The organism is Azotobacter bryophylli, assembly GCF_042643485.1.
Classification (GTDB): Bacteria; Pseudomonadota; Gammaproteobacteria; order Pseudomonadales; family Pseudomonadaceae; genus Azotobacter; species Azotobacter bryophylli.
Genome location: NZ_JBHRSJ010000017.1, coordinates 1 through 49,754, shown reverse-complemented (window position 1 = coordinate 49,754; position 49,754 = coordinate 1). Strand labels below are relative to the sequence as shown.

The following is a 49,754-nucleotide window of genomic DNA, read 5'->3' as shown; positions in this document are numbered from 1 at the left end:
CGGCGGTCGGTGCGGCGGCGGTCGGCGCAGGAGCCGGAGTGGCAGCCGGAGCCGGCGCAGGAGCGACCGGCGCCGCTGGGGCTGGAGCCGGAGCGGCGGCTGCCGCTGCCGCCGGCTGGGCGACGTCGGCCAGGACGCGGATTTCCAGCTGCTCGGGCTCGACCACGAAGCAGAGGACGGCCTCGATGTCGTCGGCACCCTCGCCGGTGCTCAGCTCCACTTCATAGCGCTTGGCGTCGCCGCTCTGGCTCAGGATGCTGCCGAAGTGCTTGAGTTCCTCGATCAGCAGTCCCCGATCCTTGTCGCTGACCCCGAGCAGAGCCACGCACACCCGCTTGGCGCCATCGGCTGCCGGTGCGGCGGCTTCGGCGGCCGGCTCGGGTGCCGGCGCGGGCTCGGGTGCCGCTGCAGGGGCCGGCGCGGCGGGAGCCGGCGTCTCCGGCTGCTGGCCGAGCTCGTCCAGGGCCAGCTGCTGCAGGGTTTGACAGATACGGGTGAACGCCTCGGGATCGGGTTCGCCGCCACTGCGGTAGGCGGCTAGCTGGTCTTGCAGCATGTCCTTGGTTTCCAGAAAGGTGTCGACGATATCGCGGCGCAGTTTCAGCTCGCCGTGGCGCAGTTTGTCCAGGATGTTCTCGAAGATGTGCGTGGTTTTCTGCAGCACTTCGAAGCCGAAGGTTCCTGCCCCGCCCTTGATCGAGTGGGCGGCACGGAAGATCGCGTTGAGCTGCTCCGGATCCGGGTGATCGATATCCAGTTCCAGTAGATGACGCTCCATGTCTTCCAGCAGTTCGGCGGCCTCCTCGAAGAACGTCTCGTAAAATTCGGTGATATCCATGCAAACACCCTGGCAATGAATTGATTAAGGCTTGGCATCCGACTTGCCGACCTGGCCGTCCGCGGGAGCGGCCGGCGTGGCCGGTACCGTTTCGGTCGTCGGGAGGGGACCGTATTCCCGCTCGTCGATGATCGCCTTGGTCACGCGGCTGTCGAGAACGTACACCGCGATGCGCCGGTTGGACGCATCGTTGGGTGCCGCTCCCTCGAAGGGAATGCGATCGGACATGCCGGAGATGCGCAGCAGCTTCGCGGAGTCCAGTCCGCCGTTCACCAGCTCGCGGCGCGAGGCGTTGGCGCGGTCGGCGGACAGCTCCCAGTTGCTGTAGCCGGCCTCGCCGCCGGCGTAGGGCAGGCTGTCGGTGTGTCCGGTGATCTGGATGTTGTTCGGCAGCTCGTTGAGCTTGGGCGCGATGGTGCGCAGCAGGGCGCGCATGTAGGGCTCGACCTGGGCGCTGCCGAGCTTGAACATCGGCCGCTGCTCCGTATCCACCAGCTGGATGCGCAGGCCTTCGGGCGTCAGGTCGATGAGGATCTGCTTCTGCAGGTCCTTGAGCTGGGGGTCGTTGCCGATCGCCTCGGAAATGCGCTTTTTCAGTCTGTGCAGGCGCTCCTTTTCCTCCTGGGAGCGTTGCTCTTGGTTGGGGTCGATGCGCTGGCGCTCGCCCTCGGTGTAGGACAGATCGGGGCCGCCACCGGGAATGGCGCTGTCGCTGGCAGCCGCGCGATCGCCGCCGGCCATGGCGACCAGCAGCGGCGTGCGGAAATATTCGGCGACGGCGGCGCGCTCGGGTTGTCCGGCGTTGGCCAGCATCCAGAGCACCAGGAACAGGGCCATCATCGCAGTCATGAAGTCGGCGAAAGCCAGCTTCCAGGCGCCGCCATGGTGGCCGTGCTCCACCTTCTTGCGCTGGATGATGATGATGGGTTCCCGGTTGTGGTCACTCATCGGCGCCGGCTCCGCCTTCCTTGCCGTTGCGCACGAACTCCTCGAGCTCGACGCCGCCGGGGCGTTCCGTGGTGTACAGCGCCTTGCGGCCGAACTCCACCGCCAGGGTCGGCGCGTAGCCGTTCAGGCTGGCGAGCAGGGTGACGCGCAGGCACTGCAGCATCTTGATGGCTTCGGTGGCCTGGCGATCGATGCGGCTGGCGATCGGGGCGACCACGCCGTAGGCCAGCAGCACGCCGAGGAAGGTGCCGACCATGGCGTGGGCGATCATTTCCCCCATCGCATCGGGGCCCGCGCCCGCGGAGCTCAGCGCCTTCACCACGCCCATCACCGCGGCGACGATGCCGAACGCCGGCAGGGCGTCGCTGACCTTGTTCAGGGCGTCGACCGGCTCGGCGGTCTCGTGCTCGAAGACCTCGATCTCGTGGAGCATCAGCTCGTTGAGCTCGTGGGGGCTCATGTTGCCGCTGATCATCAGTCGCAGATAGTCGACGATGAAGTTGATGATCAGTGGATCGCTGGAGATGCGCGGATGTTCGTTGAACAGGGGGCTTTCGGCCGGATTATCGATGTCCTTCTCGATGGCCAGCATGCCGTCGCGCCGGGCCTTGCTGAGCAGCTTGAACAGCAGCGCCAGGACTTCCATGTAGACGGACTTGTCGTACTTGACCGTGCGCTTGAGCTTGGGCAGGGCCGTCAGGGTCGCCTTGATGGCCTTGCCGTTGTTGGCGGAGAGAAATGCCCCGATCCCGGCGCCGGCGATCATCAGCAGCTCGAGAGGCTGGAACAGGGGACCCAGGCTGCCGCCGGAAAGAACGAAACCGCCGAATACCGACAGAAATACAACGATAAGTCCTAGGGGGATCAGCACGGGAGCGCAACCTCAAGCAGGAAAAGCGGTTATAGGGTTATCGGCAGAACGCCACTGTGCTTGAGGACATCCGGGAAAAACTTTATCGGGCCATAGCTAGGTGGGACGGGCGATTCCAGCCGGCTGGCTCGGAGAATTACCGGCTGGTTTCGGCGTCGGGGTGGCGTCATCGGCTCGGGCGGGTTTCAGCCCCTGGCGCGCAGGGCGTCCTCGATCGTCTCCTCGCCCGACTGCTGCTGTTGCTCGGCTTCACGGCGCTTGCGGGTCTTGCCGGCGCGCGACGGCGGGAGGCAGATGCCGCAGACGAAGTCCTTGGCCGGCGCATGGGCATGGGCGACGAAGTCGCCGCCGCAACAGGTGCAGCGGATCAGCTCGAGCATGCCGCTCTCGAAGAAGCGCACCAAGGTCCAGGCGCGGGTCAGACCGAGGACGAAGTCGCCGTCATCCAGGCTGACCTGCTCCAGGTAGAGCCGGAAGGCCTTGACGAACGCTTCCATCCGCTCGCAGCCGCAGTTCTCCACCAGATCCCGGTAGATGCCGTAAAACAGCGAGGAATGGATGTTGGGCATCCAGGTGATGAACCAGTCGGTAGAAAAGGGCAGCATGCCCTTCGGCGGCGAGACCCCCTTCACCTCCTTGTAGAGGCGAATCAGGCGTCCTCGGCTGAGGTCCGTCTCGGTCTCCAACACCTGCAGACGGGCGCCCAGTTCGATCAGCTCGATGGCCAGCCGCACCTGGTGCATCTCGTTGACCAGGCTCTTTTCAATCATGGTTCAGCATTCCGGCCTGCTGCTCGACCACTCGGTCGGCGGAGGTCATCAACAATGCCGCATGGAGGCGCGCCAGTCCCGGTTCGCGGGTGTTGTTCAAGACCTTGGCCAGGTGCCCGGCATCCTCGAAGCCGGGACGGAAGATCAGCTGATTGGTGCGTGCCAGCTGCATCAGCTGCTTGCCCGATAGCCCTGCCAGCAGGTCGGCCAACTCCTCGCTCAGTTTGAGACGAAAAATTGCGGTTGCGCGATCCTTGCGTAACAGTCGCTGCGCCAGCAGCAGATAGGAGAGATTCAAATCCTGAATCTCCTCCATAAGGCTCTCGGCGGCCATGCCCCCTCCCTTTGAATAACTCATATGACAAGCGCACGAAAAGCAGTCAAAAACGACGAATAACACCTTCTGGATGTCGTTGATTCGCGTTTTGATTGGAACCACATCACAGATCCGGCGTGTGGTTATCCATTTTTTGGGAACTTTAACACGCAAAAATTGTCGCCGCAGCTCCATACGCTCGAGAATAAATCACAGATATGTAAGGTTGGCTACAGCCGTCGGCGGAAAAGTTCTTACGGGGACGGGGTCTTACGGCCTTCCAGCCCGTAGACCCAGACCAGCAGCTCGGCCACGACCTGGTAGAGCTGGGGGGGGATGTGGGCATCCAGGTCGACCTGCATGAGCAGGCCGACCAGTTCCGGCGCTCCGTGCACGGGAACACCTTGCCGCTGCGCTTCGGCGATGATCCGTTCGGCCATCGAACCATAGCCCTTGGCTACTACCCTTGGCGCCTGATCCTTCTCGCCATAGGCCAGGGCCAGTGCCTGGCGGCGGGGAGCGCCCGGCTTTCCGGGAGTGGTGGCGTCAGTCATCGCCGATCTCCGACGTCTTGCGCGAATCCCGGCAATGCAATTTCACCTCGGTCAGGCCGCACTGCAGAAGGCGCTCGCGCAATGCTTCGCGGGTCTGCTCAAAGTAACCGAGCAAACCGTCCGAGGCGCTGACCAGGGTCAACGATAGCTGCTGTGCGGCCAGCCGGGCATCGAGTCGCAGGGGGCCGTGCGTTGGCAGTTGCAGATCCAGCTGAACCTTCCATTCCGGTGTCTCGCCGCCATCGGCGCCTCTTCCGTCACCGGGACGATCCCGGGAGGCGTCGTTCCGGTCTGCGTCCGGTGCCTGCAGCAGCAGGGTCATGAGCATTCCCGCCCATGCCTCTCCTTGCCAGCGCAGAGTCGGGCTGACCAGTAGCTCCAGCTGGTGGCGGACGATGCCCTGCAGCTCGTCCCGGGAAAGAGGAGTGTCCCGAGGCGCTTCGGTTTCCTGGGGCAGCGGTTCCCGAGGCTTGTCCGAGAGATCGGTGGCGGAGGGTGTCGGCACGCTTGGTGTCGCCGTCCAGGGCAGAGCGGTCGTCGGGCCTCCGTCGAGCGGCTGCGTATCCGGGAGCGGCGCCGTAGACGACTGTCCGACAGCGGGTTGTGGCGATGTCGTTTCGCTGTCCCGTGGTGGCCGCCAGCCGCGCATCTGCGGCTCGTGGGCGAGCGCCTGCACGGGCAGCTCGCCCTGGAACCAGCGGGCCAGATGCGCTTCGTAGAACAATCCGCTCTCGCTGATGCTCTGTTTCAGCAGGCCGGCCAGGCTGGTCGCCTGCGGCGGCGAGTCGGCGGGCAGCAGGGGGCTGGTCGGTTCGATGGTCGAGGGCTTGGCCGGGTGCGTCAGGAGCACGTCGGCGATGGTGCGAGCCGCGGGGCTGAGTTGGGTCGAGGTGGAGGCGGGCGCGCCCGCGGGGGGCTGAAGTGGCTTGGATGGCCCGGTGGCATCCTGCTGGTCCGCATCCGGCATCAGCAGCAGGGGGATGCGTGCATCGAGCCGGGAGTCGCTGCGCACCTGGCGCACGGCTTCCGTGTCGAATGCGGGGCTAACGGGGGGCGCGGCTTCCGGCGCTGTCTGGAAATCCACCCGCTTGCCCAGGACCTGATGCAGCAAGGTGTCGAGCAGCGGGGTGATCCCGCTCACAGCGAGCCTTTATCGAAGCGCTTGGCGGCCTGCAGCGTCACTGTGCCGGAGCGATAGGCCCGGTTCAGTTGTCGTTGGCGCTGGGAAGTCATGATGAGGCTGCCCAGTTCGTTCTGTCGGGCGACCAGGTGGGCGCGGATCTCGACGTCCAGTTCGAGGATCTGCTCCAGCAGCTCGACCTTGCGCTGCTGCTCCTCGGATCCGAGGGGCACCTTGGCCTCCAGCTGGCGGAGGCGTTCGATGTCCACCAGGCCGCGGGACCTTTCCTGCACTAGGCCGGCCCAGTCGTGGCTGCGGGCCAGCTCCAGCATGCATTTCGACTGCCGCAGCAGCTGTTCGTAGGATTCGAAGATCTGCGCGGTTTCGCTCATGGTCGGGACTCCCCGACCTGGGGCGCGATTTCGCGCCAGGCCGAGCCGATTTCCTCGAGCAGGTTGGCTGCCTGGTCCAGGCTCTGCTGGTCGTTGCGCAGGTTGGCCTGCAGCAGGAGGCGGGTCACGTAGTTGTAGATCTGCTCCAGGCGTCCGGCCAGTTCGCCGCCGCGCTCATGATCCAGCGCGGCAAGCAGCCCCCGGTTGACGATATCGATGGCCCGGGAGATGGCTTTGCCCTTTTCCGTGACGTTGCCCGCCTGCATGTGTAGCCGGGCGGCGCGGATGGAGGTCTGCGCCGCGTCGAACAGCATCACGATCAACTGGTGCGGGGAGGCCGAGAGAACCCCGGACTCCACTCCCACCTTTGCGTAGGCGTTCGCCCCGCGCATGCCGCTCATAGCGTTTCACTCCCCTGTATTGCTAGCCGTTAGAGCTTGAGGAGCTCAACGCGCTGAATTGTTGGGTCAGATAGGTGCTGGTCGAGTTCAGTTGGGCGATCAGTGTGTCGAGCTGCGTGAACTGGGTCTTGTAGAGCGAGATGGTGGCGTCGATGCTGTCCTGCATCGCCGTGTATTGCTTGTCGAGCTGGTCGTTGGCCGATTGCAGGCCTGCCGTGGCTTTGGTCAAGCTGCCATCGTCGCCGAGGATGTTGTCCAGCACGCTGCCCATGTTGGCGGCGAAACCACTTCCGCTGCTGCCGACGAAGAAGCTGCTGAGGGCCGAGGCGTCGCCGTTGACCGCCGCGTCGAGCTTGGTGTCGTCGATCTTCAGCGTGCCGTCGGATTGCAGGGAGATCCCCAGGTCCTGCAGATGCTGGAAGGTGCTGCCGCTTACGTCCGTGGTCAGGGCACGGGTCAGACGGTTCTCGATGGTGCGCTCGGTGGTGTCGCCCAGCAGCTTGCCGGATTTGGTCGAGTCCGCCGCGTTGTAGGCGGTCAGGGTATCGGTGGTGCTCTCCAGCGAGTTGTAGGCGTTGACGAAGTCGGTGATCGCCTTTTTCATCGAGTCGGTGTCGCGCGCGACGGCCAGGGTCTGGGTCTGGCCCACGGAGGCGAGGGACAGGTTCAGGGTCACGCCTTGCAGGGCGCCCTCGACCGTGTTGCTCTGACTGGTGATGGCGATGCCGTTGACGGTCAGGCTGGCATCCTTGGCCTGTGCGGTCTCGGTCATGGCGCCCGTGGCGAACAGGCTGGCGACGGTGCCGGTGCCGTTCGCCAGGCTGGTGCTGATGGCCGATGCGGTGCCGGTGGTGTTCGAAGTCAGGGACAGGCGGTAGGGGTTGGTGGCGTCGCCGGTGTTGACGATGGAGGCGGTCAGGCCGGTGTTCTGCGCATTGATCGCGTCGCGAATGCCGTCCAGGGTGTTGTTGGTCGAGTCGATGGTGACGGTCGTGCTCTTCCCGCCCACGGTGAGGGTCAGGTCGCCGGTCCCCAGGGCGGTGGTCTCGCTGGCCACTCCGGCGGTGGCCCAGCTGTTGGCCTGGGCCAGGGAGTTCACGGTGATCTGGTAGCTGCCCGGCACCGCGGAGCTGGTCACCGCCGAGGTGATGCCGGTACCGCTGAGGTTGCTGGTCATCGCCTGATAGGTGGTCTGGTCGGCCAGCTTGCTCACCGCATCCTGCAGACTGGACAGGGAGCTCTTGAGGGTGCCGTAGGCGGAAATCTTCGCGCTGTTGGCGGTCTTCTGGTCGGTGATGGGGGTGAGCTTCTGATTTTCGGCGGTGGTGAGTTGGTCGAGCAGGCCGGTCAGGTCGAGCCCGGAGCCAACCCCGAGCGATGAGATAGAAGTCATGTCAGTTCCTCGAAAAGTGGCGCTGGCGTCGAGCTGTAAGCCCTCGGGCCGCGCGAAAGCCAAAAAATGGGTCGCTATGTCCCATATCGGCTCGGACTCTCCGGACTTTAGCCTTGCCTGGTCCTGGTGAGTCGCATAGACGCTCGGCTCAGATCTGCATGTTCATGACGTCCTTGTAGGCGCTGACCAGGCGATTGCGCACCTGCACACCCATCTGGAAGGCCACGCTGGCTTTCTGCATGTCCACCATCACGTCGTTCAGGGCCAGCCCCGGATCGCCGGCCAGGAAGGCATCGCGCCGGGTGTCGCTGGTCGTCTGCAGCTGGTTGATGCGCCGGATCGAGTCCTGCAGGGCGCCGGCGAAGCTGCCGGCGGTGCCGCTGTCGACGACTGGCGAGCTCTTGCCGGCCGCCTGGCCGGCGAGTGCCTGGATCTGCTGCAGGGCGGACTGGATGGCGGATGCGTTCGTGATCGACATGCTGGGCGATACACCGGGACGATGGAATGGTTGCAAGCCTAACAATCCCGGCCCCATCCACATGCGGCCAATTAGCCATAAAAGCATCGGCTTTTTGCTCCTTTAAGCCGAGGCGCTCTCCGGATAATGCATCGGCCCAAGACTGTCCCGGCTTTCTGCACCTGGCCGCCAGGCCACCTGCGACCCCCCGGGGCACTCGCGACACAACACCGGAACCGGATGCTCCAATGTCTTTCGTATCGTTCCACTCCCGCTGCCGGAGGCGCCTGTGAGTAGTGCTGCCGCCCCAGGGACAGTCCCCGCAGCTGCCGGCGCGCCGAACCAGCCTCTTGCCGCCCGCCTGCTCGCCCAGTTGCGCAGCCAGCCGCGGCTGCCGCTGCTGCTCGCCGGCGCAGCGGCGCTGGCCGTGGTCGTCGCCATGCTGCTCTGGGCCCGTGAGCCCGAGTATCGGGTGCTCTATGCCAACCTCAGCGAAGCCGACGGCGGCCGCATCATCGGCGAACTGGAAAAGCGCATGGTGCCCTATCGCTTCAGCGAGGGCGGACAGGCCCTGCTGGTGCCCGCCGACCAGATGCACACCCTACGCTTGCAGCTGGCCGAACAGGGCCTGCCGCAGGGCGGCAACGTCGGCTTCGAGCTGCTCGACAAGCAGGCCTTCGGGGTCAGCCAGTTCGCCGAGCAGATCAACTTCCAGCGCGGCCTCGAAGGCGAGCTGGCCCGCTCCATCGAATCCCTCGGTCCGGTGGCCAAGGCCCGGGTGCACTTGGCCCTGGCCAAGCAGTCGGTATTCGTGCGCGACCGCGAGCCGGCCCGCGCCTCGGTGGTCCTGAACCTGGAGGGCGGGCGCGAGCTGGGCGACAGCCAGGTCAGCGCGATCATTCACCTGGTTTCCTCCAGCGTGCCCAACCTGTCCGTGGATGCGGTCACCGTGGTCGACCAGAACGGTCGTCTGCTCTCCCGCTCCAACGGCTCCAACGACCTGGACGGTCGCCAGCTGAGCTACGTCGACGAAGTCGAACGCTCCTACCGGCGGCGCATCGAGGACATCCTGGCGCCGATCCTCGGCGCCGGCAACGTGCGTGCCCAGGTGGTGGCCCAGGTCGACTTCGCCAGCCGCGAGCAGACTGCCGAGCGCTACGCCCCCAACCAGGGCGAGGCGGCGGTACGCAGCCAGCAGCTGATGGAGAACACCGTCACCGGCGACAAGCAGGCCCTCGGCGTGCCCGGCGCCCTGACCAACAGTCCGCCGAACAGCACGCCGCCGGCCGCCCAGCCCCAGACGCCGCCGGCTCCACCTGCCGCCAACGCCGCGGCCGCCGGGCGGGGGCAGCCCGCTGCTGCCAATGCCGCCGCAAGCGGCAGCGAGACGGCCAAGCCCGCCGGCCCGACCTCGATGCGCCGCGACAACATGGTCAACTACGAGGTCGACCGCAGCGTCGAGCACGTCCAGCAGCGCCTGGGCGGCATCCAGCGGCTGTCGGCCGCGGTGGTGGTCAACTATCGCCAGGTGGTCAAGGACGGCGAGGTGACCCGCGAGCCGCTCAGCGAAGAGGAAATCGCGCGAATCGACCGTCTGGTGCGCCAGGCCATGGGTTTCTCCGCCGATCGCGGCGACCAGCTGGAAGTGCTGAACAGCCCCTTCGCCGACCCAGAGCGGGAGCAGGAGCCGTCCTGGTGGCGGACGCCGGAGTTCTACAGCCTGGCCATGAGCCTGTCGCGCTATCTGCTGGTGGCCTTCGTCGCCCTGCTGCTCTGGCTGCTGGTGCTGCGCCCGATCAAGCGCCGCCACGACGCGACCCAGGCCGCTGTCGCCGCGGCCCGCGCCGAAGAAGAGCAGGCCTTCACCGCCTCCGTCGGCGGCGTCTCCGGCTCCGGCTCCGAGGAAGAGCCGGCCCCGCCGCGCAATCGCCGGCGCAAGTCGACCCTCTACGAACACAACCTGCAGAGCCTGCGCGAGATGGCCCAGGAAGATCCGCGTCTGGTCGCCATGATCGTCCGTGGATGGATGAGCAAGAAAAATGATTGAGATGAGTGCTGCCCGCCGTAGTGCGATTCTGCTGCTGTCCCTCGACGAGGACAGTGCGGCCGAAGTCTTCAAATTCCTGCCCAGCCAGGACGTGCAGGAGGTGAGTACCGAGATGGCCCGGCTCACCCAGGTCTCCCATGACGAGATGCGTCAGGTCCTGGAGGAGTTCATGGACGAGACCGAGCAGTACGCCGCGGTCAACATCCAGTCCAGCGACCACATCCGCGCGGTGCTGACCAAGGCCCTCGGCAGCGAGCGCGCGGCCAGCCTGATCGACGACATCCTCGAAAGCGGCAACGAAAGCACGGGCATCGACAAGCTGAACCTGATGGAGGCCTCGAGCGTCGCCGAGATGATCCGCGACGAGCATCCGCAGATCATCGCCACCATCCTCGTCCACCTGGAACGCCACCAGGCCGCCGACGTGCTCGAACTGTTCGACGAGCGTCTGCGCAACGACATCGTCCTGCGTATCGCCACCTTCAGCGGCGTGCAGCCGGTCGCCCTGCAGGAGCTGACCGAGGTGCTCGGCGGCATGCTCGACGGCCAGAACCTCAAGCGCAGCAAGCTGGGCGGCGTGAGGACCGCGGCGGAGATCCTCAACCTGATGAACTCGGCCCAGGAAGAAGTGGCCATCCAGACCGTGCGCGCCCACAGCGAGGAGCTGGCGCAGAAGATCCTCGACGAGATGTTCCTCTTCGAGAACCTGATAGACCTGGACGACCGCAGCATCCAGACCATCCTCAGCCAGGTCGAGAGCAATTCCCTGGCGATCGCCCTCAAGGGCGCCCAGCAGGCGCTGCTGGACAAGTTCCTGGCGAACATGTCCAACCGTGCCGCCCAGCTGTTCCGCGAGGACATGGAAGCCCGCGGACCGATCCGCGTTTCCCAGGTCGAGGCCGAACAGAAGGCCATCCTGCAGGTGGTTCGTCGCCTGGCCGACACCGGCGAGATAGTCCTCGGCGGCGGAGACGACAGCTATGTCTGACCGGCCCTCCTGGCCCGGCGCCGGAGAGCAGTGGCGCCCCTGGCAGATGGAGGAGCTGGGGCGTCCCCAGGAGTCGCGCCCCGATCCCGAGCGACAGCGCCGCGAGGCCCTGCGCCAGCAGGCCCTCAAGCGCGAGGCCGAACTGCAGGCCCAGTGCGAGCGGGCTCGCCAGGAGGCCGGTCGCCAGGGCTACGAGGAAGGTTTCGCCGCAGCCAGGAACGAGGGCTACGCCCGCGGCCTGGAGGAAGGCCGCCAAGCCGGCGAGCAGGAGCTCCGGGAACAGACCCGCGCGGCGCTGGAGCCGCTGCTCGAACTGGGCAAGACGTTCCGTCAGGCCCTCGATCAGCTCGACGGCGACATCGCCGAGCGACTGGTCGACCTGGCCCTGGCCGCCGCCCGCCAGCTCGCCGGCGAGGCCCTTGAGGCGCACCCGGAGCAGATCCTGCCGCTGATCCGCGAGCTGCTGCACAGCGAGCCGGCCCTCAGCGGCAAGCCGCGCCTGTGGCTGCATCCGGCCGACCTCGCGCTGGTCAAGGCGCGCCTCGGCGACGAACTGGAAGCCGCCGGCTGGCAACTGCAGCCGGACGCCTCCATCAGCCGCGGCGGTTGTCGGATCAGCAGCGCCAGCGGCGAGCTGGACGCCACCTGGGAGGCGCGCTGGGCGCGCGTCGTCAGTCAGGTGCGCCGGCGCCATCAACAGCCGGAAACCGACGCCGAGGACGGTGCATGAATCCGCATCGGCAGCGCTGGTCCCAGGCGCTGGACGGCGTGCGCCGGCGCGTCGAAGCCCTGCCGTCGTACCGGCGCAGCGGCTGCATCGTGCGCGCCACCGGCATGGTGCTGGAGGCGGTCGGCCTGCGCATTCCCCTGGGCGGCGTCTGCCGCATCGAGCTCGCCGGGCATGGTCACGATGCCGGCCTGCAGTACGCCGAGGCGGAAGTGGTCGGCTTCGCCGGGGAGCGCCTGTATCTCATGCCGCTGGAGGAAATCAGCGGTCTGCAGCCCGGCGCCCGGGTCCTGCCCCTCGACGAGGGCAGCGACGGCCTCAGCGCGCGCCGCTTCCCGCTCGGCGAGCATCTGCTCGGCCGGGTCCTCGATAGCAGCGGCCGGCCGCTGGACGGCAAGGGCGGGCTGGGCGAGGTGCCGCACGCCAGCCTGCAGACCCCGCCACTGAATCCGCTCAACCGCGCGCCCATCGACCGCCAGATCGACGTCGGCATCCGCGCCATCAACGGCCTGCTCAGCGTCGGCCGCGGCCAGCGCATGGGCCTGTTCGCCGGCTCCGGCGTCGGTAAGTCGGTGCTGCTCGGCATGATGGCGCGCTATACCCGCGCCGACGTCATCGTCGTCGGCCTGATCGGCGAGCGGGGCCGCGAGGTCCAGGACTTCATCGACAACATCCTCGGCGAGGAGGGGCTGCGCCGCTCGGTGGTGGTCGCCGCTCCGGCCGACACCTCGCCGCTCTCGCGCCTGCAGGGGGCGGCCTATGCCACCCGCCTGGCCGAGGACTTCCGCGACGCCGGCCACGACGTGCTGCTGATCATGGACTCGCTGACCCGCTACGCCATGGCCCAGCGCGAGATCGCCCTGGCCATCGGCGAGCCGCCGGCGACCAAGGGCTATCCGCCGTCGGTCTTCGCCAAGTTGCCGAAACTGGTGGAGAAGACCGGCAACGGCCCGCGCGGCGGCGGCTCGATCACCGCCTTCTACACCGTGCTCAGCGAGGGCGACGACCAGCAGGACCCGATCGCCGACTCGGCGCGGGCGATCCTCGACGGGCACATCGTCCTGTCCCGCGCCTTGGCCGAGAGCGGCCATTATCCGGCCATCGACATCGAGGCCTCGATCAGCCGGGCGATGACCGCCATCGTCACTGACGCGCAGCAACGCAAGGCTCAACAGTTCAAGCAGATACTGTCAAAATACCAGCGCAACCGTGACCTGATCAGCGTGGGCGCCTACGCTCCCGGCCACGATCCGCAGTTGGACCAGGCGGTGAAGCTCCATCCGCAGCTGGAGCGCTTCCTCCAGCAGCGCATCGACGAGCGCGCCGGCATCGAGGAAACGCTGCAGGCGCTCGATGCGCTGATCCCCACTCCACGCGAGCAAGGCAGGTAATCCGGGATGTCTACCTCCAGTACCCTCGATATCCTCATCGGCCTGGCCCAGGAAGCCCTGGACGCCGCCGGCCGCACCCTGGCCGGGCACCGTCGCAACCAGCAGCAGGCCCAGACCCAGCTGGACACCCTGGTGCATTACCAGCGCGAATACCGCCGCGGGCTGCAGCAGGCCATGCAGGACGGCATCGCGCCGGCCAGCCTGCACAACTACCGGGCCTTCCTAGCCTCGCTGGACAGCGCCATCGAGCGCGCCAGCCAGACCGTGGCGATCCAGTGCCAGCAGGTCGACAACAGCCAGCGGAACTGGCAGGAGCAGCGCCGCAAGCTGAACTCCTACGACACCCTGGTCGAACGCCGGGCGGTGCTCGCCCAGGTGCGGGAGAACCGCGCCGAACAACGTTTGAGCGACGAGTTCAGCGCGCAGATGCGCCTGCGCTCGGCCGGCTTCCCCACTTCGCCCGAAAGCAGCTCGTAAGAGGCCCGAATGGACATCATCGCATTGACTGCCAGCCCCTTGGCCGCTTCCGCACCCGCAGCGCCGCAGAGCGCCGAAACCGGCGGAGGCTTCGCCCTCAGCCTCGAACAGGCCGTCGGCCGCCAGCCAGATGCGGCCAGCCAGAGCGTGGCCGCGGATGCCGCGACGGCGGCCGCCCAGGCGCAACGGACTGCCGTGCAGAGCGACGCGCAGGCGACCGCGCAAGCCGCCCAACTGACCGATTCGCCGCTCGCCGGCGCTCTCCTGACCGCGGCCGGGGACGCGCTCGCCAGCGCCGGGGGCGATGCCGGTAGCGGAGATGCCGGCGCGGCGCAGGGGCAGCCCGACGCCACGGCGACCCAGGCCGACCTGCTGGCCGGTCTCCTCGCCATGCCGGTCGCTGCGCCGGTGACCGCCGCGCCCGCCGGCGTGCGTCTGGGCGTGGACGATCTGCAGCAGATCCGCGAGCGTCTGACGGCCATCGAGAATGCCGGCAATCTCGATGGCCAGAGCGTCGGCGGAGCGCTGACCGGCGCGCTGGCGGTCGCGGCCAATGTCGCTCCCAACCTGCTCGCGGGGGTCGCACAGGCCAGCGCCGCGGGCGCCGCCGTCAGCTCTCCCCAGGCGCTGAGCGCCGCCCTGCCGGGAAAAGCCGGCGCCCGGGCGGACGGAGCCTTCGCCCAGCAGGTCCAGCGTGCCAGCGAAGCGGCCGCCGCGTCGGCGGCGGCTCCCTCCCAGGTTGCCGCCGCCCAGGCCGGCTTCGAGCAGGCCGCCTTGGAGGCCAGGTCGCTGGCCCGGTCCACCGATGAGGCTCCGGCGTCCGCCCTGCCGGCCGCCGACAATGGCGCCGCCGGCCCGTTCGCCGCGGTTCTGACCCAGGCCGGCGGCACGACCGGCGATGCCGCGTCCGCCCCGGCGGCCAGTGCTAGCCTGACGGCACCGCTGGCCAGCCCCGAGTGGCAGAAGGGGCTGGAGCAGCAAGTGCTCGGCCTGCACCAGCGCGGCGAGCAGCGGATCGAGCTGCATCTGCACCCCGCCGAGCTCGGCCCGCTGTCGATCAGCCTCCAGCTGGGCGAATCCGGCGCCCAGGCGCAGTTCCTCTCGTCTCACCCGCAGGTGCGGGCGGCGGTCGAGCAGGCCATTCCGCAGCTGCGCGAGACCCTCGCCCAGCAGGGCATCACCCTGGGCGAGACCTCGGTCGGCGAGCAGCAGTACCGCTCGCCCCAAGAGCAGTTCTCGGGTGGCAACGGGGGAAGTTTCGCCGGTAACGGCAACGGCTCCGGCACCAGCGTCGCCGACGCGAGCCTGGAGTCCAGGCCGGTCGCCGTGCCGCTCAGTCTGAACGGCGGCATCGATCTCTACGCCTGATGAACGCGGGCCCGGCCACGACCGTCGCCGGCCCGCGGCAAAACAGGAAATACGCGGGATAGCAGGGCCTTATCGCACCATCGAAGCGGGACGGCTGCCGGCATACTCCTTTCCCTCGACTCGCTCGAGCTGAGTTTCTCCACAGGGCATATTGCAATGAGCAACACCCAAACGGCCGGCCGCAAGTCCCAGTGGCTGCTGCTGATTCTCCTGGTCCTCGTCGCCGCCGGTGGCAGTGCGGCCGGCATGTATTTCCTCCTCGGCAACAAGGGCCAGGCCGCTGCTGCACCGGCCCCCGAGCCGCAGGAGATCCCGGAGCCGATCTTCGTGGCGGTCAAGCCGTTCACCGTCAACCTGCGCAGCGAGCAGGACGAGGAGCGTCTGCTCTACATCGGCATATCCCTGAAGGTCGAGAACCAGGAGAGCGAGCAGTTCCTGCAGAAGTACATGCCCGAGGTGCGCAGCCGTCTGCTGACCCTGCTCACCGGCAAGACCGCGGCCGAGCTCATGACGCCCGACGGCAAGCAGCAGCTTTCCGCCAAGATCATCGAGGTGCTGCGCCAGCCCATGGCTCTGCAGCAGCCGGAGCTGCGTCTGACCGACGTGCTCTACACCGAATTCATCGTGCAGTAGTCCCATGGCCCAAGACGATCTGCTATCGCAGGAAGAAATCGACGCCCTGCTCAAGGGCGTCAGCGGCGAGGAAGAGGCCGCGCCCCGGGCGGCGGTCGAGAACGCCCACATCCGTCCGTACAATCCGGCGACCCAGCATCGGGTGATCCGAGAGCGTCTCCACGCGCTCGACATCATCAACGAGCGTTTCGCCCGCCACTTCCGCATGAGCCTGTTCAACCTGATCCGCCGCACCGCCGACATCACCGTCGACAGCGTGCGCTATCAGACCTACAGCGATTTCGCGCGCAACGTGCCGGTACCGACCAACATCAACCTGATGGCTATGAAGCCCCTGCGCGGCACCGCGCTGGTGGTGTTCCCGCCGAACCTGGTGTTCATGGTGGTGGACAACCTGTTCGGCGGCGACGGTCGCTTCCTGACCAAGTCCGAGGGGCGCGAGTTCACCCATACCGAGCAGCGCATCATCCGCCGCCTGCTGGGGCTGGCGATGGACGCCTACCAGAGCGCCTGGAAGTCGGTCTATCCGCTGGAGATCGACTACCTGCGCTCGGAGATGCAGGCCAAGTTCGCCAACATCACCAGTTCGCCCAACGAAATCGTGATCAACACCGTCTTCCACCTGGAGGTCGGCAACCTGATCAGCGAGTTCAACATCGTCATGCCCTATCTGATGATCGAGCCGTTGCGCGCCCTGCTCAACGGCCCGCTGACCGATAGCCACCCGGAAGAAGAGCGCCAGTGGGGCACGCGCATGGCCCGGGAGCTGACCCATTCGGAGGTCGAGCTGATCGCCGACTTCACCGATATCGACCTGCGCATCGGCCAGGTCATGGCGCTCAAGGTCGGCGACGTGCTGCCCATCGAGCTGCCGGATATAGTCACCGCGCGGGTCGACGGAGTGCCGGTGATGAACTGCGAATACGGTAGCCAGAACGGCCTGCGGGCCTTGCACGTCAAGCAGCTGATCGACCATTCATCCGCCAGCACCGGCGCGACGGCCGAGCGGTTCGTCAAAGGCAACCTGCACGCCGCCAAGGAAACCAAGCATGACTGATTCGAACAAAACCGACGATCCGAACGCCGCCGACAGCCTGGCGGACGACTGGGCCAGCGCCATGGCCGAACAGACCTCCTCGGCCGCGACGGCCCAGGCCGATTCGCCCGAGGACGATCCCTGGGCGGCCGCACTGGCCGAACAGGCCGCCGCGCCCGCTGTCGCCGCCCCGGCCAGCCAGGCCCAGAGCGCCGGCGAGAGCGTCTTCAAGCCCCTCGACAAGGGCGCCGCCTCGGGCACCATGCGCGATCTGGAAATGATCATGGACATCCCGGTGCGGCTCAGCGTCGAGCTCGGCCGCACGCGGATCACCATCAAGCAGCTCCTGGAGCTGGCCCAGGGTTCGGTGGTCGAGCTGGAAGGCCTGGCCGGCGAGCCGATGGACATCCTGATCAACGGCTACCTGATCGCCCAGGGCGAGGTGGTGGTGGTGGACGACAAGTACGGCATCCGTATCACCGAGATCGTCACGCCCTCCGAGCGGGTGCAGAAACTCAACCGATGAGCCCGGCCAGCGACACCGTCGCCAGCGGCGCGGACAGCCTGCTCGGCCTGGCCATGCTGGGCAAGACCACCCTGGCGCTGGCCCTGGTGATCGGTGCGATCTTCTTCTGCAGCTGGCTGCTGCGCCGTCTCGGGCCGGGCCGCCAGTGGGCGGGCCAGCGGCTCAAGGTGGTTTCCAGCACCCAGATCGGGCCGCGCGAGCGCCTGGTGATCGTCGAGGTGCAGGGCACCTGGCTGGTGCTCGGGGTGACCGCCCAGCAGATCAGCAAGCTGCACGAGCTGCCGGCACCGCCGGGCGGGGCCGACGCCAGCACCGAGACCGCCGGCCTCAGCTTCGCCGAGCGCCTGGTCAGCAGCCTCAAGGTGCACCTGCCGGAGCGCGGACCGGAAGGTTCCCACTCCTCGGAAAAACCATGACTCCACCCGTTCTCTCACGCAGCGGCGCGCGCCGGGGCGTCGGCCTTCTCGTCCTGCTGCTCGCCTGCGGCCTGCCGGAATGCGTCCTGGCGGCCCAGGGGCTGTCCGCCCTGACCACCCAGCCGCTGCCGAACGGCGGCCAGCGCTGGTCGCTGGATCTGCAGACGCTGCTGCTGCTCAGCGGCATGGCCTTCCTGCCGGCCATGCTGCTGATGATGACCTGCTTCACCCGCATCATCATCGTCCTCGGCCTGCTGCGCACCGCCCTCGGCACGGCCTCGTCGCCGCCGAACCAGGTGCTGATCGGCCTGAGCCTGTTCCTCACCTTCTTCATCATGTCGCCGGTACTGGACAAGGCCTATCAAAGCGCCTGGCTGCCCTATTCCCGCGACGAGATGAACGTCGAGCAGCTTCTCGAGACCGGCAGCCAGCCGTTCCGGGAATTCATGCTGGGCCAGACCCGGCAGAACGACCTGGCGCTGTTCGCCCGCCTGGCCAAGATCGGCGATCTGGAAGGGCCGGAACAGGTGCCGATGCGGGTGCTGATCCCGGCCTTCACCACCAGCGAGTTGAAGACCGCCTTCCAGATCGGCTTCACCATCTTCATCCCGTTCCTGATCATCGACCTGGTGGTGGCCAGTGTGCTGATGGCGCTGGGCATGATGATGGTGCCGCCGGCCACCCTGTCCCTGCCGTTCAAGCTGATGCTGTTCGTGCTGGTCGACGGCTGGCAGCTGCTGATCGGCTCGCTGGCGCAGAGCTTCTATCTATGACGTCTTGCCGAGGTGTTTCCCGATGACGCCGGAAATGATCATGGATCTGGCCCACCAGGGCATGCGGGTCGCCATCTTCCTCGCCGCGCCGCTGCTGCTCACCGCCCTGCTGATCGGCCTGCTGGTCAGCCTGTTCCAGGCGGCCACCCAGATCAACGAGATGACCCTGTCGTTCATTCCCAAGGTCCTCGGCGTATTCGTCGTGCTGGTGCTGCTCGGCCCGTTGATGATTCAGACGATCACCGACTTCACCCGCGAGCTGTTCAGCAATCTGCCGGGTATGCTCGGTTGAGCCGACTGAGCCGCCGATGACGGGACCCGCACGGTGATCGAGGTCAGCTCCGACCAACTGCAACTGTGGGTGGTCAGCTTCCTCTGGCCGTTCTGCCGGATCGGCGCCTTCCTGATGGCTTCCCCGCTGCTCGGCCACAGCAGCATCCCGGTGCGGGTCAAGGTCTGCCTGGCGGCGATGCTCAGCATCCTGCTGGCGCCCAACCTGCCGCCGCTGCCGCAGGTCCCGGTGTTCTCCTGGGCGGGCCTGGGGATCATCGTCGAGCAGTTTTTGATCGGTATGGCCATCGGCATGACCATGCGCGTCGTCTTCGGCGTGGTGGAGTTCGCCGGCGAGATCATCGGCCTGCAGATGGGCCTGGGCTTCGCCACCTTCTACGCACCGGACACCGCCTCCAACACCATGGTGCTCTCGCGCCTGCTGTACATGCTCACCCTGCTGATGTTCCTCGCCTTCGACGCCCATCTGCTGGTGCTGGAACTGCTCGCCGGCACCTTCACCAGCCTGCCGATCGGCGGAGTGCGCTTCGACCCCGCGGCCTGGCAGATGCTCGCCCGCTACGGCAGCACCATCTTCCTCACCGGGCTGCTGCTGGCCCTGCCGCTGGTGGCCTCGCTGCTGATCATCAACCTGGCCATGGGCATCCTCAACCGGGCGGCGCCGCAGCTGACGGTGTTCTCGGTGGGATTCCCGCTGACCCTGACCATCGGCCTGGTGCTGCTGATGGAGCTGATGACGGATCTGGGGCGCTTTCTGGAGGGGCTGTTCCGCGACGGCCTGCAATTCCTCGAGCAGCTGGTCGCCAGCATGGGACTGCCGGGCTGAGGTCCGGGAGGCGGGCGGGGCGGCCGTCGGCCGCTCGCCCGCGGGGGATCAGATCAGCTTGAACAGCGACAGGCTCTGGATGCCGACGTAGGCCTTCTGCGCCGCCTGCAGGCCGACCTGGCGCAGGCTGTAGTCGGAGATGGCCTGGTTGTAGTCCAGGTCGACCAGATCGGACAGGGTCTGGGAGTAGCTCAGGTTGCGGCTGCTGCCGACGGAGTCGATCACGTCCAGCTCGTTCAGGCGCGAGCCGACCGAGGCGCGGGTGGTCAGCACGTTGTCCAGGGAGTTGTTCAGCTCGCGGTTGGCGGTCGACAGGGTGTTCTGCAGGCTGGCCTTGTCCGCGGCGGTGGCGGCCGGCTGGTCCAGCGCGGTGATCACCTGCTCCAAGGTGCGGAAGATGTTCGGCGTGGAGTTGCCCGCCGTTCCCACGCTGATGGTGTCGCCGGCCGCCGGGGTGCCCTGGACGGTCAGGGACAGCCCGTTGGCGCTGATGGTCTGGCCGGATACGTAGGGCTGCGAGGTCGTGCCGCCGTCGGTGCTGTAGTTGCCGGCGCCGTCGAAGACGATGTCGAAGGGCGTGCCGAAGTTCGGGTCGCTGGCATTCGATACGCTCAGGCTGCCGTAGCTGAAGCTGCCGGTGTTGCTGGTGCTGCCCTGGGCCAGGTAGCCGTGCCCGGCGGTGACGCTGACGGTGTCGCCGGCCGCCGGAGTGCCCTTCAGGGTCAGGGACATGCCGTTGACGGTGACGCTGTCGCCCGAGGTGTAGGGCTGCGGGGTGCCGCCGTCGACGCTGTAGTTGCCGGCGCCGTCGAAGCTGATGACGAAGCCGTTACCGTAGCCCGCGGCCGTGGTATCGACCACGGTGGGGCCGGCGAAGGTGACGCTGCCGGTGTTGCCGCTGCCGGCGCGGGCGACGTACTGGGCCGAGTTGTGCGCGTTGAGGAAGATCTGCTGGCCGCTGTCGTTGCTCGGCATCTGCCGCGAAGCATCCACCTGCTGCAGCTGCTGACCGGTGTCGCCGACGTACTGGGCCTGCCCCGAGTTGCTCGATACGAACGGCGGGCTGGAGTCCTGGTAGCCGCCGAACAGGTAGCGGCCGTTGCCGTCGGTGGCGTTGGCTTGGCCGATCAGGGTCTGGTAGATGCCTTTGAGGTCGCTGGCGATGGACGAGCGGTCGGCATTGCTGAGGGTGTCCGCACCGGCCTGCACCAACAGACCCTTCACGCTGGTCAGGGCGTCGCTGACGCTGTTGAGCACGCTTTCTTCCTGGGACAGGGCGTTGCGGGTGCTGACCCGGGCGTCGGTGTACTGCTGGTTGACCGCTTTGGACTGCTCGACCACGACCGCCTGGGAGGCCGCCTGGGGATCGTCCGAGGGGTTGGTCACGCGCTTGCCGCTGGCAAGCTGCAGGCCGATCTTGCTGTATTGGCTCTGCTGCTGGTTCAGAGCGTTGATGCTCTGCTGGTACATGGTCACGGTGCTGATGCGCATGGCGTGGCTGTCCTCTCGAATCAGGAACCGATGTTGAGCACGGTATCGAACACCGCTACGCCGGTGCTGATGATCTTGGCGCTGGCCTGGTAGTACTGCTGATAGCGGATCAGGTTGGCCGCTTCCTCGTCCAGGTTGACCCCGGAGTCGGACTGCTGCAGCGCGCTCAGCTGGTTGGTCAGCCCCTGCTGGGCGGTCTGGTTGGCCTGGACCACGTTGGCCTGGTTGCCGACGTCGCCGACCAGGCTGGCATAGGCCTGGCTCAGGGTGGCGATACCGCCGACCAGCTTGCTGTTCTGCAGGTTCTGCAGGGCCAGGGAGTTGCTGTTGTCGCCCGTGGCGCCGGACTTCTGGGCCGCGGCGATCTTCGCGGTGTCGTGGATCGCGTTCTGCAACTGGCCGGCGGCGCGGCGCACCGGCTGGAGCTGGAAGCTGTCGCCGTTCTGCGGGGTGCCGCTGACGGTCACGGTCATGCCGCCGAAGCTGAGCGCGCCGGTGCTCGGGTCGGGGGTGACGCTGAAGGAGGCGCTGCCATCGCTCGGCGTGACGGTGTAGGTGCCGCCCGAGTAGGTCACGTCGTAGTCGTTGGCGGTCAGCCCGCTCAGGTCGCTGGATAAGCTCGCGCTCAGCGTGGCGCCGCCGGTGTTGTTGGCGTTGGAGAAGGCGACCGGCTGGCCGATGGTGAAGAAGTCGCCGCCGGCATCGCCATTGAGGTCGTAGCCCTGGGCGTGCTGGGCATTGAAGCCCTGGGCCAGGGCCACGGAGATCTGGCCCAGCTGGTTCTGGGTCTGGTCCAGGGTCTCGCTGCGAAAGGTCAGCAGACCGCCCAGCTCGCCGCCGGTGATGCTGGATTCGTCCAGCGCGCGGACGTTGCCGGCGCCGTCCTGATAGCCGACCACCGTGCGGGTCGGGTCGCTGGGGGAGGCGATGGCCTGCAGGGAGAAGCTGTTGGTGCCGGAAACCAGGGTCTGGCCGCCGCCAACGGTGATGTTGTAGCTGCCGCCGTCCTGCACGGTCAGCTCCACGTCGGCGATCTTGCTCATGTCGGCGACCACCTGGTCGCGCTGGTCCAGCAGGCTGTTCGGCGCTTCCCCGGTGCGGGCCTTGGCCAGACTGATCTGCTGGTTGAGCGAGGCCATCTGCTTGGACAGGTTGTTGAGCTGGAAGACCTGGTCGCCGATCTGCGAGTTGATGCCCTGCTGCATGTCGTTCAGGTAGCCGTCGAGGGAGCGGAACTGGGCGGTCATGGTGTCGGCCGCGCCGATCACGCCCTGGCGCGCGGACGGGTCGGAGGGGGTCGAGGACAGGTCGGTCAGCGACGAGAAGAAGCCCTGCATCAGCGTCGACAGGTTGGACTTACTGTCGGCCAGGAGGCTGTCGATCTGGCTGATTTGGGTCTGGTAGCTGTCCAGGGCGCTGCTGGCGCTCTGCGAGCGGTTGAGCTGGCCGGCGACGAACTGGCTGAACTGGCGCTGGACATCGTCGACCTGCACGCCGTTGCCCACGCCGCTCTCGCCGAGGATGGTGATCTGGCGGTTGTAGCCTGGCGTGTAGACGTTGGTGATGTTGTTGCTGGTGGTGTTCAGGGCCACCTGCGCGGTGTTCAGTCCGCTGAGGCCGATGGAGAAAATGCTCATGTAATCCGTTCCTTTGCAGATGTCTCGGTTATCGGCCGGCGCGGCGAGAACTTGAGGCCTTCGGCAGCGGCGCCGCCGCCGTTCAGTCGTGCTCGCCTAGCGCCAGGGTGTGGCTGCCCAGGCCGGTCGGGGTTTCCTGCGGCAGCTGGCCGATGCTCTCCATCACCGCGATCAGCTTGTCGGCATAGGCCGGGTCGCTGGCGTAGCCGGCGTCCTGCAGGGCGCGGGCGGCCTGGGGCGCATCGGTCGCGGCGACGACGCCGGCGTAGCGCGGGTTGCTGCCGATCAGCCGGGCGTAGTCGGCGAGTGCCGCCGCGTGGGAGGCGTAGACGCGGAATTTCTCCACCTGCTTCTGGGGCTGGCCGTCGACGTATTCGGTGGTCGCCACTTCGGTGGTCGGTCCGCGCCACTGGCTGCCGGCCTTGATGCCGAACAGGTTGTGGCTGTCGGCCCCGCTGGCCGTGGTGATCTGCCGGCGGCCCCAGCCGGTTTCCAGGGCGGCCTGGGCGAGGATCAGCTCGGTCGGCACGCCGCTGGCGCGGCTGGCCTGGCGGGCCGGGGCGTGCAGGCGGTCGAGGAAGTCCGCGACGTGGGCCGGCCGATCGCTGGTCGTCACCGAGCCCTGCTGGGTCTCGCGCGCCACCCTGGCGTACTGGGCCGCCGCGCTGGCGCCGGCGGCATTCCCGGCATTGGCGCTGACCGGCAGGGGGACGCTGCCGTAGAGCGGTTTCGGCGTGGCCCGCGGGATGCCGGCGAGCAGGTTCTCGCCGCTGTCGCCATCCGTGGCGCCGGCCGCCGCCTGGGCCGCCTGCAGCTGTCCGACCAGTTGCTCGGCCAGCCCCAGGCCGTGTCCGGCCAGGTGCTGCGCCAGCTGCTGGTCGAGCAGTTCGGTGTAGAGCTGGTTCTCCGAGCTGTCCAGCAGGTCGGAGCGCGGCGTCGCCGCGCGCATGCTCTTGAGCATCATCTGCAGGAACAGCGCCTCGAACTGCTTGCTGGTCTCCACCAGGGCGGCGGGCGAGTCTTCCCGGGCGGTCTGCTTGAGTCGCTGCAGGCCCTGGACGTCGAGGGCGAAACGTTCGCCGAGGCCGGACACGCTCATCAGATGATCTCCAGGTCGGCGCGCAGCGAGCCGGCGGCCTTGAGGGCTTCGAGGATCGACATCAGGTCCTGCGGCGTGGCGCCCAGGGCGTTCAGTGCCTTGACCACGTCCATCAGGTCGGCAGCGCCTTCGACCATGTGCAGGGCGCCGCCCTTCTGCTCGATGGAGATGTTGCTGTTGGACTGCATCGCCGTCTGGCCCTGGGAGAAGGGCTCGGGCTGCACCACCTGGTTCTGCGTGTCGATCACGATCGACAGGTTGCCGTGGGCCACCGCGGCCCGGTGCAGCTTGACCTGGCCGTTGAGCACCACGGCGCCGGTACGCGAGTTGAGGATGACCTTCGGTCGGGTGACCGCCGGAGTGACCTCGACGTTCTCCACTCGCGCCATGAAGTTCACCTGGCCGTTGGGCGATTGCGGGCCGGGGGCCAGCCTGACCAGTCCGCCGTCGACGGCGGAAGCCACGGCACGGCCGAAGTCGCGGTTGATGGCGTAGACCACCCGCTGCGCGGTGGCGAAGTCGGGCTGGTGCAGGTAGAGGTCCAGCGCGCCGTTGGCATCGCCGAGCTGCAGCGGCACCGGGCGCTCGACCGTGGCGCCTCCGGCGATCCGCCCGCCGCCCTGCTGGTTGATCTGCACGCTGCTGCCGTTGGCCGCCGCGCTGGCGCCGTTCAGCAGCAGGTTGCCCTGGGCCAGGGCGTAGACCTGGCCGTCCGGCCCCTTCAGCGGCGTCATCAGCAGGGTGCCGCCGCGCAGGCTGCGGGCGTTGCCGACGGAGGAGACCACCACGTCGAGCTGCTGGCCGGGCCGGGCGAAGGGCGGCATGTCGGCGGTCACCATCACCGCGGCGATGTTGCGCATCTGCATGTTCTTGCCCTGGGGCACGGTGATCCCCAGTTGCGACAGCATGTTGGTCAGACCCTGCTCGGTGAAGGGGGTCTGGGTGGTCTGGTCGCCGCTGTTGTCGAGCCCGGCCACCAGGCCGTAGCCGACCAGTTTGTTGTTGCGCACGCCGGCGAAGTTGGCGATGTCGCGGACCTTCTCGGCCTGGGCCGCGGCAGCGCACAGCAGGCCGGCCAGGCCCAGTACCAGGCCCAGCAGCGGCCGTCCCAGGCGCAGGGCCGGACGGGAAAGGAAAAGCGGATCAGCCATGACAGGACGCATCAGAAGGGTGAGACGTTGAGGAAGAAGCGCTGCAGCCAGCCCATGGTCTGCGCCTCGTTGATGTAGCCGTCGCCGACGTACTCGATGCGCGCCTCGCCGACCAGCGTCGAGGACACCGTGTTCTGCTGGGTGATGGTGCGCGGGTTGACCACGCCGGAGAACCGGATGAATTCGGTGCCCTGGTTGATGGCGATCTGTTTTTCGCCGCGCACGCGCAGGTTGCCGTTGGGCCATACCTCCATCACGGTCACGGTGATGGTGCCGGTGAAGGAGTTGTTGGCGTTGGAGGCGCCCTTGCCGCTGAAGTCGGTCGTGCCCTGGGCGTTGGCGCTGGTGCTGGCGTTGCCGAACAGGCCCGCCTTGCTGGATTTCACGTCGAGGCTGAGATCGCTCGTGCCGTCGCGGTTGGCGCTGGAAGCCGAGTTCTTGCTCGCGTTGGCCTTCTCGTTGAGCGTGATGGTCAGGATGTCGCCCACCATGCGCGGCCTGCGGTCCTCGAACAGCGGCTGGAAGCCCTGGGTGGTCTGGTAGATGGAGCCGTTGGCCTGGGCCGGCGGCAGCACGGGAGCCGTCATCGGCTCCTCCTGCACGATGGGCTTGCGCGGAATCTGCGCACAGCCCACTGCCAGCAGGAGTCCCAGCAGCGGCAGTCCGACGGACAGACGGGACAAGGACGCTTTCCTCGCAGGCATTACAGTTGCGCCAGTCGCGACAGCATCTGGTCGGAGCTCGACACGGCCTTGCTGTTGATCTCGTAGGCGCGCTGGGTCTGGATCATGTTGACCATCTCCTCCACCACGTTGACGTTGGAGGTCTCCACGTAGCCCTGGTAGAGCACGCCGGCGCCGTTGTTGCCGGGGGTGTTGACGCTCGGCGCCCCGGAGGAGCTGGTCTCCAGGTAGAGGTTGTCGCCGATGCTCTGCAGGCCGGCCTCGTTGACGAACAGCGCGACGTTCAGCTGGCCGACCTGGGTGGACTGCTGGGTTCCCGGCTGGGTCACCGACACGATGCCGTCCTGGCTGACGGTGATCGACAGGGCGTTCTGCGGAATGGTGATGCCGTCGGTCAGCAGCAGACCGGCGGAGGTGACCATCTGGCCGTTCTGGTCGAGCTGGAAGCTGCCGTCGCGGGTGTAGGCGATGGTGCCGTCGAGCATCTGGACCTGGAAGAAGCCGCGGCCGTTGATCGCCACGTCCTTGGAGTTCTCGGTGCTCTGCAGGTTGCCCTGGCTGTGCAGGCGCTCGGTGGCCAGCGGGCGGACCCCGGTACCGATCTGCAGGCCGGACGGCAGCTTGGTCTGGGTTGTGTTGTCGGCGCCCGGCTGGCGCACGTTCTGGTACAGCAGGTCGGTGAACACCGCGCGGCTGCGCTTGAAGCCGTTGGTGCTGACGTTGGCCAGGTTGTTGGCGATCACGTCCATCTGCACCTGCTGGGATTCCAGGCCGGTCTTGGCCGTCCACAGCGATCTGATCATGTTCGATTCCTCTTCGGTTTAGCGGTCGCCGGGCGACGGCGCGGCTCAGCCCTGCAGGGACAGCAGGCTGTTGGCGCGCTGGGCGTTCTCGTTGGCGCTGTCGATGACCTTCATCTGCATCTCGTAGCGGCGTCCGGTGTCGATCATCGCCACCATGGCCTCGACGGTGCTGACGTTGCTGCCCTCCAGGGAGCCGGTGACCAGGCGCATGTTGTTGTCGACCGTCAGCGGCTGGCGGACGCCGTTGGCGTCGGGCAGCGAGTGGAACAGGCCGTCCTCGTTGCGCTCGAGCTGGCCGGTGCCGGCCGAGACCATCTTCAGACGGCCGACGATGGCGCTGCTCTTCGGGGTGTTGTTCTGGCTCATCTCGACGACGCTGAGGGTGCCGTCGCTGCCGATGTCCAGCCGGCTGCCCGGCGGCACGAACAGGGGGCCGCCCTGTCCGATCACGGCGTTGCCGCCCACCGTCAGCATGCCGTTGTCGTCGACCTGCAGGTCGCCGCGGCGGGTGTAGGCCTCGCTGCCGTCGGCGGCCTGCACCGCCAGCCAGCCGCCCTCGGCCAGGGTCACGTCCAGCGGACGGCCGGTACGACTGACCGGCCCCTGGCTGAAGTCGGTACCGTTGTTGGTGACCTGTACCGAAGCGCGGGTCGGCAGGCCTTCGCCGGTCACTGGCACCGCCTGCATCTCCACGAGCTGGGCGCGAAAGCCCGGCGTCACGGCGTTGGCCAGGTTGTTGCTGACCACCGCCTGCTGGTCGAGGCTCTGCTTGGCGCCGCTCATGGCGGTGAAGAGCATGCGATCCATGGCTTAGTTACCCAGGTTGACCGCTTGCTGCAGGACTTCGCTCTGCGCCTTGACCGATTGCGAGTTGGCCTGGAAGGTGCGTTGGGCGACGATCAGGTTGACCAGCTCCTTGGTCAGGTCGACGTTCGAGGACTCGGTCATGCCGGTCTGAATGGAGCCGAACTGGCCGATGCCGGCAGTGCCCAAAATCGCCTGACCGGAAGCGGTGGTCGCAGTCCAGGCGTTGTCGCCGATCGGCTGCAGGCCTTCCGGGCTGCGGAAGGAGGCGAGCTGGATCTGTCCCAGTGGGTTGCTCTGATCGTTGGAGTAGTTGCCGATGATGTTGCCGTTCTCATCGATGGTGAAGCCCACCAGGCTGCCGGCGGTATAACCGTTCTGGGTCAGGGTGGTCATCTCGAAGTCGTTGCCGAACTGGGTGGTCCCGGTCAGATCGAGATTGAAGCTCAGGTTCGCGGCGCCGTTGCTCATGGTGTAGCCATAGGTGGAGGTCGCGCCGGAGGTCAGTACGCCGCTGGAGTCGAAGGCGACCGTCTGGGTGGTAGCGGAGGCCGTGCCGTCGAGGCTGGTCTGCACGGTCCACTGGTTGGTTGCCGGGGCGGCATCCTTGCTGAAGAACATGGTCAGGGTATGGCTGTTGCCCAGCGAGTCGTAGACTGTGGCGGTGTTGGCATAGGAGTAGGTGATCCCGGTCGCCGAGTCGGTGTAAGTCTTGGTGGCGTTGGCGTCCAGGTTCAGGGTCGCGCCGACCTTGGTGGTGGCCGTCGCAGCAAGGCCGGCGGACGGAACCTGCACGGGAGCGCCGCTCACGCCCACCAGTTGCGCACCCTGGGAGTTTTCCAGGTAGCCGTCGGGGGTCAGGGTGAGCTGGCCGTTGCGCGAGTACACCGTCTGGCCGTTCTGCTGGAAGGTGAAGAAGCCGGTGCCGCTGATGGCCAGGTCCAGCGCGCGGTTGGTGGTTTCCGGGGTGCCGTTGGTGAAGTTCTGCACCACGCCGGCGGTCTTGACGCCCATGCCGACCCGGCTGCCAGCGGCGTAGATGTCGGCGAAGCGGGTGGTGGAGCTCTTGAAGCCGACCGTCTGGGAGTTGGCGATGTTGTTGCTGATGACGTTGAGGTTGCCCGAAGAGGCGTTGAGGCCGCTGAGCGCCTGAGAAAAGCCCATGTTCTGCTCCGTGAAGGTTTCTGGCTGCCGGCGCCTGCGAGGCGCCGATCACTGCTAAACGCTAAACATCGATAAAACGGTCAGGCACTCAGAGGACCTGACGGACGTCGGACAGGGCGACGGTGCCCTGCACCGCCCCCAGATTCAGCAACGGCCCTTTGTCGCTGCGGGTGACCCCGCTCACCTGGGCGTAGTCGAGGGTGGTGGAGGTCAGTGCCTGCCCCTTGGAGCTGGCCTTGATGGTCACGGTGTAGGCGCCGTCGGGGGCCTGGCTGCCATCGGTTTGGGTGGCGTCCCAGGAGAAGGAATGCACGCCGGCGTCCAGGGCGCCCAGATCGTACTGGCGCACCACGGTGCCGCTGGAGTCGGCGATGCTCACGCTGACCGAGTCGGCGGCGCTGGTCAGCTCGACGCCGAACGGCGTGGCCACGCCGCTGCCGACTTTGATCTGGTCGCCCGGCACCAGCACGCCCTTGCCGACCAGCGTGGCGGCCTGCAGGGCTTCGCTCTGGCTGATCTGTCCGGTGATGCCCTGCAGGGTCGCGTTGAGCGACTGGATACCGCTGACCGTGTTGATCTGCGCCAGCTGGGTGACCATCTGGGAGTTGTCCATCGGCTGCAGGGGGTCCTGGTTCTGCAGCTGGGTGGTCAGCAGGGTCATGAAGTTGCTCTGCAGCGCCTCGGCCGTGCTCTGGGTGGACGAGCTCGAGGAACTGGACGACGAAGTCCCGTTCATCTTGCTGATGACACTGCTGTCGATGGTGTTGTTGATCATCAGGCGTCTCCCAGGGTCAGGGTCTTCAGCATCATCTGCTTGCTGGTGTTCATCACTTCCACGTTCGCCTGGTAGGAGCGCGAAGCGGCGATCATGTTGACCATCTCATGCACCGGCTCGACGTTGGGCAGGCTCACGTAGCCGTTGGCGTCGGCCAGCGGATGGTCGGGGCGGTATTCCAGGCGCAGCGGCGCCTGATCCTCGAACACCTGGGTCACGCGCACCCCGCCGAGGCCCTGGGCGTCCTGGCCCTGGGCCTCGAAGACCACCTGCTTGGCGCGGTAGGCGCCGTTCGGCCCGGCCACGCTGTCGGCGTTGGCCAGGTTGCTGGCGGTCACGTTCATGCGCTGCGACTGGGCGCTGAGTGCCGAGCCGGAGATATCGAAGATGTTGAACATCGACATGCTTATCTACCTTGTCATTCCGATTGCATCGCCGTCTTGAGCTTCTGCAGGCTGCTCTTCAGGAAGGACACGCTGGCCTGGTAGCGCACCGCGTTGTCGGTGAACTGGGCGCGCTCGCGGTCCATGTCCACGGTGTTGCCGTCCAGAGTGGGCTGGTCCGGCACCCGGTAGAGCAGTTCGCTGACCCCGGAGGTCTGCTGGGTGGCGTTCAGATGGCGGGCCGAGGTGGTGGACAGGCGCATGACGCGATCGCCCGGCCGCCCGTTGTCGATGACCCTGGCCAGTTCGGCGGAGAAGTCGAAGTCGCGTGCCAGGTAATTCGGCGTGTCGGCATTGGCGATGTTGGAGGCCAGTACCTGCTGGCGCTCGGCGCGCAGATTCAGCGCATCCTGCTGAAAGCGCAGATGGTTATCGAGTTTGTCGAGCATGCCTGCGACCCCCTCACTTGGTCATTGAGCAACTGGCAGAATAGCTGCGGGCCTGTCGAGGCAAAGGCCGAAACAGGCCCGCATTTATCGACCAATTCCGTCCTTGCCCCGCTGCGCCCCCTCCTAGAATTCCCTTCTCGCCGTCCCGTCGGAATCGCCTTGCCCATGCCGCGCCGCCGCCTGCTCCGATCGCTCCCCGTCCCGCTCCGCGGCCTGTCGCTGTGCCTCGCGGCCCTGCTGCTCGGGGGGCAGCCGGCCGGCGCCGAGGAGGACCTGGTAACGAGCCGGGTTCGCGACCTGCTGATCCCGCAGCTGCCGGAGAACGCCGAGATTGTGGTCCAGCAGGCGGCCGGCAACCTGCCGCCCTGCGAGGACCCGCAGCCCTTCCTGCCGCAATCCGGCCAGCGCCTGCTCGGGCGGGTCAGCATTGGCGTCCGCTGCGCCGGCATGTCGCCGCAGACCCGCTACCTGCAGGCCACGATCAGCGTCAACGGCGATTACTTGGTCGTCCGGCGGGCGATCAGGGCCGGCGAGATCGTCGAGCCCGACATGCTCGAATTGCGACAGGGACCCCTGGAGCGCCTGCCGCGCGGAACCCTGACCGCGCCGGAGCAGGCCGTCGGCCTGCAGGCCGGCCGTGCCCTGAGCGCTGGCAGCACGCTGCAGGACAACGCCTTGCGCCGGCCGCTGCTGGTCGAACGCAATGCGCGGGTTACCTTGGAGGCCCAGGGCGCGGGATTCGTCATCCGCCGCGAAGCCGTGGCCCTCGAGGGCGGCAGCCTGGACAGCGAGGTGCGCCTGCGCGCCGACTCCGGCGAAGTGCTGCGCGGTCGGGTGATCGGCGCCAACCGGCTGACGGTGCTCTACTGAGTGGCGAACGGTATGTTTTTGCGCGATTTGCGCAGCGCAGCGATTCAAGTTGGCGCGCGGAACGCCGATACTGTAGGTGGGACCACCGCGAGAGAACACCAACCGTGAAAATCGACAGCTCCTTCCCAGGCGCCGGCCGCACCTCGGTCGACGGCAAGGGAACCGGCGTCCGCGTGCGCCGCAGCGAGGCGATCGACCAGCCGCAGGCCTCGGCCGACGTCACGCATCTGAACCAGAACGGCGAAGCGAACGCCACGCAGGACATCGACATGGCCCGGGTCGCCGAGATCCGCCAGGCCATCAGCGAAGGTCGCCTACAGCTTCGCCCCGAGCGCATCGCCGACGGTCTGATCGACAGCGTCAAGGACCTGCTCGGCGACGCCCAGTCCTGAATTTCCCGTCGTTAGTCGGATGGATGCCCCATGAGCCTGGCCAAGCACCTCGAAACCCAGCAGCGGACCCTGCAGCAGTTGATCGACCTGCTCGAACAGGAGCGACTGGCGCTGAGCGTCGCCAAGGTCGACGGTGAGCGCCTGGCCGAGCTGGCCGAGGCCAAGCAGGCCCTGCTGGCGGAGCTGGATCGTCTGGAGAGCCAGCGCCACAGTGCCCAGCTCAAGCTCGGCTACGGCGATGGGAACCGGGGCGCCGAACGGGCCGCCACGGATGCCGGCTGCCTGCCGGCCTGGCAGAACCTGCGCGAACTGGCCCTGCGCGCCAAGCAGCTCAACGAGTTCAATGGCGACAACATCCGCAACCGCATGTCGCACAACCAGCGCATCCTCAACTTCCTGCACGAAGCCGCCGGCCACTCGCTCTACGGTCCGGACGGGCGCTCCCGGCGCGGCAGTCTCAGCGGCCTGACCGGCTGACGAAAGACTCGCCGGCTCCACGCGTCCCGTTTTCTCTCGGTTTCGCCGGCTAGCTTCTCAGCAGGAACAGCACCAGCGGCAGGCTGGCCGCCGCCAGCAGGGTCTGCAGGGTGATCAGCCCGGCCATCAGGTGGCCGTCGCCGCCCAGCTGACGGGTCAGCACGTAAGCGGTGGGCGCCGTGGGCAGGCCGAAGAACAGCACCAGCACCACGCTCTCCAGCGCCGGCAGGTCCAGCAGGCGGGCGATGCCCCAGGCCAGCAGCGGCATCGCCAGCAGGCGCAGGGCGCTGTTCCAGCCCAGGGCCGGCGCTTCCCCTCCCAGCTCCTGCGGTTTCAGGGCGGCGCCGACGCAGAGTAGGCCCAGCGGCAGGCTGGCGGCAGCAAGCAGGCCGAGCAGGCGCTCCGTGCCGCCGGGCAGGCCGAGGCCGGAGAGGTTGTACAGTGCGCCGGCCAGGCAGGCGAGGATCAGCGGGTTCCGCAGGATCGGCAGCAGCAGCGTCCGCGGATCGCGGCCGTGCTCGGCGCAGAACGCCCAGACCGACATCAGGTTCACCGCCGGCACCATCAGCGCCAGCATCAGCGCGGCCTGGGCCAGCCCGGTCGGGCCGAACAGGCTGCCCACCGCGGCCAGGCCAAGATAGGTATTGAAGCGCAGCAGCCCCTGGGTGAGGGCGCCGAAGCGGGCCGCCGGCCAGCCCTGCCGGCGCCGCACCAGCAGCAGTCCGGCCCAGGCCAGTCCGAGGCCGAGCAGCACGGCGGCCGCCAGGCGTGGCAGCGCCGGATTGTGCAGCGGCGCCCGGGCCAGACTGTCGAACAGCAGAGCCGGGAACAGGATGAAGTAGTTGAGCCGCTCGGCGCCGGGCCAGAAGCCCTCGCCGACGAAGTCCAGCCGGCGCAGGAGATGGCCGCCGACGATCAGGGCGAACAGTGGCCAGAGGGCCAGCAACAGGTCGAGCACGGTTTTCCCCCGGCCGCTTGGGTCGCCCCATCTTGAGCGGCACGCGCGGGCGAGACAAGGGCCGGGGGCGGGCTCAGCCCTGCTGCAGCGTGGCCTTCAGGCTGATCGGTGCCTTGAACAGCTTGGACACCGGACAGCTTTCCTTGGCCTGGTTGGCGATTTTCTCGAACTGCTCGGGCGAGGCGCCGGGGACGCGGGCCTCGAGGGTCAGATCGATCGCTGTGATGGAGAAATCCTGGCCCTGCTGTTCCAGGGTGACCTCGGCCCGGGTCTCGATGCGCTCGGGCGTCAGGCCCGCGGCGCCGAGCAGGTTGGCCAGGGCCATGGAGAAGCAGCCGGCGTGGGCGGCGCCGATCAGCTCCTCGGGATTGGTGCCGGGCTCGTCCTGGAAGCGGGTGTTGAATCCGTAGGGCTGATCCTTGAGCACGCCGCTCTGGGTGCTGATGCTGCCTTTGCCCTGCTTCAGGTTGCCTTGCCAGACGGCCGATGCGCTCTTCTTCACGGTGCTGCCCTCCGCTGTGGGTGTCCTCATCAGAGGAACCCGTGGCAGGCAAGTTCAGGGCAGTCGCACGCCACCCGCCGCCCGGTGCAGGCCGCGCAGGTGCTCGCCGAGACGGGCGAGGTTGGCCTCGTTGGCCTGCAGTTCGGCCCGGCGCGCCGGCAGCAGCAGGTCGCGGACCTCCCGGTCGAGGTCGTCGCTGAGCCGGCGCAGGGTCTGCTGTCGGGCCGCGCTGCGCTGCTCCAGGCGCTGCCATTCGCCGCTCTGGGGCAGGCCGTAGCCGCCGTCGAGCAGTTCGGCCGGGCGACTGAGGAAGCCGCTGTTGGCGAGGATCTTCTGCAGGGTGTCGCCGGCCTTGCCCAGCGTCGGAGCCGCGCCGCTACCCTGGCGGGCGCCGAGGTAGCGCTGCTTGAGCTCCTCCTGGGCGAGCAGCAGCTGGCGGCGCATGGCCGCCTGTTCGAGCAGCAGCAGGGCGGCGCTGGCGCGCAGGTCGGCCTTGGCGAACCAGGGCCGGCGCGCCTCGGCCGGTTGCGCCAGCCAGTCCTCGACGCTCGCCTGCGGAACCTGCAGGCGCTGGCGCAGGACGGCGAACATCGCCCGGTAGCGGTCGCGGAAGGAGTCGAAGCGGTAGCCCAGGCGCAGGGCCTCCTTGGGATCGTCGAGCACGCTGCGGTCGGCCAGGCCGCGGCTGGCGAGCAGCTCCAGCAGGGCGTTGGGCATGATGGTGTCGAGGGCGGTCAGCTGCCGGTGGCCGGTGCCGCTGCGCAGCAGCTTGAGGGTCTCCACCGCGCAGTTGTTGGACAGGAAGTAGTAGTCGCCGTCGTAGCTCCAGTGCTGCTCGGCGGCGTGCTCGACCAGCGCGCGGCGTTCGTCGTCGCCGAGCCGCAGCGGCACCGAAGCGAGGCTGCGCAGTTCGACCTTGGTGTATTCGTCGATCACCTGGGACAGCGGCAGGATGAACAGCCGCGAGGGGTAGCTGCCGGTCAGGCCGTCCCAGCTGGAGAGCTGCACGTCGCCGACGAAGGCGCGGTACGAGAGCACCAGGTGGTGCTCCAGGTCCAGCCGGCAGTCCGGCCCGCGCGGCCGGTTCGGCGCGCAGACCACCAGGCGCAGCATGCTGTGGCCCCAGCGGCTGGCCCAGGCGTCGTTGGCCTCGGCGAACAGGTAGTCGACTTCGTAGACCCGCTCGGGATCGAGCTGGCCGAGGGGTTGGCGGTCGAAGTCGCGGCTGGCGTTGAGATAGGGCAGCGCCTTGGGGCACTCGGTGCGGCTGGCCGGTGCCCAGCCGAAGTGGGCCTGGAAATAGCGGTACAGCGAGGGGCGGCGGCAGGGATAGCTGGGATCGAGGAGGAAGTACTCCAGATTCACCGCGACGAACTCGCGCGGGTTGCTCAGCTCGTAGCGGTCCGGGCTGCGCAGGTCCTGGTGGTTGTCCCGCTCGCGCGTGCCGCGCTGGCCGACGGCCTGCTGCCAGCCGGCCAGATCCAGCAGGCGCGGGTCGTCGGAGAGGGTGAAGCGGCGCGCGGTCTGGCCGCGGCACTGCTCGGGCAGGCCGACCTCGCCGAGGCTTTCGGCCTGCTGGCGGCAGCGGTGCAGCTGCAGCCGGTCGGCTTCCGACCAGGCGCGGCTGCGGTCGTAGAGATGGGCCAGTTCGTGCAGTACGGTGGCCAGCAGTTCGCGGCGCACCGTGCCGTGCGGCCGGCCGTTCCGCTCGCTGGCGGCGGAGCCGTCGGCGAGCCCGGGCAGCAGCCTGGCGTTGAGCTCCAGCAGGTCGGGCCGGCTGGCGCGGCCGTAGCCGTTGGCCGGCAGGCGCCGGCTCCAGCGCACCTCGACCTTGCGATCCAGCCGCTCGACGAGCCGCGGCGGCAGCGCGGCCCGGGCTTCGTCGAGCAGAGCCTGGCTGGCCAGGCTCTGGTCCGGGGGCAGGCCCTTATCATCCAGTGCCAGGCGCAGTTCGGCGTGCGCGCCAGTGCCGGCCAGCAGCAGGAGCGCCGCACCTAGCCAGGCGCGCAGCGGTTTCACCGGGCGAGGATGGCTTCGGCCAGGGCCAGGTCGCTGGCGTCGCGGGCTTCCGGCAGCCGCTCGCGGATCGCGCCGAGCGCGGCTTCCAGCTGCGCGCCGCGGATGGCACCGTTGCTGGCGACGAAGCTGGCGGCATCGTCGCGGGCAGCGACCACTACCTTCATGTCGCGGATCGAGGTGGTGGTGTCGGAGGTGAAGTCGAGGGAGCGGTCGAGGGCGCGCACTACCATGTCGCTGGTAGCTTCGACGGAGCGAGCCTGGGCGACGCCGCTGGCCAGCAGCAGGGCGGTAGCGAGGAGCAGGGGATGACGCATTGGCAGGAAATCTCGTTGCGATAGTGGATGGATGACAGCCGGGCCGGCATGGCGGGCATGCCCGGGCCGGTTCGGCTGTCGGTGATTCACGGGGTCGCAAAGCTAACGGAACGGGCCGAGCCACGCCAGAGTCGCTGACTGGCGGCAAGGGCGGCGCTTCGACGAAGCGCCGCGGGGAAGCTGTTCAGCGGGCGAGGATGGCTTCGGCCAGCTGCCGGTCGTCGGCCTGCAGCTGCGGGGCCTGCCGGCGGATCTGCTGCAGGGCGGCTTCCAGGCGTGCGCCGCGGATGTCGCCTTCGCTGGCGATGAAGGTGGCGGCGTCGTCGCGGGCGGCCAGCAGTACCTTGTCGTCGTCATCGAAGGTGAGATCGGTGGTCCACTCGCTGGAGTTGGCCAGGGCTTTGCCCACGGTATCGGTGGTGGCGACGAAGCTGGACGCCGAGGCGCCGCCGGCAGCAGTTATCAGGGCGGCGGCGGTCAGCAGGGCGAAACGGGACATGGCAACACTCCTTTGACAATGGCGACCGGGCTGAGCAGAACTCCGCCCGGCGTGTGCATAGCCTAATCAAAAAGGGTGGGGCACGTCTTTGCTGGCTTTCTGCTACGGACCGTTGCCCCGGGCGGAGCAACGGCGGAGGGAGTCACTCCACCGCCTTGACCATGTCCTCCAGCACCTTCTTGGCGTCGCCGAACACCATCATGGTCTTGTCCAGGTAGAACAGCTCGTTGTCCAGACCGGCGTAGCCGCTGGCCATGGAGCGCTTGTTGACGATGACGGTCTTGGCCTTGTAGGCCTCGAGGATCGGCATGCCGGCGATCGGCGACTTGGGATCGTTCTTCGCCGCCGGGTTGACCACGTCGTTGGCGCCGAGCACCAGCACCACGTCGGCCTGGCCGAACTCGGAATTGATGTCCTCCATCTCGTAGACCTGCTCGTAGGGCAGTTCGGCCTCGGCCAGCAGCACGTTCATGTGCCCGGGCATGCGCCCGGCGACCGGGTGGATGGCGAACTTCACGTCGACGCCGTGCTCGGTCAGCTTCTCGGCCAGCTCCTTCAGCGCGTGCTGGGCACGGGCCACCGCCAGGCCGTAGCCGGGGACGATGATCACGCTGTCGGCGTTGGACAGCAGGAAGGTCGCGTCGTCCGCCGAGCCGGCCTTGACCGTGCGCTGCTCCTGGGCGCCGCCGGCGTCCGCCGCCGCCTCGGCGCCGAAGCCGCCGAGCAGCACGTTGGCGAAGGAGCGGTTCATCGCCTTGCACATGATGTAGGAGAGGATGGCGCCGCTCGAGCCGACCAGGCTGCCGGCCACGATCAGCATCGAGTTGTTCAGCGAGAAGCCGATGCCCGCCGCCGCCCAGCCCGAGTAGCTGTTGAGCATGGACACCACCACCGGCATGTCCGCGCCGCCGATCGGGATGATCAGCAGCACGCCGATGACGAAGGCCAGCGCCACCAGCAGGACGAAGGCGCCCAGGTTGCCGTTGAGGGTGAAGGCCAGTCCGAGGACGAGGATCGCCACGCCGAGCGCCAGGTTGAGCAGGTGCTGGTTGGCGAAGCGCACCGGCGCGCCCTGGAACAGGCGGAACTTGTACTTGCCGGAGAGCTTGCCGAAGGCGATCACCGAGCCGGAGAAGGTGATGGCGCCGATCGCCGCGCCGAGGAACAGCTCCAGACGGTTGCCGGCCGGGATCGGGTCGCTGATCGCGTGGACGATGCCCAGCGATTGCGGCTCGAGCACCGCGGCGATGGCGATGAACACCGCGGCCAGGCCGATCATGCTGTGCATGAAGGCGACCAGCTCGGGCATTTTGGTCATCTCCACCCGCTTGGCCATCAGCGTGCCGATGCTGCCGCCGCCCAGCAGGCCGAGGATCACGAAGGCGATGCCGCTGCCGGCGATCTCGGCGTTCAGCTTGAACACCAGGGCCACGGTGGTGAGCACGGCGATGGCCATGCCGACCATGCCGAACAGGTTGCCGCGCCGCGAAGTGGTCGGGTGCGAGAGGCCCTTGAGGGCCTGGATAAAGCAGACCGAGGCGATCAGGTAGAGGAAGGTGACGAGGTTCATGCTCATTTACTTGCCCTCCGCCTTCGGTGCCTTCTTCTTGAACATTTCCAGCATGCGCCGGGTGACCAGGAAGCCGCCGAACACGTTGACCGCGGCCAGGGCCACGGCGAGGGTGCCCATCAGCTTGCCCAGGCCGGTTTCGGTGAGCGCCGCGGCGAGCATGGCGCCGACGATGACGATCGCCGAGATGGCGTTGGTGACCGCCATCAGCGGCGTGTGCAGGGCAGGGGTGACGTTCCAGACCACGTGGTAGCCGACGTAGATGGCCAGCACGAAGATGATCAGGTTATAGAGTCCAGCGGAAATCAGCTCCATTTTCCTATCCTTATACTTTTTCTTTCTTTTCCTGGGGGGCAGCGGCGGAGGACGCCGCCCCGGCGTTGTTGCGCAGGACGCGGCCGCCTTCGCACATCAGGCAGGCCTTGACGATGTCGTCTTCCAGATCGAGGTGGAAACGACCTTCCTGGTCGATCACCAGCTTGAGGAAGTCCAGCAGGTTGCGGGAATACAGGGCCGAGGCATCGGCCGGCACCAGGGCGGGCAGGTTGCTGTGGCCGACGATGGTCACGCCGTGGCGGATCACCACCTGGTCGGCCACCGTCAGCGGGCAGTTGCCGCCTTGCGCCGCCGCCAGGTCGACCACCACGGAGCCCGGCTTCATCTCGGCGACCGTGGCCTCGTGCAGCAGGATCGGCGCCCGGCGCCCGGGGATCAGCGCGGTGGTGATGACGATGTCGGCTTGCTTGGCGCGCTCGTGTACGGCCTTGGCCTGGCGCTCCATCCAGCTGGCCGGCATCGGCCGGGCGTAGCCGCCGACGCCTTCGGCGCATTCGCGCTCCTCGTCGGTCTCGAAGGGCACGTCGACGAACTTGGCGCCGAGGGATTCGATCTGCTCCTTCACCGCCGGGCGCACGTCCGAGGCCTCGATCACCGCACCCAGGCGCTTGGCCGTGGCGATCGCCTGCAGGCCGGCGACGCCGGCGCCGAGCACCAGCACGCGGGCGGCCTTCACCGTGCCGGCGGCGGTCATCAGCATCGGCATGAAGCGCGGATAGTGGTTGGCCGCCACCAGCACCGACTTGTAGCCGGCGATGTTGGCCTGCGAGGACAGCACGTCGAGGCTCTGCGCCCGCGAGGTGCGCGGCGCCGCCTCCAGGGCGAAGGCGGTGAGGCCGCGCTCGGCCAGCCGGGCGATATTGTCGCTGTCGAAGGGATTGAGCATGCCGACCAGCACCGTGCCCGACTTCATCTGCGCCAGTTCGGCCTCGTCGGGGGCGACCACCTTGAGCACCAGTTCGGCGCCGAGGGCGGTCGCGGCGTCGCCGATCTTCGCCCCGGCTGCCGAGAAGGCGCTGTCCGGAATGCTGGCCGCGATGCCGGCGCCGCTCTGTACCGTGATTTGATGGCCCAGGCCGATCAACTTCTTGACCGTCTCCGGCGTGGCGGCAACCCGCGTCTCGCCGGCACGGGTTTCTAATGGAACCCCAATATGCACGTTGCTTCTCCTACTTCCCTATGTTTCGAAAAATGATTCCCTGCCCGCGCATTACTGCTCACGCAGGCGCAACCGTCCAGCCGGGCTGAGCGGCCTAGCGCCGGGCCGGCCGCGGTTGGCCTTGGCGAAAAAACAGAGTGTCGCTGTCGGTTTTTCTGGAGGAGCCTGAAACGGACAACGCACTCCCGCGTGTCGTTCCGGCACTGAACAGCAGCATCCTTGCCATGGGCTATCGTTTATCAGAGCGGGCAAACGCAGAAAGGTTGCGTGCGTGCCCGTTGTTTTTGTTCGTCGGTGCTCGCTCGGGGGGCTCCGGAAAGCCCGCGCCAGAGCCTTCGATCTGGGCGGAGGGCCTGTGGCGGGGCGTCGTTTCGTCACATCCGCCGGCTAGCATCGGATCGATTTTCCCTTCCCAAGTGTGCAGATCGCGCTTTTCGGTTGTCTCTTGGGACCAGACCGCACGCGAGGTTGCCGCGCCAGAAGCCGGCATGCAGAAGAATGAACGGTTCGCTGATGTCTACCCCAACGCTCGACCGGCTGCCGGCCAAGCCCGTCGCCCTGCAGCGCCTGCCCTTCGCCTTCGCCCGGCGACACGGCGTGCTGCTCGGCGAGCAGGACGGGCAGCCCGCCCTCTGTGCCCGCGACGACGCCGCGCTGACCGCGGTGCAGGAGGCGCAGCGCTTCCTCGGCGCGCGCCTGCCGCTCGACTGGCTGAGCGCCGAGGATTTCGAGCGGACCCTCGGCCTCACCTATCAGCACGATTCCTCGGCGGCGATGCAGATGGTCGAGGGGCTCGAGGCCGATCTCGACCTCAACAGCCTGGCCGACCAGATCCAGCAGACCGAGGACCTGCTGGAGCAGGAGGAGGACGCGCCGATCATCCGCCTGATCAACGCCATCCTCGGCGAGGCGATCAAGGAGAACGCCTCGGACATCCACGTGGAGACCTTCGAGAAGCGCCTGGTCATCCGCTTCCGCGTCGACGGCGTGCTGCGCGAGGTGGTCGAACCCAAGCGCGAGCTGGCGGCCCTGCTGGTGTCGCGGATCAAGGTCATGGCACGGCTGGACATCGCCGAGAAGCGCGTGCCCCAGGACGGGCGCATCTCCCTGCGGGTCGGCGGGCGCGAGGTGGACATCCGCGTCTCCACGCTGCCCTCGGCCAACGGCGAGCGGGTGGTGATGCGCCTGCTCGACAAGCAGGCCGGGCGCCTGACCCTGCGGCACCTGGGGATGAGCGCGCGCGACCGTAGGCTGATGGAAGAGACGGTGCAGAAGCCCCACGGCATCATCCTGGTCACCGGGCCGACCGGCTCGGGCAAGACCACCACCCTGTACGCCAGCCTGGTCAGCCTGAACACGGGCACGCGCAACATCCTCACCGTCGAGGACCCGATCGAGTACAACCTGGAGGGCATCGGCCAGACCCAGGTCAATGCCAAGGTGGACATGACCTTCGCCCGCGGCCTGCGCGCCATCCTCCGGCAGGACCCGGACGTGGTGATGATCGGCGAGATTCGCGACCAGGAGACCGCCGAGATCGCCGTGCAGGCCTCGCTCACCGGCCACCTGGTGCTGTCCACCCTGCACACCAACAGCGCCATCGGTGCGGTCACCCGCCTGATCGACATGGGCGTCGAGCCGTTCCTGCTGTCCTCCTCGCTGCTCGCCGTGCTCGCCCAGCGCCTGGTGCGGACGCTCTGCCCGGCCTGCAAGCGTCCCTACCAGGCCGACGAGGCGGAGTGCGCGGCGCTCGGCGTGGCGGCGGACGAGCCGCCGACCCTCCATCACGCCGTCGGCTGCGAGGAGTGCCGCCAGCTCGGCTACCGCGGGCGTACCGGCATCTACGAGCTGGTGGTGCTGGACGAGGCCCTGCGCACCCTGATCCACAACCGCGCCTCGGAGCAGGAGATGACCCGTCACGCCCGCGTGCTCGGCCCCGGCATCCGCGACGACGGCATGCGCAAGGTGCGCGAAGGGGTGACCACCCTGGAGGAAGTGCTGCGGGTGACGCGGGAAGAATGATGACGGGGGGATGAGTCGATGGCCGCCTTCGAATACCTCGCCCTGGATCCCCGGGGCCGCCAGCAGAAGGGCCTGCTCGAGGCCGACAGCGCCCGCCAGGCCCGCCAGCTGCTGCGCGACAAGCAGTGGTCGCCGCTGGACATCCGCCCGGCGCGGGCACGAGAGGAGACCGGGGTCGGCGCTCTCAGCCTGATCTCCAAGGGCCTGTCGGCGCGCGATCTGGCGTTGGTCACGCGGCAACTGTCGACCCTGGTGCAGGCCGCCCTGCCGATCGAGGAGGCGCTGCGCGCCGCCGCCGCCCAGGCCTCCTCGGCGAAGATCAAGTCCATGCTGTTGGCCGTGCGCGCGCGGGTGATGGAGGGCCACAGTCTGGCCTCCAGCCTACGCGAATTCCCCTCGGCTTTTCCCGAGCTGTACCGCGCCACGGTGGCCGCCGGCGAGCACGCCGGGCACCTCGGCCTGGTCCTCGACCAGCTCGCCGACTACACCGAGCAGCGCCAGCAGTCGCGGCAGAAGATCCAGCTGGCGCTGCTCTACCCGGTGATCCTGATGGTCGCCTCGCTGGCCATCGTCGGCTTCCTGCTCGGCTACGTGGTGCCGGACGTGGTCAAGGTGTTCGTCGACACCGGCCAGGAGCTCCCGGCCCTGACCCGCGGGCTGATCTCGGTCAGCAATCTGGTCAAGGGCTGGGGCTGGCTGATGATGCTGGTGGTGGCGGCGCTGGTGAGCGGCCTGCGCATCGCCCTGCGCGACGAGCAGCTGCGCCGCCGCTGGCACGCCCTGATCCTGCGCCTGCCGCTGCTGGGACGGATGGCGCGGGCGACCAACACCGCGCGCTTCGCCTCGACCCTGGCGATCCTCAGCCGCAGCGGCGTGCCGCTGGTGGAGGCGCTGGACATCGCCGCCCAGGTGATCGCCAACCTGCACATCCGCGACAAGGTGGTGGAGGCGGCGCAGAAGGTCCGCGAGGGCGGCAGCCTGACCCGCTCGCTGGAGGCGACCGGGGAGTTTCCGCCGATGATGCTGCACATGATCGCCAGCGGAGAAAAGTCCGGCGAGCTGGATCAAATGCTGGCACGCACGGCACGCAATCAGGAAAGCGACCTGGCCGCACAGATCGCCCTGCTGGTCGGCTTGTTCGAGCCGTTCATGCTGGTGTTCATGGGGGCGGTGGTGCTGGTCATCGTGCTGGCGATCCTGCTGCCCATCCTTTCTCTCAACCAACTGGTGGGGTAACTCGTGCAACGACGCAAGCAATCGGGCTTCACGCTCATCGAGATCATGGTGGTGGTGGTCATCCTCGGCATCCTCGCCGCGCTGGTGGTGCCGCAGATCATGAACCGCCCTGAACAGGCCAAGGTCACGGTGGCCAGGGGCGACATCAAGGCCATCGCCGCCGCGCTGGACATTTACAAGCTGGACAACTTCGCCTATCCGAGCACCCAGCAGGGTCTCGAGGCGCTGGTGGAAAAACCCACCGGCAACCCGCAGCCGAAGAACTGGAACCGCGACGGCTATCTCAAGCAGGTGCCACAGGACCCCTGGGGCAACCCCTACCAGTACCTGTCGCCCGGCACCCAGAACCGTCCCTTCGACCTCTACTCCTACGGCGCCGACGGCCAGGAAGGCGGCTCCGGGCTGGATGCCGACATCCATTACGACGAGAAGAAGTGACGATGCGCCGGCCTCTGCGGGCGGAGCCCCCGGGGCGCCGCGCGGCCGGCTTCACCCTGATCGAGCTGCTGGTGGTGCTGGTTATCCTCGGCACCCTGCTCAGCCTGGCGGTGCTCTCCACTGGCGGCGGCCGCTCCCGCGAGCTGCAGGGGGAGGCGCAGCGGCTGGCGGCACTGATCGGGGTCCTGTCCGACGAGGCGGTGCTGGAAAACCGCGAGTACGGTCTGCTGATCGACGACGAGGGCTATCGGGTGCTGGTCTTCGACGAGGCCCGGGACCGCTGGACCCAGTTGCCCGGCGAGGAGAAGGAACATGCGTTGCCGGCCTGGGTCCGGCTCGATCTGGAGCTGGACGGCCAGCCGCTGAAGCTGGCCGCGCCGGTCAGGCAGGGCGAAGACGAGCCGGGCCCCGGCAGCGAGGCTCGACAGGGGGCGAGCCGACAGAATGCGCCCCAGCAGAATACCCCTAAGCTGCCCGAGCCCCAGCTGCTGGTGCTGTCCAGCGGCGAGCTGTCGCCGTTCCGTCTGCTGGTCGCCGAGCGCGAGCGACAGGGCGACGCCTATGCACTTTCCAGCGACGGCTTCCAGCTGCCCCGCGCCGAGCGGGTCGAGACGCGGCGATGAGAGCTGCCCCGGCGACCGGCTTCACCCTGCTGGAAGTGCTGGTGGCCCTGGCCATCTTCGCCACTGTCGCCGCCACGGTGCTCACCGCCGCCGGACGCAGTCTGACCAACGCCGCGCGCCTGGAAGAGAAGACCCTGGCCGGCTGGATTGCCGACAACCGCATCACCGAGCTGCAACTGCAGACGCCGACCCCCGCCCCGGGGCGGGCCAACGACGATCTGGACTACGCCGGGCGGCGCTGGGAGCTGCAACGCGAGATCGAGGCGACCAGCGAGCCGGAGATGCGCCGGGTCACCGTCTGGGTGGCGCCGCGCGAGCAGCGCGGCAGCCGCGGGGCGCTGCGCGACCGAGCGGCCGCCAGTCTGACCGGCTTCCTCGCGGTCAGGACGGCCGAGACCGAGGCGAGCGATACCGGCGAAGGCGAGCCGGCGGCGGGCGAGGAGGGCGGCAATGCCGGCGGCACAGGAGCGGGTGCGGGTAGTGGTGGCGCCACGGGCGGCAGCGAGGGCGGCACCGAATGAGCGGGGGGCCGCGGCTGGAAAAGGGCTTCACCTTGCTGGAGCTGCTGATCGCCATCTCCATCTTCGCGGTGCTCGCCCTCGGCACCTACCGGATGCTCAACAGCGTGCTGCGCAGCGACGAGGCCACACGCGCTCAGGAGCAGCGCCTGCGCGAGCTGACCCGCGCCTTCGCCGCCTTCGAGCGCGACCTGCTGCAGGTCAGTCCGCGGCCGATTCGCGACCAGCACGGCGACCGCCGGGTGGCCTTTCTCGGCGAGCAGGAAGCGGAGGACGGCGAGCCGGCCCTGGAGCTGACCCGCAGCGGCTGGCGCAACCCCACCGGCCAGCCGAGGTCGCAGCTGCAGCGGGTGCGCTGGCGGCTGGCGGGCGGCACCCTGGAACGGGCCTATTGGCTGGTGCTCGATCAGGCGGTCGACAGCAAGCCGCGGGTGCAGCGGGTGCTGGAGGGCGTGCAGAAGATGCAGCTGCGTTACCTGGACAAGAAGGGCGTCTGGCAGCCGCAGTGGCCGCCGGCCTCGGCCGGCACGGGCGAAAAGGTCCTGGCGCTCCTGCCGCAGGCGGTGGAGCTGAAGCTGGAGCATGCCGGCTACGGCGAGCTGACCCGCCTGCTGCGTCTGCCGGACGCCCCGCCATCGCGTGCCGCGGTCGGCGCACAGGGCTCGGATGAAGAGGGTCCCCAGGGGCAGGAGGGGCAGGAGGGGCAGGAGGGGCAGGAGGTCGCCCCCGAGGGCGCGGCGCAACCGGCGACGACGGAGCAGGCCCGATGAGGCGCCAGCAGGGCGTGGCGCTGATCAGCGTGCTGCTGGTGGTGGCCATCGTCACCGTGGTCTGCGCCGGTCTGATCGCCCGCCAGCAGCTGGCGATCCGCGCCAGCGCCAACCAGTTCCTCGCCCGCCAAGCCTGGCACTACGCCCTGGGCGGAGAGGCCCTGGCTCGTGCGGTGCTCAAGCGCGACCTGCTGGCGCCGGGCAGCGTCCCGGGCAAGTCGGTGGATCATCTGTACGAGGAGTGGGCCAAGCCGCTGCCGGCGTTCCCCGTCGACCAGGGCGAACTCCGGGTGCGCATCGAGGACCTGGCCGCGCGCTTCAACCTCAATGCCCTGGTGCAGGGCGGCCAGCGCAACGATGCGGCGATCGCCCAGTTCCGCCGTCTGCTGCTGCAGCTGGAGATCGACAAGCCCTACCCCGAGCTGCTCGCCGACTGGCTGGACAAGGACCAGGAGCCGGGCGGCGAGTCCGGCGCCGAGGACAGTCAGTACCTGCTCCTCGAACCGCCCTACCGCACCGCCGATCGTCGCCTGCAGGACGTCTCCGAACTGCGCCTGCTGCTGGGCATGAGCGAGACGGAGTACCGCCGTCTGGCGCCCTACGTCTGCGCCTTGCCGAGCAAGACGCCGATCAACGTCAATACCGCTGGGCCGATGGTGCTGTCGAGCCTCGCCGACGGTCTGACTCCGGAGCTGGCCCGGCAACTGGTCCTGGCCCGCGGCGATCAGGGTTTCGCCGACATCAGCAACTTTTTCAGCCAGCCCGTGTTGGCCGGACGCGGCGAGTTGGGCTCCAATCTGGATGTGGGCAGCCAGTTCTTCCTGGTGGTGAGCGAGGTGCGCATCGCCGACCGCCGGCTGGTGCTGTCGAGCACCGTCCAGCGCGACAAGAAGGGGCGGGTGTACGTGCTGCAGCGCAATCTCGGTCTGCCGGCGGGGATGCCGGCGACTCCCCGGAACGATGAAGGATGACGCCATGGAGTGCCTGTTTATCCCGCCGGTCGGCGAGCTGACCGCCAGCACCGAAGTCCACTGGGTGCACAGCGAAGAGACCAAGGAGACGCGGTGCCTATCGCTGGCCGACTGCGCCGCCGCGCTGCACGGTCATACCGCGACCCTGGTGCTGCCGATGGAGGTAGCCAGCGCCTTCGCCGTCAATCTGCCGACCACCCGGGCGCGCTGGTTGCGCCAGGCCCTGCCCTATGCGGTGGAGGAGCTGCTCGCCGAGGATGTCGAACAGCTGCATCTGGCTCTCGGCGAGCGGCTGGCGGATGGTCGCCACCGGGTCATTGTCGTGCGCCGCAGCCTGCTGGAGGGCTGGCTCGGGCTGATGGCCGAGCTGGGCATCCGGGTTTCGTCTATCTTCGTGGATGCCGATCTCTTGCCCTACATCGACAACCGCCTGCTGTTCATCGGCGACCGTGTTCTGCTCGGCGGCGCTGGCCCCGAGCGCCTGGTCCTGGCGGCGGAGGACTGGCCGGCCCTGGCCGAGCGCTGCAGCGGGCCGCTGCGCTTCAAGGGTGAGATGGCGCCGGCACCGGAGGGCATCCCCCCGGCTTCCTATACCCACGAGCCCGATCCGTACCGACTGCTGTCCCGCGGACGGGGACACGCGGTGAATCTGGCCCAGGGCGACTTCGCCATCCAGCACGAGGGCGCCGGACCGGGGCCCTGGAAGGGGGCGGCGGTGGTCGTCGGTGCCTGGCTGGTGCTGCAGTTCGGCTTCAACGTGGCGCAGGGCTGGTATCTGCGCCAGCAGGGCGACGACTATGCCGCGGCCAGCCGCAAACTCTATCACGAGCTGTTCCCCGAGGATAAGCGCATCGTCAATCTGCGTGCCCAGTTCGCCGAGCGCCTGCAGCAGGGCGGCGGTACCGGCGGCGGACGTTTCCTGCAATTGCTCGACCGGACCGCCGACGCTTTTTTGGAGGCTCCGCAGCTGTCCATCGTGCAGCTGGATTACAGCGAGAACGACGGCAACCTTGCCCTGCAGGTGCACGCCGGCGATTTCGCCGCACTGGAGCGGCTACGTCAGCGCCTGGCCGACAGCGGGCTGGCGGTGCAGCTGGGCTCAGCCAGCCGGGAGGAAGGCGGGGTGTCCGCCCGCCTGGTGGTGGGAAGCTGACATGCAGAAGCTCGCCGACCTCAGACAACAGTTCATGGCCCGCGCCGGGGCCTCGCCGCTCTGGCAACGCTGGCGGCAACTGCAACCGCGCGAGCGGGTGGCGGTTTCCGCACTGGGGCTGTTCCTGCTGCTGGCGCTGCTCTATCTGCTGCTCTGGCAGCCGGCGGCGCAAGGCGTCAAGGATGACCGTGCCCATTACCTGCAGCAGCGCGATCTGTACCTCTACCTGCAGGCGAACGCCGAACAGGCGCGTCAGCTGCCCGGAAAGACCCAGGCCAGCCTGCCTCCGGAACAGCTGCAGGGACTGGTCACCAGCACCGCCCAGGAGAGGGGCCTGCTCATCGAGCGCTTCGACAGCGGCAGCGAGGGGCTGCAGATCAGCCTGCCGCAGGCTTCGTTCGCCCTCCTGCTGCGCTGGATCGGCGAGCTGCAGGCGCAGGGCGTGCAACTGGTGGAGGTCAGTCTGACGCGTGGAGCGCCCGGCAAGGTGGATGCACGGCTGACCCTCAAGGCCGGATGAACCCGTCGCGCCCGGACCGATCCAACGGAGGCCGGTTCCGTCCGGTCAGCCATCAGGATCCGGGAGGAGGAAATGCTCCCTTGGCCGTCAGGATAGTCGGCATGCCTTTAGGACAGGGCGCTGACCCTGCCGTTATCGAACGGTTTTGGAGTATGGTTTCTTCGTTATTGGGGCTCCGCGCTCGTGCCTTGGCGTTGTCGGTAAGATCGTGGGGGCGTGACGGATGGCTTTTTCCTTCAATCGCTACGGGACGAAAAGACGATGCAGATGCAGTCGCGCTATGGATACACCTGGCGTCTAGCTACCCTCCTGTTCATGTCCTGGCTTCTGACGGGCTGCGGTATCAACAACATCCCCACCTATGACGAGCAGGTGAAGGCCGCCTGGGGCCAGGTGGAGAACCAGTACCAGCGGCGCGCCGACCTGATTCCCAACCTGGTGGAGACGGTCAAGGGCTACGCTCAGCAGGAGCGCGAGACCCTCACCGCGGTGATCGAGGCGCGGGCCAAGGCCACTTCCATCCAGGTGGATGCCCGTACCCTGGACGATCCCCAGCAGCTGCAGCAGTTCCAGCAGGCCCAGGATCAGCTCACCGGCGCGCTCAGCCGTCTGATGGTGGTGGTCGAGCGTTATCCGGAGCTGAAATCCAACCAGAACTTCCTGGCCCTGCAATCCCAGCTGGAGGGTACCGAGAACCGTATCGCCGTGGCTCGACGCGATTTCATCGCTGCGGTCGAGCGTTACAACACCGAGATCCGTACTTTCCCCGGACGCATCTGGCATAGCGTGCTCTACAGCGACATGCCGGTGCGCGAGAGCTTCGAGGCCACCGCCAAGGATGCAGAGCGGGCGCCGCAAGTGAAGTTCTGATGACGAACGCACGCCATCTGTTCCTGGCCAGCCTGTTGTGCCTCTGCGCCTTGGCTGTCCAGGCGCAGGAGATCAGTATCCCGCCCCTGAGTGGTCGGGTGGTGGATTCGGCCGGGCTGCTCGACGCCTCTACCGAGGCGCGCCTGACGCAGATGCTCGCCGCCCATGAGCAGGCGACCGGCGAGCAGGTAGTAGTGGTGACCTTGCCGAATCTGCAGGGGCGTACCATCGATGAGTTCGGCGTCGAACTCGGTCGGCGCTGGGGCATCGGGCAGAAGGGTAAGGACAATGGCGCTCTGCTGATCGTCGCTCGCGACGAGCGCAAGATCCGTATCGAGGTCGGCTATGGCCTAGAGGAGCGCCTGACCGATCTGCAGTCTGCGCTGATCATCAACCGCATTATCGTCCCAGCTTTTCGACAGGGGGATTTCGCCCGCGGAATCAGCGAGGGAACCGCAGCGATCATCCAGGTGCTCGGTGGCAATCCTGTGCGGGAGCCCCGGGAGGAGACTGGTGATATGCCGGAGAAGCCAATGCCGGTCCTTTTCTTCGTTCTTCTGGTGATTGTCATGCTGCTGCTGAGGGGCGGCCGTGGAGGTCGTGGCGGTGGCGGCTCTGCTTTCCTGGCCGGTGCCTTGCTGGGAAGTCTGGGGCGTGGGGGAGGCGGTGGCGGCTTCGGTGGAGGCGGAGGTAGTTTCGGTGGTGGTGGCGCATCGGGCGATTGGTGAATAGGAGAAGGAAATGGCCTTGTTGACCGAGAGCGAGCAGCGCCAGGTAGCCGATGCGATCGCACGAGTGGAGAAAGAGACGGATGCCGAGCTGGTAACGGTGCTCGCGGCTCAGGCTGACGATTACGCCCATATCTCGTTGCTCTGGGCCGCGCTAATTGCCCTCATTCTCCCAGGAGGGCTGAACTTTTTCGGCGGTTGGCTGGATGCGGCCCGGCTGTTGCTGGCTCAATGGCTGATCTTCGTCCTTTGCTGCCTGCTTTTTCGTATCCCTGGTATCACTACGCGGCTGATTCCTCGGCCGGTACGCCTTTGGCGGGCAGGCAATCTGGCTCGACGGCAATTCCTCGAACTCAACCTGCATCGCACCGAGGCGGAGACAGGGATGCTGATCTTCGTTTCCGAAGCCGAGCGCTATGTGGAGATCCTGGTCGATCGCGGCATCTCCAGCCAGTTGGATGATTCGACCTGGGCTTCGATCATCGCGAACTTCACCGACCAGGTGAAGCGCGGCGAGACGCTGGGCGGCTTTCTATCCTGTATCGAGAGCTGCGGTGCCATTCTCAAGGAGTATCTACCGGCAACCCGGAATCGCGACGAATTGCCCAATCGCTTGGTGATCCTCCCGTAGATTCGCCGGCGGAATTCCCAGACCGTGCTTTACTGTGTAAGACGGCTCAAGGGGAAATCAGCCGGCTGAATATTTGAAAAATCGGTTGACGGCTGTTTTGATGTCCCTATAATGCGCACCACTTCCGGCGCGGTCCTCACGGAAAACCTCTTTCGAATCAAGGGGTTGGCTAAGAGGGTG

Annotated in this window: 57 protein-coding genes and 1 pseudogene; 28 read left to right on the top strand and 30 right to left on the bottom strand. The window is 67.6% G+C overall.

The window, feature by feature from the left end:
* The 11 genes from ACFOJE_RS10045 to fliE form a co-directional block, all read right to left on the bottom strand.
* Positions 1–838: Hpt domain-containing protein (locus ACFOJE_RS10045; RefSeq protein WP_377814194.1), on the bottom strand; the 838-nt coding region annotated here is incomplete at its 3' end.
* 24 nt (positions 839–862) lie between these two features.
* Positions 863–1,786: a flagellar motor protein MotB gene (gene motB / locus ACFOJE_RS10040; protein WP_377814193.1), complete on the bottom strand. Its 924-nt coding sequence runs from the start codon at positions 1,784–1,786 to the stop codon at positions 863–865.
* The gene (gene motA, locus ACFOJE_RS10035) at positions 1,779–2,657 is read right to left on the bottom strand and encodes a flagellar motor stator protein MotA (protein ID WP_377814192.1); all 879 of its coding nucleotides are present in this window, start codon (positions 2,655–2,657) and stop codon (positions 1,779–1,781) included. Before motA ends, motB begins: the two co-directional genes overlap by 8 nt.
* Positions 2,658–2,842: 185 nt before the next feature.
* The gene (flhC, locus tag ACFOJE_RS10030; protein ID WP_377814191.1) at positions 2,843–3,427 is read right to left on the bottom strand and encodes a flagellar transcriptional regulator FlhC; all 585 of its coding nucleotides are present in this window, start codon (positions 3,425–3,427) and stop codon (positions 2,843–2,845) included.
* On the bottom strand, positions 3,420–3,761 hold the full coding sequence (gene flhD, locus ACFOJE_RS10025; RefSeq protein ID WP_377814190.1) for a flagellar transcriptional regulator FlhD: 342 nt from the start codon (positions 3,759–3,761) through the stop codon (positions 3,420–3,422). Before flhD ends, flhC begins: the two co-directional genes overlap by 8 nt.
* A gap of 236 nt (positions 3,762–3,997) precedes the next feature.
* Positions 3,998–4,297, bottom strand: a complete 300-nt coding sequence (locus tag ACFOJE_RS10020) for an EscU/YscU/HrcU family type III secretion system export apparatus switch protein (RefSeq protein ID WP_377814189.1) — start codon at positions 4,295–4,297, stop codon at positions 3,998–4,000.
* The gene (locus ACFOJE_RS10015) at positions 4,290–5,438 is read right to left on the bottom strand and encodes a flagellar hook-length control protein FliK (protein ID WP_377814188.1); all 1,149 of its coding nucleotides are present in this window, start codon (positions 5,436–5,438) and stop codon (positions 4,290–4,292) included. The genes ACFOJE_RS10020 and ACFOJE_RS10015 overlap by 8 nt, the downstream gene beginning before the upstream one ends.
* Positions 5,435–5,809, bottom strand: coding sequence for a flagellar protein FliT (locus ACFOJE_RS10010; protein WP_377814187.1), 375 nt, complete (start codon positions 5,807–5,809; stop codon positions 5,435–5,437). Before ACFOJE_RS10010 ends, ACFOJE_RS10015 begins: the two co-directional genes overlap by 4 nt.
* A complete protein-coding gene (gene fliS / locus ACFOJE_RS10005) occupies positions 5,806–6,210 on the bottom strand; it encodes a flagellar export chaperone FliS (RefSeq protein ID WP_377814186.1) in 405 nt (134 codons plus the stop codon). Before fliS ends, ACFOJE_RS10010 begins: the two co-directional genes overlap by 4 nt.
* 22 nt (positions 6,211–6,232) lie before the next feature.
* On the bottom strand, positions 6,233–7,603 hold the full coding sequence (fliD, locus tag ACFOJE_RS10000) for a flagellar filament capping protein FliD (protein WP_377814185.1): 1,371 nt from the start codon (positions 7,601–7,603) through the stop codon (positions 6,233–6,235).
* A gap of 148 nt (positions 7,604–7,751) precedes the next feature.
* Positions 7,752–8,081 carry a flagellar hook-basal body complex protein FliE gene (gene fliE, locus ACFOJE_RS09995; RefSeq protein ID WP_377814184.1) on the bottom strand — a complete coding sequence of 110 codons (330 nt, stop codon included), beginning with the start codon at positions 8,079–8,081 and terminating at the stop codon, positions 7,752–7,754.
* Between the two features lie 268 nt (positions 8,082–8,349).
* On the opposite strand from fliE, the gene fliF reads away from it, so the two are divergent.
* The 13 genes from fliF (at position 8,350) to fliR (ending at position 19,559) form a co-directional block, all read left to right on the top strand.
* Positions 8,350–10,107 (top strand): flagellar basal-body MS-ring/collar protein FliF, encoded by a 1,758-nt coding sequence (gene fliF, locus ACFOJE_RS09990; RefSeq protein WP_377814183.1) that lies wholly within the window; start codon positions 8,350–8,352, stop codon positions 10,105–10,107.
* Between the two features lies 1 nt (position 10,108).
* Positions 10,109–11,095 carry a flagellar motor switch protein FliG gene (gene fliG, locus ACFOJE_RS09985; RefSeq protein WP_377814182.1) on the top strand — a complete coding sequence of 329 codons (987 nt, stop codon included), beginning with the start codon at positions 10,109–10,111 and terminating at the stop codon, positions 11,093–11,095.
* The gene (gene fliH / locus ACFOJE_RS09980; RefSeq protein WP_377814181.1) at positions 11,088–11,825 is read left to right on the top strand and encodes a flagellar assembly protein FliH; all 738 of its coding nucleotides are present in this window, start codon (positions 11,088–11,090) and stop codon (positions 11,823–11,825) included. Before fliG ends, fliH begins: the two co-directional genes overlap by 8 nt.
* A complete protein-coding gene (gene fliI, locus ACFOJE_RS09975) occupies positions 11,822–13,213 on the top strand; it encodes a flagellar protein export ATPase FliI (RefSeq protein ID WP_377814180.1) in 1,392 nt (463 codons plus the stop codon). The genes fliH and fliI overlap by 4 nt, the downstream gene beginning before the upstream one ends.
* A 6-nt stretch (positions 13,214–13,219) precedes the next feature.
* Positions 13,220–13,690 carry a flagellar export protein FliJ gene (fliJ, locus tag ACFOJE_RS09970; protein ID WP_377814179.1) on the top strand — a complete coding sequence of 157 codons (471 nt, stop codon included), beginning with the start codon at positions 13,220–13,222 and terminating at the stop codon, positions 13,688–13,690.
* Between the two features lie 9 nt (positions 13,691–13,699).
* The gene (locus ACFOJE_RS09965; RefSeq protein WP_377814178.1) at positions 13,700–15,058 is read left to right on the top strand and encodes a flagellar hook-length control protein FliK; all 1,359 of its coding nucleotides are present in this window, start codon (positions 13,700–13,702) and stop codon (positions 15,056–15,058) included.
* 156 nt (positions 15,059–15,214) lie between these two features.
* Positions 15,215–15,691 carry a flagellar basal body-associated protein FliL gene (fliL, locus tag ACFOJE_RS09960; RefSeq protein ID WP_377814177.1) on the top strand — a complete coding sequence of 159 codons (477 nt, stop codon included), beginning with the start codon at positions 15,215–15,217 and terminating at the stop codon, positions 15,689–15,691.
* Between the two features lie 4 nt (positions 15,692–15,695).
* Entirely contained in the window at positions 15,696–16,748 is a 1,053-nt protein-coding gene (gene fliM / locus ACFOJE_RS09955) for a flagellar motor switch protein FliM (protein ID WP_377814176.1), read from the top strand.
* Positions 16,741–17,253 (top strand): flagellar motor switch protein FliN, encoded by a 513-nt coding sequence (gene fliN, locus ACFOJE_RS09950; protein WP_377814175.1) that lies wholly within the window; start codon positions 16,741–16,743, stop codon positions 17,251–17,253. Before fliM ends, fliN begins: the two co-directional genes overlap by 8 nt.
* Positions 17,250–17,669, top strand: a complete 420-nt coding sequence (gene fliO, locus ACFOJE_RS09945) for a flagellar biosynthetic protein FliO (protein ID WP_377814174.1) — start codon at positions 17,250–17,252, stop codon at positions 17,667–17,669. The genes fliN and fliO overlap by 4 nt, the downstream gene beginning before the upstream one ends.
* On the top strand, positions 17,666–18,442 hold the full coding sequence (gene fliP / locus ACFOJE_RS09940) for a flagellar type III secretion system pore protein FliP (RefSeq protein ID WP_377814173.1): 777 nt from the start codon (positions 17,666–17,668) through the stop codon (positions 18,440–18,442). Before fliO ends, fliP begins: the two co-directional genes overlap by 4 nt.
* A gap of 22 nt (positions 18,443–18,464) precedes the next feature.
* A complete protein-coding gene (gene fliQ / locus ACFOJE_RS09935) occupies positions 18,465–18,734 on the top strand; it encodes a flagellar biosynthesis protein FliQ (protein ID WP_377814172.1) in 270 nt (89 codons plus the stop codon).
* Between the two features lie 33 nt (positions 18,735–18,767).
* Positions 18,768–19,559 (top strand): flagellar biosynthetic protein FliR, encoded by a 792-nt coding sequence (fliR, locus tag ACFOJE_RS09930; protein ID WP_377814171.1) that lies wholly within the window; start codon positions 18,768–18,770, stop codon positions 19,557–19,559.
* 48 nt (positions 19,560–19,607) lie between these two features.
* On the opposite strand, the gene flgL is transcribed toward fliR, so the two are convergent.
* The 11 genes from flgL to flgB all read right to left on the bottom strand — a co-directional run bounded on the left by flgL (position 19,608) and on the right by flgB (position 29,998).
* Entirely contained in the window at positions 19,608–21,050 is a 1,443-nt protein-coding gene (gene flgL / locus ACFOJE_RS09925) for a flagellar hook-associated protein FlgL (RefSeq protein WP_377814170.1), read from the bottom strand.
* A 20-nt stretch (positions 21,051–21,070) separates the two neighbouring features.
* Positions 21,071–22,687 (bottom strand): flagellar hook-associated protein FlgK, encoded by a 1,617-nt coding sequence (gene flgK, locus ACFOJE_RS09920; RefSeq protein ID WP_377814169.1) that lies wholly within the window; start codon positions 22,685–22,687, stop codon positions 21,071–21,073.
* An 82-nt stretch (positions 22,688–22,769) separates the two neighbouring features.
* Positions 22,770–23,786 (bottom strand): flagellar assembly peptidoglycan hydrolase FlgJ, encoded by a 1,017-nt coding sequence (gene flgJ / locus ACFOJE_RS09915; RefSeq protein WP_377814168.1) that lies wholly within the window; start codon positions 23,784–23,786, stop codon positions 22,770–22,772.
* A complete protein-coding gene (locus tag ACFOJE_RS09910; protein ID WP_377814167.1) occupies positions 23,786–24,937 on the bottom strand; it encodes a flagellar basal body P-ring protein FlgI in 1,152 nt (383 codons plus the stop codon). The genes flgJ and ACFOJE_RS09910 overlap by 1 nt, the downstream gene beginning before the upstream one ends.
* Positions 24,938–24,948: 11 nt before the next feature.
* Complete coding sequence (locus ACFOJE_RS09905; protein WP_377814166.1) at positions 24,949–25,620, bottom strand: flagellar basal body L-ring protein FlgH; 672 nt, start codon at positions 25,618–25,620, stop codon at positions 24,949–24,951.
* Between the two features lie 20 nt (positions 25,621–25,640).
* Positions 25,641–26,423, bottom strand: coding sequence for a flagellar basal-body rod protein FlgG (gene flgG / locus ACFOJE_RS09900; protein ID WP_377814165.1), 783 nt, complete (start codon positions 26,421–26,423; stop codon positions 25,641–25,643).
* Positions 26,424–26,468: 45 nt separating this feature from the next.
* Complete coding sequence (locus ACFOJE_RS09895; protein ID WP_377814164.1) at positions 26,469–27,230, bottom strand: flagellar basal body rod protein FlgF; 762 nt, start codon at positions 27,228–27,230, stop codon at positions 26,469–26,471.
* Between the two features lie 3 nt (positions 27,231–27,233).
* Positions 27,234–28,391, bottom strand: coding sequence for a flagellar hook protein FlgE (flgE, locus tag ACFOJE_RS09890; protein ID WP_377814163.1), 1,158 nt, complete (start codon positions 28,389–28,391; stop codon positions 27,234–27,236).
* Between the two features lie 88 nt (positions 28,392–28,479).
* Positions 28,480–29,166 (bottom strand): flagellar hook assembly protein FlgD, encoded by a 687-nt coding sequence (flgD, locus tag ACFOJE_RS09885; protein WP_377814162.1) that lies wholly within the window; start codon positions 29,164–29,166, stop codon positions 28,480–28,482.
* Positions 29,166–29,570: a flagellar basal body rod protein FlgC gene (gene flgC / locus ACFOJE_RS09880; RefSeq protein ID WP_377814161.1), complete on the bottom strand. Its 405-nt coding sequence runs from the start codon at positions 29,568–29,570 to the stop codon at positions 29,166–29,168. Before flgC ends, flgD begins: the two co-directional genes overlap by 1 nt.
* A 14-nt stretch (positions 29,571–29,584) precedes the next feature.
* Positions 29,585–29,998, bottom strand: coding sequence for a flagellar basal body rod protein FlgB (gene flgB / locus ACFOJE_RS09875; RefSeq protein WP_377814160.1), 414 nt, complete (start codon positions 29,996–29,998; stop codon positions 29,585–29,587).
* Positions 29,999–30,163: 165 nt separating this feature from the next.
* Here flgB and flgA point away from each other — a divergent pair, with 165 nt between their 5' ends.
* The 3 genes from flgA (at position 30,164) to ACFOJE_RS09860 (ending at position 31,737) form a co-directional block, all read left to right on the top strand.
* A complete protein-coding gene (flgA, locus tag ACFOJE_RS09870) occupies positions 30,164–30,868 on the top strand; it encodes a flagellar basal body P-ring formation chaperone FlgA (RefSeq protein ID WP_377814159.1) in 705 nt (234 codons plus the stop codon).
* Between the two features lie 104 nt (positions 30,869–30,972).
* Positions 30,973–31,260 carry a flagellar biosynthesis anti-sigma factor FlgM gene (gene flgM / locus ACFOJE_RS09865; RefSeq protein WP_377814158.1) on the top strand — a complete coding sequence of 96 codons (288 nt, stop codon included), beginning with the start codon at positions 30,973–30,975 and terminating at the stop codon, positions 31,258–31,260.
* Positions 31,261–31,290: 30 nt separating this feature from the next.
* Positions 31,291–31,737 (top strand): flagella synthesis protein FlgN, encoded by a 447-nt coding sequence (locus ACFOJE_RS09860; protein ID WP_377814157.1) that lies wholly within the window; start codon positions 31,291–31,293, stop codon positions 31,735–31,737.
* Positions 31,738–31,786: 49 nt separating this feature from the next.
* Here ACFOJE_RS09860 and ACFOJE_RS09855 read toward each other — a convergent pair whose 3' ends face one another.
* The 8 genes from ACFOJE_RS09855 to ACFOJE_RS09820 all read right to left on the bottom strand — a co-directional run bounded on the left by ACFOJE_RS09855 (position 31,787) and on the right by ACFOJE_RS09820 (position 39,094).
* A complete protein-coding gene (locus ACFOJE_RS09855) occupies positions 31,787–32,695 on the bottom strand; it encodes an AEC family transporter (RefSeq protein ID WP_377814156.1) in 909 nt (302 codons plus the stop codon).
* Positions 32,696–32,768: 73 nt separating this feature from the next.
* A complete protein-coding gene (locus tag ACFOJE_RS09850) occupies positions 32,769–33,197 on the bottom strand; it encodes an OsmC family protein (protein WP_377814155.1) in 429 nt (142 codons plus the stop codon).
* Between the two features lie 54 nt (positions 33,198–33,251).
* A complete protein-coding gene (locus tag ACFOJE_RS09845) occupies positions 33,252–35,216 on the bottom strand; it encodes a DUF7844 domain-containing protein (RefSeq protein ID WP_377814154.1) in 1,965 nt (654 codons plus the stop codon).
* A complete protein-coding gene (locus ACFOJE_RS09840) occupies positions 35,213–35,530 on the bottom strand; it encodes a DUF2388 domain-containing protein (protein ID WP_377814153.1) in 318 nt (105 codons plus the stop codon). The genes ACFOJE_RS09845 and ACFOJE_RS09840 overlap by 4 nt, the downstream gene beginning before the upstream one ends.
* Before the next feature lie 184 nt (positions 35,531–35,714).
* The gene (locus ACFOJE_RS09835) at positions 35,715–36,029 is read right to left on the bottom strand and encodes a DUF2388 domain-containing protein (protein WP_377814152.1); all 315 of its coding nucleotides are present in this window, start codon (positions 36,027–36,029) and stop codon (positions 35,715–35,717) included.
* A gap of 142 nt (positions 36,030–36,171) precedes the next feature.
* Positions 36,172–37,605 carry an NAD(P)(+) transhydrogenase (Re/Si-specific) subunit beta gene (locus ACFOJE_RS09830; RefSeq protein WP_377814151.1) on the bottom strand — a complete coding sequence of 478 codons (1,434 nt, stop codon included), beginning with the start codon at positions 37,603–37,605 and terminating at the stop codon, positions 36,172–36,174.
* On the bottom strand, positions 37,606–37,914 hold the full coding sequence (locus ACFOJE_RS09825) for an NAD(P) transhydrogenase subunit alpha (RefSeq protein ID WP_377814150.1): 309 nt from the start codon (positions 37,912–37,914) through the stop codon (positions 37,606–37,608). It lies immediately after the preceding gene.
* A 10-nt stretch (positions 37,915–37,924) separates the two neighbouring features.
* Positions 37,925–39,094, bottom strand: a complete 1,170-nt coding sequence (locus tag ACFOJE_RS09820; protein ID WP_377814149.1) for a Re/Si-specific NAD(P)(+) transhydrogenase subunit alpha — start codon at positions 39,092–39,094, stop codon at positions 37,925–37,927.
* Positions 39,095–39,607: 513 nt separating this feature from the next.
* Between ACFOJE_RS09820 and gspE the strand changes: the two genes are divergently transcribed.
* From gspE to ACFOJE_RS09760, 12 genes and pseudogenes are all read left to right on the top strand, one after another.
* Positions 39,608–41,116, top strand: coding sequence for a type II secretion system ATPase GspE (gene gspE / locus ACFOJE_RS09815; RefSeq protein WP_377814148.1), 1,509 nt, complete (start codon positions 39,608–39,610; stop codon positions 41,114–41,116).
* Between the two features lie 18 nt (positions 41,117–41,134).
* Positions 41,135–42,352 carry a GspF family T2SS innner membrane protein variant XcpS gene (xcpS, locus tag ACFOJE_RS09810; protein ID WP_377814147.1) on the top strand — a complete coding sequence of 406 codons (1,218 nt, stop codon included), beginning with the start codon at positions 41,135–41,137 and terminating at the stop codon, positions 42,350–42,352.
* Between the two features lie 3 nt (positions 42,353–42,355).
* On the top strand, positions 42,356–42,790 hold the full coding sequence (gene gspG / locus ACFOJE_RS09805; protein ID WP_377814146.1) for a type II secretion system major pseudopilin GspG: 435 nt from the start codon (positions 42,356–42,358) through the stop codon (positions 42,788–42,790).
* Between the two features lie 2 nt (positions 42,791–42,792).
* Positions 42,793–43,413 carry a type II secretion system minor pseudopilin GspH gene (gene gspH / locus ACFOJE_RS09800; protein WP_377814145.1) on the top strand — a complete coding sequence of 207 codons (621 nt, stop codon included), beginning with the start codon at positions 42,793–42,795 and terminating at the stop codon, positions 43,411–43,413.
* Positions 43,410–43,796, top strand: a pseudogene (gspI, locus tag ACFOJE_RS09795) (type II secretion system minor pseudopilin GspI); the annotation flags it as partial. The gene gspH and the pseudogene gspI, both read left to right, overlap by 4 nt.
* Before the next feature lie 134 nt (positions 43,797–43,930).
* Positions 43,931–44,701, top strand: coding sequence for a type II secretion system minor pseudopilin GspJ (gene gspJ, locus ACFOJE_RS09790; protein WP_377814144.1), 771 nt, complete (start codon positions 43,931–43,933; stop codon positions 44,699–44,701).
* Positions 44,698–45,672: a type II secretion system minor pseudopilin GspK gene (gene gspK, locus ACFOJE_RS09785; protein WP_377814143.1), complete on the top strand. Its 975-nt coding sequence runs from the start codon at positions 44,698–44,700 to the stop codon at positions 45,670–45,672. The genes gspJ and gspK overlap by 4 nt, the downstream gene beginning before the upstream one ends.
* A 4-nt stretch (positions 45,673–45,676) precedes the next feature.
* Positions 45,677–46,825 (top strand): type II secretion system protein GspL, encoded by a 1,149-nt coding sequence (gene gspL / locus ACFOJE_RS09780; protein WP_377814142.1) that lies wholly within the window; start codon positions 45,677–45,679, stop codon positions 46,823–46,825.
* Position 46,826: 1 nt separating this feature from the next.
* The gene (gene gspM, locus ACFOJE_RS09775; protein ID WP_377814141.1) at positions 46,827–47,345 is read left to right on the top strand and encodes a type II secretion system protein GspM; all 519 of its coding nucleotides are present in this window, start codon (positions 46,827–46,829) and stop codon (positions 47,343–47,345) included.
* A 267-nt stretch (positions 47,346–47,612) separates the two neighbouring features.
* Positions 47,613–48,215, top strand: a complete 603-nt coding sequence (locus ACFOJE_RS09770; RefSeq protein WP_377814283.1) for a LemA family protein — start codon at positions 47,613–47,615, stop codon at positions 48,213–48,215.
* Entirely contained in the window at positions 48,215–48,943 is a 729-nt protein-coding gene (locus tag ACFOJE_RS09765; RefSeq protein ID WP_377814140.1) for a TPM domain-containing protein, read from the top strand. The genes ACFOJE_RS09770 and ACFOJE_RS09765 overlap by 1 nt, the downstream gene beginning before the upstream one ends.
* Positions 48,944–48,956: 13 nt before the next feature.
* Complete coding sequence (locus ACFOJE_RS09760) at positions 48,957–49,574, top strand: TPM domain-containing protein (protein WP_377814139.1); 618 nt, start codon at positions 48,957–48,959, stop codon at positions 49,572–49,574.
* Positions 49,575–49,754: the final 180 nt, after the last annotated feature.

Bases quoted from the DNA above. Each gene is read 5' to 3' on its own strand.
- fliM (WP_377814176.1), top strand. From the start codon at position 15,696: ATGGCCCAAGACGATCTGCTATCGCAGGAAGAAATCGACGCCCTGCTC.
- flgB (WP_377814160.1), bottom strand. From the start codon at position 29,998: ATGCTCGACAAACTCGATAACCATCTGCGCTTTCAGCAGGATGCGCTG.
- gspH (WP_377814145.1), top strand. From the start codon at position 42,793: ATGCGCCGGCCTCTGCGGGCGGAGCCCCCGGGGCGCCGCGCGGCCGGC.
- flgC (WP_377814161.1), bottom strand. From the start codon at position 29,570: ATGTCGATGTTCAACATCTTCGATATCTCCGGCTCGGCACTCAGCGCC.
- ACFOJE_RS09860 (WP_377814157.1), top strand. From the start codon at position 31,291: ATGAGCCTGGCCAAGCACCTCGAAACCCAGCAGCGGACCCTGCAGCAG.
- ACFOJE_RS09835 (WP_377814152.1), bottom strand. From the start codon at position 36,029: ATGTCCCGTTTCGCCCTGCTGACCGCCGCCGCCCTGATAACTGCTGCC.
- fliE (WP_377814184.1), bottom strand. From the start codon at position 8,081: ATGTCGATCACGAACGCATCCGCCATCCAGTCCGCCCTGCAGCAGATC.
- flhD (WP_377814190.1), bottom strand. From the start codon at position 3,761: ATGGCCGCCGAGAGCCTTATGGAGGAGATTCAGGATTTGAATCTCTCC.
- flgE (WP_377814163.1), bottom strand. From the start codon at position 28,391: ATGGGCTTTTCTCAGGCGCTCAGCGGCCTCAACGCCTCTTCGGGCAAC.
- flgK (WP_377814169.1), bottom strand. From the start codon at position 22,687: ATGAGCATTTTCTCCATCGGCCTCAGCGGACTGAACACCGCGCAGGTG.
- motB (WP_377814193.1), bottom strand. From the start codon at position 1,786: ATGAGTGACCACAACCGGGAACCCATCATCATCATCCAGCGCAAGAAG.
- fliG (WP_377814182.1), top strand. From the start codon at position 10,109: ATGAGTGCTGCCCGCCGTAGTGCGATTCTGCTGCTGTCCCTCGACGAG.
- fliJ (WP_377814179.1), top strand. From the start codon at position 13,220: ATGTCTACCTCCAGTACCCTCGATATCCTCATCGGCCTGGCCCAGGAA.
- gspL (WP_377814142.1), top strand. From the start codon at position 45,677: ATGGAGTGCCTGTTTATCCCGCCGGTCGGCGAGCTGACCGCCAGCACC.
- ACFOJE_RS09965 (WP_377814178.1), top strand. From the start codon at position 13,700: ATGGACATCATCGCATTGACTGCCAGCCCCTTGGCCGCTTCCGCACCC.
- flgA (WP_377814159.1), top strand. From the start codon at position 30,164: ATGCCGCGCCGCCGCCTGCTCCGATCGCTCCCCGTCCCGCTCCGCGGC.
- flgL (WP_377814170.1), bottom strand. From the start codon at position 21,050: ATGCGCATCAGCACCGTGACCATGTACCAGCAGAGCATCAACGCTCTG.
- fliQ (WP_377814172.1), top strand. From the start codon at position 18,465: ATGACGCCGGAAATGATCATGGATCTGGCCCACCAGGGCATGCGGGTC.
- xcpS (WP_377814147.1), top strand. From the start codon at position 41,135: ATGGCCGCCTTCGAATACCTCGCCCTGGATCCCCGGGGCCGCCAGCAG.
- flgJ (WP_377814168.1), bottom strand. From the start codon at position 23,786: ATGAGCGTGTCCGGCCTCGGCGAACGTTTCGCCCTCGACGTCCAGGGC.
- fliL (WP_377814177.1), top strand. From the start codon at position 15,215: ATGAGCAACACCCAAACGGCCGGCCGCAAGTCCCAGTGGCTGCTGCTG.
- gspK (WP_377814143.1), top strand. From the start codon at position 44,698: ATGAGGCGCCAGCAGGGCGTGGCGCTGATCAGCGTGCTGCTGGTGGTG.
- gspE (WP_377814148.1), top strand. From the start codon at position 39,608: ATGTCTACCCCAACGCTCGACCGGCTGCCGGCCAAGCCCGTCGCCCTG.
- gspM (WP_377814141.1), top strand. From the start codon at position 46,827: ATGCAGAAGCTCGCCGACCTCAGACAACAGTTCATGGCCCGCGCCGGG.
- fliS (WP_377814186.1), bottom strand. From the start codon at position 6,210: ATGAGCGGCATGCGCGGGGCGAACGCCTACGCAAAGGTGGGAGTGGAG.
- fliH (WP_377814181.1), top strand. From the start codon at position 11,088: ATGTCTGACCGGCCCTCCTGGCCCGGCGCCGGAGAGCAGTGGCGCCCC.
- ACFOJE_RS09765 (WP_377814140.1), top strand. From the start codon at position 48,215: ATGACGAACGCACGCCATCTGTTCCTGGCCAGCCTGTTGTGCCTCTGC.
- ACFOJE_RS09895 (WP_377814164.1), bottom strand. From the start codon at position 27,230: ATGGATCGCATGCTCTTCACCGCCATGAGCGGCGCCAAGCAGAGCCTC.
- fliD (WP_377814185.1), bottom strand. From the start codon at position 7,603: ATGACTTCTATCTCATCGCTCGGGGTTGGCTCCGGGCTCGACCTGACC.
- fliO (WP_377814174.1), top strand. From the start codon at position 17,250: ATGAGCCCGGCCAGCGACACCGTCGCCAGCGGCGCGGACAGCCTGCTC.
- ACFOJE_RS10020 (WP_377814189.1), bottom strand. From the start codon at position 4,297: ATGACTGACGCCACCACTCCCGGAAAGCCGGGCGCTCCCCGCCGCCAG.
- ACFOJE_RS09760 (WP_377814139.1), top strand. From the start codon at position 48,957: ATGGCCTTGTTGACCGAGAGCGAGCAGCGCCAGGTAGCCGATGCGATC.
- gspJ (WP_377814144.1), top strand. From the start codon at position 43,931: ATGAGCGGGGGGCCGCGGCTGGAAAAGGGCTTCACCTTGCTGGAGCTG.
- flhC (WP_377814191.1), bottom strand. From the start codon at position 3,427: ATGATTGAAAAGAGCCTGGTCAACGAGATGCACCAGGTGCGGCTGGCC.
- fliP (WP_377814173.1), top strand. From the start codon at position 17,666: ATGACTCCACCCGTTCTCTCACGCAGCGGCGCGCGCCGGGGCGTCGGC.
- ACFOJE_RS10010 (WP_377814187.1), bottom strand. From the start codon at position 5,809: ATGAGCGAAACCGCGCAGATCTTCGAATCCTACGAACAGCTGCTGCGG.
- fliN (WP_377814175.1), top strand. From the start codon at position 16,741: ATGACTGATTCGAACAAAACCGACGATCCGAACGCCGCCGACAGCCTG.
- ACFOJE_RS09840 (WP_377814153.1), bottom strand. From the start codon at position 35,530: ATGCGTCATCCCCTGCTCCTCGCTACCGCCCTGCTGCTGGCCAGCGGC.
- ACFOJE_RS09770 (WP_377814283.1), top strand. From the start codon at position 47,613: ATGCAGTCGCGCTATGGATACACCTGGCGTCTAGCTACCCTCCTGTTC.
- flgG (WP_377814165.1), bottom strand. From the start codon at position 26,423: ATGATCAGATCGCTGTGGACGGCCAAGACCGGCCTGGAATCCCAGCAG.
- ACFOJE_RS09825 (WP_377814150.1), bottom strand. From the start codon at position 37,914: ATGGAGCTGATTTCCGCTGGACTCTATAACCTGATCATCTTCGTGCTG.
- fliI (WP_377814180.1), top strand. From the start codon at position 11,822: ATGAATCCGCATCGGCAGCGCTGGTCCCAGGCGCTGGACGGCGTGCGC.
- flgD (WP_377814162.1), bottom strand. From the start codon at position 29,166: ATGATCAACAACACCATCGACAGCAGTGTCATCAGCAAGATGAACGGG.
- ACFOJE_RS09830 (WP_377814151.1), bottom strand. From the start codon at position 37,605: ATGAGCATGAACCTCGTCACCTTCCTCTACCTGATCGCCTCGGTCTGC.
- ACFOJE_RS09910 (WP_377814167.1), bottom strand. From the start codon at position 24,937: ATGGCTGATCCGCTTTTCCTTTCCCGTCCGGCCCTGCGCCTGGGACGG.